This is a genomic window from Rhizobium sp. RU36D, assembly GCF_900176345.1.
Classification (GTDB): Bacteria; Pseudomonadota; Alphaproteobacteria; order Rhizobiales; family Rhizobiaceae; genus Allorhizobium.
In genome coordinates, this window is record NZ_FWXU01000022.1 from 1 (window position 1) to 57053 (window position 57053).

52 protein-coding genes and 1 pseudogene (1 of these 53 running past the window's edge) are annotated in these 57053 nt (G+C 63.6%); 44 read left to right on the forward strand and 9 right to left on the reverse strand.

Going from position 1 to position 57053, the window contains the following annotated elements:
- Positions 1 to 264: 264 nt before the first annotated feature.
- Entirely contained in the window at positions 265 to 2412 is a 2148-nt protein-coding gene (locus B9A97_RS21935; protein WP_244564319.1) for a transglycosylase domain-containing protein, read from the reverse strand.
- 209 nt (positions 2413 to 2621) lie between these two features.
- Between B9A97_RS21935 and B9A97_RS21940 the strand changes: the two genes are divergently transcribed.
- A complete protein-coding gene (locus B9A97_RS21940) occupies positions 2622 to 3113 on the forward strand; it encodes a YcgN family cysteine cluster protein (protein WP_084367965.1) in 492 nt (163 codons plus the stop codon).
- Positions 3114 to 3135: 22 nt separating this feature from the next.
- Here B9A97_RS21940 and B9A97_RS21945 read toward each other — a convergent pair whose 3' ends face one another.
- Together B9A97_RS21945 and B9A97_RS21950 are read right to left on the reverse strand one after the other, a co-directional pair.
- Positions 3136 to 3459: a type II toxin-antitoxin system PemK/MazF family toxin gene (locus tag B9A97_RS21945; protein ID WP_084368055.1), complete on the reverse strand. Its 324-nt coding sequence runs from the start codon at positions 3457 to 3459 to the stop codon at positions 3136 to 3138.
- A gap of 103 nt (positions 3460 to 3562) precedes the next feature.
- The gene (locus B9A97_RS21950; protein ID WP_084367966.1) at positions 3563 to 3796 is read right to left on the reverse strand and encodes an antitoxin MazE family protein; all 234 of its coding nucleotides are present in this window, start codon (positions 3794 to 3796) and stop codon (positions 3563 to 3565) included.
- 185 nt (positions 3797 to 3981) lie between these two features.
- Here B9A97_RS21950 and B9A97_RS21955 point away from each other — a divergent pair, with 185 nt between their 5' ends.
- Positions 3982 to 6174, forward strand: a complete 2193-nt coding sequence (locus B9A97_RS21955; protein WP_084367967.1) for a methyl-accepting chemotaxis protein — start codon at positions 3982 to 3984, stop codon at positions 6172 to 6174.
- Positions 6175 to 6271: 97 nt separating this feature from the next.
- Here B9A97_RS21955 and B9A97_RS21960 read toward each other — a convergent pair whose 3' ends face one another.
- Complete coding sequence (locus tag B9A97_RS21960) at positions 6272 to 6607, reverse strand: hypothetical protein (protein WP_084367968.1); 336 nt, start codon at positions 6605 to 6607, stop codon at positions 6272 to 6274.
- A gap of 184 nt (positions 6608 to 6791) precedes the next feature.
- On the opposite strand from B9A97_RS21960, the gene B9A97_RS21965 reads away from it, so the two are divergent.
- The 9 genes from B9A97_RS21965 (at position 6792) to B9A97_RS22000 (ending at position 15594) form a co-directional block, all read left to right on the forward strand.
- Entirely contained in the window at positions 6792 to 9500 is a 2709-nt protein-coding gene (locus B9A97_RS21965; RefSeq protein WP_084367969.1) for a heavy metal translocating P-type ATPase, read from the forward strand.
- Positions 9497 to 9940: a Cu(I)-responsive transcriptional regulator gene (cueR, locus tag B9A97_RS21970; protein ID WP_084367970.1), complete on the forward strand. Its 444-nt coding sequence runs from the start codon at positions 9497 to 9499 to the stop codon at positions 9938 to 9940. Before B9A97_RS21965 ends, cueR begins: the two co-directional genes overlap by 4 nt.
- Positions 9941 to 9997: 57 nt before the next feature.
- The gene (locus B9A97_RS21975) at positions 9998 to 10204 is read left to right on the forward strand and encodes a heavy-metal-associated domain-containing protein (protein ID WP_084367971.1); all 207 of its coding nucleotides are present in this window, start codon (positions 9998 to 10000) and stop codon (positions 10202 to 10204) included.
- A gap of 67 nt (positions 10205 to 10271) precedes the next feature.
- Complete coding sequence (locus tag B9A97_RS21980) at positions 10272 to 10628, forward strand: carboxymuconolactone decarboxylase family protein (RefSeq protein ID WP_084367972.1); 357 nt, start codon at positions 10272 to 10274, stop codon at positions 10626 to 10628.
- Between the two features lie 645 nt (positions 10629 to 11273).
- Positions 11274 to 11828: a hypothetical protein gene (locus B9A97_RS21985; protein WP_084367973.1), complete on the forward strand. Its 555-nt coding sequence runs from the start codon at positions 11274 to 11276 to the stop codon at positions 11826 to 11828.
- 451 nt (positions 11829 to 12279) lie between these two features.
- Positions 12280 to 12858, forward strand: a complete 579-nt coding sequence (locus tag B9A97_RS21990) for a hypothetical protein (RefSeq protein WP_143530653.1) — start codon at positions 12280 to 12282, stop codon at positions 12856 to 12858.
- A gap of 182 nt (positions 12859 to 13040) precedes the next feature.
- Positions 13041 to 13706, forward strand: a complete 666-nt coding sequence (locus B9A97_RS30225; protein WP_244564315.1) for a hypothetical protein — start codon at positions 13041 to 13043, stop codon at positions 13704 to 13706.
- Positions 13706 to 14986 carry a DNA-packaging protein gene (locus tag B9A97_RS21995; RefSeq protein WP_244564316.1) on the forward strand — a complete coding sequence of 427 codons (1281 nt, stop codon included), beginning with the start codon at positions 13706 to 13708 and terminating at the stop codon, positions 14984 to 14986. The genes B9A97_RS30225 and B9A97_RS21995 overlap by 1 nt, the downstream gene beginning before the upstream one ends.
- Positions 14987 to 15060: 74 nt before the next feature.
- On the forward strand, positions 15061 to 15594 hold the full coding sequence (locus tag B9A97_RS22000; RefSeq protein ID WP_084367974.1) for a DUF6886 family protein: 534 nt from the start codon (positions 15061 to 15063) through the stop codon (positions 15592 to 15594).
- Positions 15595 to 15682: 88 nt separating this feature from the next.
- Here the strand turns inward: B9A97_RS22000 and B9A97_RS30365 are convergent, their stop codons facing one another.
- Entirely contained in the window at positions 15683 to 15817 is a 135-nt protein-coding gene (locus B9A97_RS30365) for a hypothetical protein (protein WP_280164093.1), read from the reverse strand.
- Positions 15818 to 16120: 303 nt separating this feature from the next.
- Between B9A97_RS30365 and B9A97_RS22005 the strand changes: the two genes are divergently transcribed.
- From B9A97_RS22005 to B9A97_RS22035, 7 genes are all read left to right on the forward strand, one after another.
- Positions 16121 to 16744, forward strand: coding sequence for a glycoside hydrolase family 19 protein (locus B9A97_RS22005; RefSeq protein ID WP_084367975.1), 624 nt, complete (start codon positions 16121 to 16123; stop codon positions 16742 to 16744).
- Positions 16745 to 16865: 121 nt separating this feature from the next.
- Entirely contained in the window at positions 16866 to 17177 is a 312-nt protein-coding gene (locus B9A97_RS22010) for a Dabb family protein (protein ID WP_084368057.1), read from the forward strand.
- 539 nt (positions 17178 to 17716) lie between these two features.
- Positions 17717 to 18883 (forward strand): phage portal protein, encoded by a 1167-nt coding sequence (locus B9A97_RS22015; protein ID WP_084367976.1) that lies wholly within the window; start codon positions 17717 to 17719, stop codon positions 18881 to 18883.
- Positions 18884 to 18969: 86 nt separating this feature from the next.
- Positions 18970 to 19284, forward strand: a complete 315-nt coding sequence (locus B9A97_RS22020; protein WP_084368058.1) for a DUF6107 family protein — start codon at positions 18970 to 18972, stop codon at positions 19282 to 19284.
- Positions 19285 to 19795: 511 nt separating this feature from the next.
- Positions 19796 to 20380, forward strand: a complete 585-nt coding sequence (locus tag B9A97_RS22025; RefSeq protein WP_084367977.1) for an HK97 family phage prohead protease — start codon at positions 19796 to 19798, stop codon at positions 20378 to 20380.
- Positions 20377 to 21636, forward strand: coding sequence for a phage major capsid protein (locus B9A97_RS22030; RefSeq protein ID WP_084367978.1), 1260 nt, complete (start codon positions 20377 to 20379; stop codon positions 21634 to 21636). The genes B9A97_RS22025 and B9A97_RS22030 overlap by 4 nt, the downstream gene beginning before the upstream one ends.
- 158 nt (positions 21637 to 21794) lie before the next feature.
- Entirely contained in the window at positions 21795 to 22352 is a 558-nt protein-coding gene (locus tag B9A97_RS22035; RefSeq protein ID WP_084367979.1) for a histidine phosphatase family protein, read from the forward strand.
- A gap of 21 nt (positions 22353 to 22373) precedes the next feature.
- Here B9A97_RS22035 and B9A97_RS22040 read toward each other — a convergent pair whose 3' ends face one another.
- Entirely contained in the window at positions 22374 to 23720 is a 1347-nt protein-coding gene (locus B9A97_RS22040; RefSeq protein WP_143530654.1) for a hypothetical protein, read from the reverse strand.
- 67 nt (positions 23721 to 23787) lie between these two features.
- Between B9A97_RS22040 and B9A97_RS22045 the strand changes: the two genes are divergently transcribed.
- The 21 genes and pseudogenes from B9A97_RS22045 to B9A97_RS22155 all read left to right on the forward strand — a co-directional run bounded on the left by B9A97_RS22045 (position 23788) and on the right by B9A97_RS22155 (position 42484).
- Positions 23788 to 24357: a head-tail connector protein gene (locus B9A97_RS22045; protein WP_084367981.1), complete on the forward strand. Its 570-nt coding sequence runs from the start codon at positions 23788 to 23790 to the stop codon at positions 24355 to 24357.
- Position 24358: 1 nt separating this feature from the next.
- Entirely contained in the window at positions 24359 to 24709 is a 351-nt protein-coding gene (locus tag B9A97_RS22050; RefSeq protein ID WP_084367982.1) for a phage head closure protein, read from the forward strand.
- On the forward strand, positions 24706 to 25107 hold the full coding sequence (locus tag B9A97_RS22055) for a DUF3168 domain-containing protein (protein WP_084367983.1): 402 nt from the start codon (positions 24706 to 24708) through the stop codon (positions 25105 to 25107). Before B9A97_RS22050 ends, B9A97_RS22055 begins: the two co-directional genes overlap by 4 nt.
- A 185-nt stretch (positions 25108 to 25292) precedes the next feature.
- Complete coding sequence (locus tag B9A97_RS22060) at positions 25293 to 25700, forward strand: phage major tail protein, TP901-1 family (protein ID WP_084367984.1); 408 nt, start codon at positions 25293 to 25295, stop codon at positions 25698 to 25700.
- A complete protein-coding gene (locus tag B9A97_RS22065) occupies positions 25700 to 26071 on the forward strand; it encodes a gene transfer agent family protein (protein ID WP_084367985.1) in 372 nt (123 codons plus the stop codon). Before B9A97_RS22060 ends, B9A97_RS22065 begins: the two co-directional genes overlap by 1 nt.
- Positions 26068 to 26280, forward strand: coding sequence for a rcc01693 family protein (locus B9A97_RS22070; RefSeq protein WP_084367986.1), 213 nt, complete (start codon positions 26068 to 26070; stop codon positions 26278 to 26280). Before B9A97_RS22065 ends, B9A97_RS22070 begins: the two co-directional genes overlap by 4 nt.
- A 9-nt stretch (positions 26281 to 26289) precedes the next feature.
- A complete protein-coding gene (locus tag B9A97_RS22075) occupies positions 26290 to 26835 on the forward strand; it encodes a phage tail tape measure protein (RefSeq protein WP_084367987.1) in 546 nt (181 codons plus the stop codon).
- 558 nt (positions 26836 to 27393) lie between these two features.
- A pseudogene (locus tag B9A97_RS22085) lies at positions 27394 to 28154 on the forward strand (IS5 family transposase).
- A gap of 65 nt (positions 28155 to 28219) precedes the next feature.
- Positions 28220 to 28861, forward strand: a complete 642-nt coding sequence (locus tag B9A97_RS22090) for a DUF2460 domain-containing protein (RefSeq protein WP_084367989.1) — start codon at positions 28220 to 28222, stop codon at positions 28859 to 28861.
- Positions 28858 to 29748 (forward strand): DUF2163 domain-containing protein, encoded by an 891-nt coding sequence (locus tag B9A97_RS22095; protein WP_084367990.1) that lies wholly within the window; start codon positions 28858 to 28860, stop codon positions 29746 to 29748. The genes B9A97_RS22090 and B9A97_RS22095 overlap by 4 nt, the downstream gene beginning before the upstream one ends.
- Positions 29745 to 30185: an NlpC/P60 family protein gene (locus B9A97_RS22100; protein WP_084367991.1), complete on the forward strand. Its 441-nt coding sequence runs from the start codon at positions 29745 to 29747 to the stop codon at positions 30183 to 30185. Before B9A97_RS22095 ends, B9A97_RS22100 begins: the two co-directional genes overlap by 4 nt.
- 782 nt (positions 30186 to 30967) lie before the next feature.
- A complete protein-coding gene (locus B9A97_RS22105) occupies positions 30968 to 34807 on the forward strand; it encodes a baseplate multidomain protein megatron (protein ID WP_084368059.1) in 3840 nt (1279 codons plus the stop codon).
- 20 nt (positions 34808 to 34827) lie between these two features.
- Positions 34828 to 35049 carry a hypothetical protein gene (locus tag B9A97_RS22110; RefSeq protein ID WP_084367992.1) on the forward strand — a complete coding sequence of 74 codons (222 nt, stop codon included), beginning with the start codon at positions 34828 to 34830 and terminating at the stop codon, positions 35047 to 35049.
- A gap of 112 nt (positions 35050 to 35161) precedes the next feature.
- Positions 35162 to 35410 carry a hypothetical protein gene (locus B9A97_RS22115; protein WP_084368060.1) on the forward strand — a complete coding sequence of 83 codons (249 nt, stop codon included), beginning with the start codon at positions 35162 to 35164 and terminating at the stop codon, positions 35408 to 35410.
- Between the two features lie 62 nt (positions 35411 to 35472).
- Positions 35473 to 36144 (forward strand): response regulator transcription factor, encoded by a 672-nt coding sequence (locus B9A97_RS22120; RefSeq protein ID WP_084367993.1) that lies wholly within the window; start codon positions 35473 to 35475, stop codon positions 36142 to 36144.
- On the forward strand, positions 36134 to 37534 hold the full coding sequence (locus B9A97_RS22125) for an ATP-binding protein (RefSeq protein WP_084367994.1): 1401 nt from the start codon (positions 36134 to 36136) through the stop codon (positions 37532 to 37534). Before B9A97_RS22120 ends, B9A97_RS22125 begins: the two co-directional genes overlap by 11 nt.
- 113 nt (positions 37535 to 37647) lie before the next feature.
- Complete coding sequence (locus B9A97_RS22130) at positions 37648 to 38076, forward strand: hypothetical protein (protein WP_084367995.1); 429 nt, start codon at positions 37648 to 37650, stop codon at positions 38074 to 38076.
- Between the two features lie 118 nt (positions 38077 to 38194).
- Positions 38195 to 39346 (forward strand): c-type cytochrome biogenesis protein CcmI, encoded by a 1152-nt coding sequence (gene ccmI, locus B9A97_RS22135; protein WP_084368061.1) that lies wholly within the window; start codon positions 38195 to 38197, stop codon positions 39344 to 39346.
- Positions 39343 to 39792 (forward strand): cytochrome c maturation protein CcmE, encoded by a 450-nt coding sequence (gene ccmE, locus B9A97_RS22140; protein WP_084367996.1) that lies wholly within the window; start codon positions 39343 to 39345, stop codon positions 39790 to 39792. The genes ccmI and ccmE overlap by 4 nt, the downstream gene beginning before the upstream one ends.
- Positions 39789 to 41786, forward strand: coding sequence for a heme lyase CcmF/NrfE family subunit (locus B9A97_RS22145; protein WP_084367997.1), 1998 nt, complete (start codon positions 39789 to 39791; stop codon positions 41784 to 41786). The genes ccmE and B9A97_RS22145 overlap by 4 nt, the downstream gene beginning before the upstream one ends.
- Before the next feature lie 185 nt (positions 41787 to 41971).
- Positions 41972 to 42484 (forward strand): cytochrome c-type biogenesis protein, encoded by a 513-nt coding sequence (locus B9A97_RS22155; RefSeq protein ID WP_084367998.1) that lies wholly within the window; start codon positions 41972 to 41974, stop codon positions 42482 to 42484.
- On the opposite strand, the gene B9A97_RS29535 is transcribed toward B9A97_RS22155, so the two are convergent.
- Complete coding sequence (locus B9A97_RS29535; RefSeq protein WP_143530657.1) at positions 42462 to 42722, reverse strand: hypothetical protein; 261 nt, start codon at positions 42720 to 42722, stop codon at positions 42462 to 42464. The two genes, B9A97_RS22155 and B9A97_RS29535, sit on opposite strands and share 23 nt — an antisense overlap.
- Positions 42723 to 42928: 206 nt before the next feature.
- On the opposite strand from B9A97_RS29535, the gene B9A97_RS22160 reads away from it, so the two are divergent.
- The 5 genes from B9A97_RS22160 to B9A97_RS22180 all read left to right on the forward strand — a co-directional run bounded on the left by B9A97_RS22160 (position 42929) and on the right by B9A97_RS22180 (position 51991).
- Positions 42929 to 44482: a Do family serine endopeptidase gene (locus B9A97_RS22160; protein WP_084367999.1), complete on the forward strand. Its 1554-nt coding sequence runs from the start codon at positions 42929 to 42931 to the stop codon at positions 44480 to 44482.
- A 145-nt stretch (positions 44483 to 44627) separates the two neighbouring features.
- Positions 44628 to 45359 (forward strand): response regulator transcription factor, encoded by a 732-nt coding sequence (locus B9A97_RS22165; protein ID WP_280164094.1) that lies wholly within the window; start codon positions 44628 to 44630, stop codon positions 45357 to 45359.
- Positions 45360 to 45366: 7 nt separating this feature from the next.
- Positions 45367 to 46773, forward strand: a complete 1407-nt coding sequence (locus tag B9A97_RS22170) for a sensor histidine kinase (RefSeq protein ID WP_084368001.1) — start codon at positions 45367 to 45369, stop codon at positions 46771 to 46773.
- Between the two features lie 75 nt (positions 46774 to 46848).
- Complete coding sequence (locus B9A97_RS22175) at positions 46849 to 49803, forward strand: bifunctional [glutamine synthetase] adenylyltransferase/[glutamine synthetase]-adenylyl-L-tyrosine phosphorylase (RefSeq protein WP_084368002.1); 2955 nt, start codon at positions 46849 to 46851, stop codon at positions 49801 to 49803.
- A gap of 184 nt (positions 49804 to 49987) precedes the next feature.
- The gene (locus B9A97_RS22180; protein WP_084368003.1) at positions 49988 to 51991 is read left to right on the forward strand and encodes a putative bifunctional diguanylate cyclase/phosphodiesterase; all 2004 of its coding nucleotides are present in this window, start codon (positions 49988 to 49990) and stop codon (positions 51989 to 51991) included.
- Between the two features lie 28 nt (positions 51992 to 52019).
- On the opposite strand, the gene B9A97_RS22185 is transcribed toward B9A97_RS22180, so the two are convergent.
- Complete coding sequence (locus tag B9A97_RS22185; protein ID WP_084368004.1) at positions 52020 to 54359, reverse strand: PAS domain-containing sensor histidine kinase; 2340 nt, start codon at positions 54357 to 54359, stop codon at positions 52020 to 52022.
- A 219-nt stretch (positions 54360 to 54578) separates the two neighbouring features.
- Positions 54579 to 57053, reverse strand: partial view of an aminopeptidase N gene (gene pepN / locus B9A97_RS22190; protein ID WP_084368005.1) — the 3' portion only. It continues 174 nt past the right edge of the window; the window shows 2475 of its 2649 coding nt (coding positions 175-2649); its start codon lies beyond the right edge, outside the window — the gene reads right to left on this strand; it ends in the stop codon at positions 54579 to 54581.

Below are 57053 nucleotides of genomic sequence, written 5' to 3' on the forward strand. Positions count from 1 at the left end.
TCCCCTTTCGTGTCCGAGATCGTCGCCAAACGCTCGAACACAAGTAGAATCAACACCGTGCGCCATGTCCACCAAATTTAAACCGGACAGCAGTGGGCTTGACCCGACCATCCACAAGCTTTTGAAAAGTTAGGTAAGTGGATCCTCGGGTCAAGCCCGAGGATGACCGGAGCGATTGGACGCCTCCGCAACCACAGCAGGCCTCCGGTTCGAAAGGCGGCAAGTCCACACCATGCAGACATTGCCTCCCGTCACACCGTCACATCACCCCCGTGCCGCCATTTTTTCCGGTTCGGCCTTCAGCGGTTCGGCCTCTTTCAGCATGCGGCCGATGTCGCGCAGCTGGCGGGTGGCTTCGGCTGACAGTGAGCGCGGGCGCACGAGGTCGGGCAGGGGATCGGTTTCGCCATCGGCGGCGGTGACCACAGGCTTGGTTTTCTCCCGCTCCGGCATCGGAGTTTCGACGCCAGGGATTGGCCGGATTTCGATGCCCTGATGGGCATAATCCATCAGCTTCTTGAAGGTCATGGCCGGCAGCGAGCCGCCCGTCATGTTGTTGGACGAGGTATAATCGTCATTGCCGAACCAGACGGCGGCCGTGTAATTGCCGGTATAGCCGCAGAACCAGGCGTCGCGATAGGCCTGGGTCGTTCCGGTCTTGCCGGCGGTCAGCACGCCATCAACAGCCGCGCGGCGCGCCGTGCCGGCATAGGGGATCGTGGTCAGCATCTGGTTCATGTATTTGGCGGCGGTTTCGCTCAGCACCCGCTCGGCCGGCGGCTCGTCGCGCTGGAAGTCGTAGAGCACGTCGCCATTGTAGTTCAGGATCTGCTCGATGCCGTGGCGGCGCGCCTGGTAGCCGCCGGCCGGGAAGACGGCATAGGCGGTAGCCTGGTCCATCACGGTCATTTCCGAGGTGCCGAGCGGGATGGTCACGTCCTTGCGGATCGGGGTCTCCACGCCAAACAGCTTGGCCTGTTTCATGATGTTGTCGATCCCAAGCTTTTCCTTGGCGAGCCGCACCGGGATCGTGTTGATCGATTTCGCCAGCGCCGTCTGCATGGTCATGCGGCCGGCATAGCCGTTGCCATAGTTCTTCGGGCTCCAGTTGCCCCAGGAAATCGGCGCGTCGGTCACCATGGTCTCCGGCGTATAGCCGTTCTCCATGGCCAGCGAGTAGGTGTAGATCTTGAAGGACGAACCGGGCTGGCGCAGCGCGCGGGTGGCGCGGTTGAACTGGCTTTCGCCATAGTCGCGCCCGCCCACCATGGCGCGCACGGCCCCGCCATTTTCGATCATCACAAGCGAGCCCTGCTTGACGCGGTAGCCCTCGCCATATTCGCGCAGGCTGGATTCCACCGCCGCCTCGGCGGCGGCCTGCAGGCCGGTATCGATGGTGGTGCGCACGACCAGCGTGTGCTGCGGCAGCCGCGCGCCGATGCGCTGCACCTCCTCGAACGCCCAGTCCAGGAAGAAATCCGGCGCCTCGGCCTCGTCGCGATCGATGACGCTGGCGGGGTTGCGGCGTGCCGCCAGCACCTGGCCCTCGGTCATGATGCCGCCCTGCACCATGTTGGTCAGCACCTCGTTGGCGCGGGCGCGGGCTGCCGGCAGGTTCACATGCGGGGCATATTTCGCCGGCGCCTTGAACAGGCCGGCCAGCATGGCGGCTTCCGCAAGGTTGACCTCGGTGATAGCCTTGCCGAAATAGAATTGCGAGGCCGCCGCCGCGCCAAACGTGCCGCCGCCCATATAGGCGCGGTCGAGATAGAGCGACAGGATTTCCTTCTTGGAGAGATTGGCCTCCAGCCACAGCGCCAAGAAGGCTTCCTTGATCTTGCGCTCCAGCGAGCGCTCATTGGTGAGGAACAGGTTCTTCGCCAACTGCTGGGTCAGCGTCGAGCCGCCCTGCACGACGCCACCGGCGCGGGCATTCTCGTTCATGGCGCGGGCAAGACCGAGGAAATCGATGCCGAAATGCTGGAAGAAGCGCCGGTCCTCGGTGGCGAGAACGGCCTTGATCAGGTGATCCGGCAATTCGTCGATCGGCACCGAATTTTCATGGATGATGCCGCGATGGCCGATGACATTGCCGTAGCGATCGAGGAAGGTGACGGCGAAATCGCCGTGGTTGCGCCAGTCCTTCTGGGTTTCCTCGAATGCGGGCAAAGCGAGCGCCAGCATCAGCACGGCGCCCACCGTGCCCCAGGTCATGCCTTCGCCCAGGATCTCGACGACAAGCCGCTTCCAGCCGCGCACGCGGAACCGGCGGAAGAAGATGGTAACATCTTCCCAGATCTCGGCTGCGCGGAAACCGGCATTCCAAAGGGTGGAATCGATCCAGCTATCGAGCTGCAGGAAGAAATGCTTTTTCAGCCGGGGCTTTTTGGCTGGTGGGGTCTGTTGCTGAATGTCCTGGTTCTGCACGTCATTGTCGGGCACGTCGGGTGACCTTCCGCAAAGCAAGGGTTGGCGGTCGACCGCGATGGCGACCGGCAGCGCCCTGAGTTGGGCACTGCCCTTATCAGGACGATAGTGGTTGATAGATGGTTGATTTTCCCGCAAAGAACAAGAAAAAAGCGGGCGCCTGCGATGGCCGGCCCGCGGAATGGCGATCACGAATGACGGAACTGAGCCCTGAGGGCAACACCCCCTACTGGCAGGCCAAGACGCTGGCGGAAATGACCCCGGCGGAATGGGAAGGCCTGTGCGATGGCTGCGGTCTCTGTTGCCTGAACAAGCTGGAGGATTGGGACAGCGGCGAAGTGTTCTTCACCTCGGTCGCCTGTCGCCTGCTGGATGGCGAGAGCTGTCAATGCAAGGACTACGAGAACCGCAAGGCGATCGTGCCGGACTGTATCCAGCTCACGCTCGAGGGTATCGACGAGATCACCTGGCTGCCGCCGACATGCGCCTATCGGCTGGTGGCCGATGGCGAGGACCTCTACTGGTGGCACTACCTCGTCTCGGGTGACCGGGAGACGGTGCATCAGGCGGGCATTTCCACCCGCGGCCGCACGGTCAGCGAAGAGGATGTCCCCGTCGAGGATTTTGAAGACTATCTCTGCGACTGGCCTCTGACGGTGGGCGAGGGGCCGGCCGCCCAGCGGTGACGGTGGGGCGGTGCTGCAAGCGCTAGCCGATGCCGAAGAAAACTGCCATGCCCCGCGTGACCTGCAGCATTGTCGTATCGTCAAGGGAGCCGATGATTTGGCCGACCCGCTCTCGCCTGACCGACATGGCCTTGTCGATCATTACCTGCGAGGGCAGGGTCAGGCCGTTGGCAACAGTTGGCTGGACCGGGATGCGCAGCAACGGGGCCTCAATCAGCGTGCTGGTCATGAGCAGGAGCGTGACCGTGCCGGTCTCGCCAAAACTGTCTGCTTGCACGATGACGGCCGGCCGTGGCTTGCCGAAATCGCCTGTCATGGCGACAGTGACGATGTCGCCTCGTCTCACCAAAGCGTGTCGCGATCGTTTAGATTCGCTTTCCACGCCTTGGTCCTCGTGTTTTTAGAGTGTCTTGATCGCAAAACCGCTGCCCGCGTTTGCACGTCATTGTCTAGAATTCCCCGGTAGAGGGCGACTGGTCGAGATCGTCGAGGGCCGCATCGAGAAACTCGCCCAGTTCCCCGTCGCCTCTGTCGGCTTCTGCCGTCATGCGGGCCTGCCGCGCGCATTCCGCGCCAAAGCCGGGGCGACGGCTATCCGGAAGCCAGATCTGCACGGGCCGGAGGCCCTGTGCGCGCAGGATGTCCCGTCGCTTTTGAACGCGCTTGCCGACCGTTGAAGCCATGGAAAATCTCCTTCGTGCCGTTACATGTAACATTTTCACGAACCGGGGCCAAGCCCTGGCGGCAGCTGGCGTCCCGGCTGAAAAAAATCGCACGCCCAACTCAGAATATCCGAATTTTAGAAAATACATTAGTAATATATTTAGCATGAGCTGCAACCTATGGATTATTCACCGGAGGTTGTGTCATGCGGTTTTCTGATATTTCCATTGCCGCCCGTCTTTGCATCTGTGCACTGGTGCCGTTGCTTGCGGTTGTCGCGCTGGCAAGCCATCTCGTCTATGACGAGTATGCAAGCTATGCCCGATCCAAGCGCGTCGCCTGGGCCACGCTGGATCTCGAGGTCATCAGCCGTGCGGTCCATTGGCTGCAGACCGAACGCGGCACGTCAGCGGGCTTCCTGGGCTCCAAGGGCAAGGCCAATGGCGAGGCCATGGCGAATGCGCGCCTGAAGGTCGATGCCGAATTGCCGAAACTTCTGGTCGCTGTGGACGAACTGACCGAGCTCGGTATCCAGACAGAACAGCAGGACAGGGTGAAGCAGTCCTTGAGTGCGATCGCCGATATCCGCACCCGGATTGACGCCCTGTCGCTCGCCCCTCCGCAGTCCTTCGCCTACTACACCGGGCTGATCGGCGATCTGCTGGATGCCATGCGCGGTCTGGCGCTGTCGGAGAAGCAGGGTTCGCTGGAGAGCCGTATACAGGCCTCGCTCGATCTGGCGCTGGCCAAGGAACTGGCGGGGCAGGAGCGCGGCATGGGCAATGGCTTCATCGCCGCAGGCCGGATTCCGCCGGAGCAATTCATGAACTTTGCCAGATATTATGGTGCTGGCGATGTCCTTCTTGAGGAGTTTGCGCGCCTGGAGCCGACCCTGGCCGGGGAAACGCTGCAGCGTTTTTCCACCGGCGGAGATGCGGCGCTTATTGCCGACTATCGCCGGCAGTTGCTGCAGGCGGGTGGCGAGACCCAATTGACTGGGCTCGACTCCAAGGAATGGTTTGGCAAGACCACCGCGCGGATCGAAGTTATCCACGAGGCTGAACTCGCCGAACTGGCAAAGGTCCGGGAGACGGCTGAAGAGATGGCCGCGCATGATTGGCGCGAGGCCATGCTGGCCAGCCTGATCGCCCTCGGCGCCACCATCCTCTCTCTGTTCCTGGGGGCCATGACGCTCTTCAGCGTGGTGCGGCCGCTTCGCAAGATGGTGGGCGCTGTGGAGCGCCATGCCCGCGACGAGGAAGGCGCCGAACTGGAGCCGGGCACGGCCCGCGACGAGATTGGGCAGCTTGGCCGCGCCATCGTGCAATGCATGAAAAACCATGCGCGCAAGGCGCTGGAGGCGGCCGAGGAGCGCCGCAAGCAGCAGGAGGAGCGCTGGCGCCAGGACCAGGAGCGCCATGCCGAGGATAGCCGGCGCGCGAAGGCGGTCGAACTGGCGGTGCGCGAAATCGGCGGTGGCCTGTCGCAACTCAGCGCCGGCAACCTGAACTACCAGATCGAAACGGCGTTCAGCGAGGATCTGGAGCCCTTGCGGCAGGCCTATAACAGGTCCATGCGCGAACTGGCCGGCATCATGCGGGAGGTCGGCACCACGGTGCAAAGCGTATCCGGGGGTGTCAGCGAGTTGCGGACCGGTGCCGAGGATCTGGCAGAGCGCACCCAGCGCCAGGCGGCTTCGCTGGAGGAGGCTTCCGCGGCCTTGACCGAGGTGACCGCCACGCTTTCGGAAACCACGAACCGCATGCAGGCGGTGACCGCCATGACATCAGGTGCCCGCGAGAGCGCGGCGGCATCCGAGCGCACCATGCACGACACCGTGTCGGCGATGCAGAATATCGAGACCGCCTCGGGTCATATCGTCCAGATCATCGGAGTGATCGACAACATTGCCTTCCAGACCAATCTTCTCGCCCTCAATGCCGGGGTTGAGGCAGCGCGCGCCGGAGAGGCGGGCAAAGGCTTTGCTGTCGTGGCGCAGGAGGTGCGCGAATTGGCGCAGCGGTCTGCAAACGCGGCCCGCGAGATCAAGTCGCTGATCCAGAACTCCGCGACCGCGGTGCAATCCGGCGTGGAACTGGTGCAGAATTCAGGTCGTTTCATGATCGAGATCCGCGAGCATGTGCTGGCGATCGACCGCGAAATCAGCACGATTTCGGAAGGGGCGCGCCAGCAGTCAGCGGCAATTTCGGAAATTTCCACCGCGGTTCACGAGATGGATCAGATGACCCAGCGCAATGCCGCGATGGTGGAAGAAAGCAATGCGGCGACCCATGCCATCGAGCAGGAAAGCCAGCAATTGCATGAGACAATCCGACGTTTTCGCGTGGAAAACGACGCGAATCTTGCCTTGAGGGAGCGGGCTTCAAGGGCCGCCTAGAGGCCGATAAAACTGACCGAAGACGGGGCGGCCGTTCAGACGCCACATCTCCGGTTTGCTTGTGCCTGCCGATGCGGCTCTGGCGCTGGCGCTGCCGTTACAGATCCGGGCAGCCGCGCTCATTGGCAAACGAGATGCGCTCGGGACCGCGGCGGGTCATGCCTTCGACCGTGACGCGCGAGCGGGTGACGCGCACCACTTCCGGATCACGCAGGCCGTAATCGCGGGCGGCGGCGCGGGCTTCGCGCTCGCTGCAGCCGCCGCGCGGCGGGCCGCGGCGATCGTCGGGACGGCGGTTATCGGGAACCACCGGGCGGATGCCATCGGGGCCGATCTGGAGTTCCAGCGTCTGGGCGCTGGCGGGGATGGCGGTGGCCGCACCAGCGGCTGCCATGGCAATCGAGAGGCCAGCGGCCTTGAGAATCCTGATCACGTTTCCTCCTTCGTGCCGCATCGCGGCGGCACATGAATGTTTCGCTGCCCATAAACGGCGGCCACCGGATTTTGTTCCGCAGTGGCATGCCTGCGGTGGAATGACACGGGGCGTGGAAAAATCGGCTCGGGCCCTTGACCCTCCCATGATGGGAAGGTCCATCTGATGGGGCAGAGGTGACGCGATGAACATGCAACAACGACCCAAGACGGCAAACTTGACTGCCGCCAAGACGGCAAGACCCATCAGCCTGGCGGTGGAAGGCATGACCTGTGCCTCCTGCGTGGCGCGGGTGGAAAAGGCGGCCGCCAAGGTTCCGGGCGTTGAGATGAGCGCGGTGAACTTTGCGCAGGAGACGCTGACGGTGACGACCGGACCGGGCTTCGACCCGGCCGCCCTCGTGGCGGCGGTGGAAAAGGCCGGTTACCAGGTGAGGCCCGAGCGGCTGGAACTCGAAATCGAGGACATGACCTGCGCCTCCTGCGTCTCGCGCGTGGAAAAGGCGCTGAAGACGGTGCCCGCGGTGGAAACCGCCTCGGTCAACCTCGCGACATCAAGGGCGACCGTCACCGTGCTGGGCGGAGCAGATGCCATACCCCAGATGACCGCGGCGGTGGAAAAGGCCGGCTACAAGGCCCGCGCTGTGACCCATGACGATGCCGGCGACACCCGCGAGGCGGCGCGGCAGAAGGAAATCAGCCTGTTGACGCGCGACACGGCGATCGCCGCGGTGCTGACGCTGCCGCTTTTCGTGCTGGAGATGGGCGGCCATGTCTATGCGCCCATGCATCACTGGGTCATGAGCACCTTTCCTGGCGATGTCCTGAACTATATCTATTTCGCGCTGGCGACGGCGGTGCTGCTGGGGCCGGGGCTGCGCTTCTTCGAAAAGGGCATTCCGGCGCTGGGGCGCGGTTCGCCGGATATGAACTCTTTGGTCGCGCTGGGGGCGGGGGCGGCCTATCTCTATTCGCTGGTGACGACATTCACGCCCGGCTGGCTGCCGGAAGAGGCGCGGCATGTCTACTACGAAGCGGCGACCGTGATCGTGACGCTGATCCTGACCGGCCGCCTGCTGGAAGCCCGCGCTAAGGGCCGCACCGGCCAGGCGATCCGAAGGCTGGTCGGGTTGCAGGCCAAGACGGCGCGGGTGGAGAGGGACGGTACCGTCACCGACATTCCGGCAGCCGATGTGCGCGTCGGCGATGTCGTGGTGATCCGGCCGGGCGAGCGCATTCCCGTGGATGGCGTGGTCCTGGACGGGCATTCCTCCGTGGACGAGGCGATGATCTCGGGCGAGCCGCTGCCGGTGGAAAAGGTGGCACGATCGACCGTGACCGGCGGCACGATCAACCGCACCGGCAGCTTCCGCTTCACCGCGCAGAAGGTCGGCGGCGACATGATGCTATCGCAGATCATCCGCATGGTGGGCGAGGCGCAGGGCGGCAAGCTGCCGATCCAGATGATGGTGGACAAGGTGACATCCTGGTTCGTGCCCGCCGTCATCGCGGTGGCAGCGCTGACCTTTGCCGTCTGGGCGATATTTGGCCCTGAACCGGCCTATACCTATGCGCTGGTGGCGGCCGTTGCGGTGCTCATCATCGCGTGCCCCTGCGCCATGGGCCTCGCCACGCCGACCTCGATCATGGTCGGCACCGGCCGGGCCGCCGAGCTTGGCGTGCTGTTTCGCAAGGGCGAGGCGCTGCAGGTGCTGGCCGAAATAGATACCGTCGTGATGGACAAGACCGGCACGATCACGCTCGGCCGGCCCGACCTGACCGATGTGCTGGTGGCCGAGGGTTTCCACGAGGCCGAGGTGCTGCGGCTTGCCGCGAGCCTTGAGGCACGCTCGGAGCACCCGCTGGCAGAAGCGATCGTGCGGGGCGCGCAGGCCCGTGGCCTGGTGCCGGAGACTGTCGAGGGTTTCCAGGCCGTGGCCGGCTATGGCATCGAGGGCATGGTTGATGGACGCAAGGTGGCGGCGGGGGCTGCGCGCTATATGCAGCGGCTGGGGATCGACATGACGGCGGGTGAGGCGACAAGACCCCGCCCCAACCCCTCCCCACAAGGGGGAGGGGCTAACCCGGCCGCTGGCGTTTTGCCTCAAACCGTAGACGGGGGAAGTGAAGGCGAGGCGGCGCCACGAGTCTTCTCCCCCCTTGTGGGGGAGATGGCCGGCAGGCCAGAGAGGGCCTTTGATCAAACACTCCAATCCGCCGCCGAAAGGCTGGCTGGAGAGGGTAAGACGCCGCTCTACATAGCTATCGATGGCAGGCTGGCGGCGGCGCTGGCGATTTCAGACCCGATCAAGCCGACCAGTGCGGCGGCCATTGCGGCCTTTCGGAACATGGGGCTTGAGGTTGTGATGGTGACCGGGGATGCGCGGCGGACGGCTGAGGCCGTGGCCCGCCGGGCCGGGATCGCTGAGGTCGTGGCGGAAACCCTGCCTGATGGCAAGGTGGAGGCGATCCGGGCGCTGAAGGCGCGGGGCAAGAGGGTTGCCTTTATCGGCGACGGCATCAACGACGCGCCGGCGCTGGCGGCAGCCGATGCCGGGATCGCCGTCGGCACCGGCACCGATGTCGCCATCGAAAGCGCCGAAGTGGTGCTGGTCGGCGGCGATCTCATGGGCGCGGTTCAGGCGATCGAGGTGGGCCGGGCGGTGCTGACCAATGTCAGGGAGAACCTGTTCTGGGCCTTCGGCTACAATGTCGCCCTGATACCGGTTGCGGCGGGCGCGCTCTATCCCCATTTCGGACTGATGCTTTCGCCGATGATCGGCGCGGCGGCCATGGGGCTTTCCAGCGTCTTCGTGGTGAGCAATGCGCTCAGGCTGAAGCGGGTGAAGGTGAGCGATTTCAGGGGTTTGGCGGGTGAGGAGTTGCGCGCATGAACATTGGCGAGGCCGCGGCCGCGTCCGGCGTATCGGCCAAGATGATCCGCTACTACGAGGATATCGGGCTTGTGGCGCCGGCCGGGCGCACCGAATCCAACTACCGCAGCTATGGCGAGGACGAGGTGCACCGGCTGCGTTTCGTGCGCCGCGCCCGGCTCTTGGGCTTTTCGCTTGAGGAAACCGACCAGTTGCTGAAACTCTGGGCCGATCGATCCAGGGAGAGCGCCGACGTGAAGAAGGTGGCGCTCGCCCATATCGCCGACATGGAGGAGAAGATCGCCGCCATGCAGGACATGGTGGCGACCCTGAAGCGGCTGGCCGACTGCTGCCACGGCGATGACAGGCCGAACTGCCCGATCCTCAACGACCTCTCCGGTGGCAAACCGGCCGGCGAGCCGCCTCAACCGAAACGCCGCCGGCCGCAGAAACCGGCTTGACCTTCCCATGATGGGAAGGTGCATGACAGAGACAACGACAGCAAAAAGGACAGGACAATGACCGAACCAACCGTTTTCGACGTGGCCGACATGAGCTGCGGCCATTGCGAAAAGGCAATCAAATCAGCGCTTTCCGAGGCCCTGCCGGGCGCGCCTGTCGTGGTCGACCTCGACACCCACAAGGTGACGGTTTCGGGCGACCCGGACGCCGCCGAAGCGGCCATCCGCGAGGCGGGCTATACGCCGGTGCGCGCTGTGGCGTGAGGGGCTTGATGCCCGCCTCGATAATACATATAGATATTCATATCTACGTATTGTCGAGGAGATAACTATGAGCGCATCCGGCAAATTCTATCCCGACATCACCAAGGACATTTCCGCCCATAGCCGCACGCTGCGCAAGGAGATGCCCGAGGTGATGGCCGGCTTTTCGAGCCTGGCCCAGGCGGCGCTGAAGGACGGCGCGCTGGACAAGAAGACCAAGGAATTCATCGCCTTGGGGATCGGCATCGCCACCCGCTGCGACGGCTGCATCGGCTATCACACCGAGGCGCTGGTGAAACTCGGCGCCACCCGCCAGGAATTTCAGGAGGTGCTGGGCATGGCCATCTACATGGGCGGCGGCCCGAGCCTAATGTATGCCGCGCATGCGATGGGGGCGTGGGAGCAGTATGGGGGAGCGGAGTGAGGGGGGTGTTGCAGCCAGTGAAGCGCGGCATCATATGCTTCTACCAGCATGGTGGCGATGTCCATCTTTACCGTTAGCTTGCAGAATTTGATTTCAAGTATGACCGCCGCGCTGCGGGCTAGATCAGAGACGCTGAACACTTCGAAGACCTGCTTCGTCACTATCGTCGTACCTTTGGGCGAATTGGCGAAGCCAGTCACGCCCAATCAAAATACTGAAGGCTTCTGTGGGCATGTAAGAAGCAGCGCTGGACTTACAACAATGTCGCAGACACCATACCCTTAGGTTGAAAGCTGATTCGGCCCAAATCTCTTGGACATGCCTTTAAGCGCGGGCCACTGCCCGAGAAAGGAGGTGTCGAAGAATGGCTAAGTCAACCAAGATCGGCCGCAGTGCGGTTACGGGGCGCTTTACGACGGTGAAAACCGCCAAAAGCAAACCCCGTACCCACGTGGTTGAGACTATCAAAAAGTAAGTCAGGCTAGCTGGCTTCTTCCGGGCGGTCGTTCTTCGCGGGATTACCGTCCGGTTTCTTTTGTATCACTGTTTCCGCTTGCGTGGACCTTGTGAATAGGCTGCAACTTTAGCCTGCACTTTGGAATCTGTTGGACTTTGTTTTTGCTGAGCTTTCTATAGACGCTTGATATGGCAAAAGAACCTTACTTTCCACGCAAGCCGCTGAAACTGGACTACGTCTATTTTCATGTCGGCCGCATCTCAGTAAATTGGGCTCTCGCTGAAGATGCCATTGACGCATGCCTGCGCGTGTTTGCACGTGCGCTACCTGATCCGCTCTATGAGTTGCCAATAAGCACACAACGCAGGATTTCCGATTTTCGAAAGAAAATTAAGAAATTAAAGCTTACAGATGAACAACGCTTAAGTGGGTCTGAACTGATCGACCGCTTTTCATATCTTGCGTGGCATCGCCATTGGACTACCCATGGGACCATTACGAATGGCACTTTCGAGGGCCAAACATGGCGGAAACAAAAAGGTTTCGTAAATTTCGAGCGTCTGAACCTCTCTACAAAAATGTTGGAGGTTTTGGAAATGCACTTGTCTGACCTAGAAGATATGGGTGATGAAGCCGTTTCGCTATACTCTGATATCTGGGATTGGCTTACCATCGATCTAGGGTGCGCTACCCCTAAAACGACAGAAAATGTAGTGCGCAAAATCGGCATTACTTTGCCATAAAGCTTCTCACTCAGCCAAGTCGGGAACAATTGCTTCATTATTTCCGGACGGCTTTCCGCCCAGTCACGCTATGCAAAATCGTTCCATCCCGAACAATATAGGAAAATAGTCCTTGACGGCGTGACGGTAGTTTGGTAGTGTTTGGGCATAGTCGGAGATTTGCGGCTGGAGCGAGGCTTCGGCGGGGGCCGTCTTCGAAGAGGTTTTTCGCAAATTGGACTGTGGAGCAAGTTCGCCCCCCTCTGTCCTGCCGGCGTTCGGCATTGCAATCGATTCACTGGATCGATTGCTCGGCTTCGCCGATCATGCCTCACCCCCCACACGTGGGGAGATCGGCTCGCGGCTGGCCGGTCGGTTCGCCTCGACTTAATTCAAGTCAATGTCAGCCCGGTTCTGCCGGGCTTTTTCATGTCCGCCGTTTCCTTTTGGGGGCGGGGCGGGAGGTTTTGGCATGGATGACGAGTTCGACATCGGCTTGTTTCGACCCTGGCCGGTTGCGGCGGATGGGGAGCGGGAGGGGCAGGAGGCGCGGCTTGCGCGGCTGGCGCACAAGGTGGTGCTGGAGCTGAAATCGGCCGAGGCGCTGTCGCCGCTGGAGGCCTATGGCCAGTTGCTGAACGAGCTAACGCTGGAGATGCGCGAGCAGTTTGCGCTGTTTCGCAAGCTGCGCGAGACGGCGGAGGGGTTGATCGACGGCGGCGACGAGGCGGCGGGCAAGCAGGCCCGTGCCGACGCAAAGGCGGCGACCGATGCCATGGCGCTGATCGTTCGCACGCTGGAAAAGGTCGATAGCCTGCAGCGGCAGCTGGCCCGCGATCGGGCCGAGGCGCAGGAGCGCGCGATGGGAGGCGAGGACGTTGAAGAAATCACGGCACTCTTCCATCGGACGATCGATGAGCGGGCGAACGAACGGGCCAAAGCGCTGCTTAAACAGTGGCAGCGGGAGGCCGCGGACGCTGATTGTTTCGGGCCTGCCGCTAGCGGAAAGGCCATCGCAGCGGACGCTGCGCCGGGGGCAGGAGGACCATAACCGCGAGATCGTGGAGGACGGTACGCAGGCCATGGCTTCGGTGCGGCTTGCGCATGAGCGCGACATGGTCGGGATAGCCAGGGCGCATGCCGAGGCTCGCCAGCTTCTGGAGGCGGGGCAGGGCCTGCTGGCCAGGATTCAAGCCGGCCAGGCCAGTCTGGATCCGCAGGGTGCAAGCCCTGATGCGGCAAGCGACGGCGGGGCTGGTGCGGCCGGGACGGTTTGCGCCGGTTTGGACGACGGCGCTGATGCCAGTCCTGATGTCAGGCCAGATGCTGGGCCAGATGGCGGCTCTCATGGCGGCGAGGCTTGCCTGGATTCTCAGGATGCGATGCCTGACGCAGCAGGCGACGGCGATCCCGGTGCTATCGGGACGGTTTGCGCCGGTGCTGATGGCGGTGTTGATGCTGGCTCTGATGTCAGGCCAGATACTGGGCCAGATGGCGGCTCTCATGGCGGCCAGGCCAGCCTGGAGTCTCAGGATGCAATGCCTGACACGGCAAGCAACGGCCGGGCCGGTGCGGTCGGGACGGTTTGCGCCGGCTTGGACGACGGCGCTGACGCAAGCCCTGATGTCTGGCCAGAAACTGGCCCAGAGGCTGGGCCTGATGGCGGCTCTGATGGCGGTGAGGCCCGCCTGGATCTGCGGAAGGCACGCCCTGACGCGGCAGGCGACGGCGGTGCCGGTGCGGGCGGGACGGTTTCCGCCGGCTTGGACGACGGCGTTGATGCCAGCCCGGATGTCAGGCCAGATGCTGGGCCAGATGCTCGGCCAGATGCTGGCAGCGACGGCGGAAAGATGGAGGCGCCGCCGTCCGATCTGCCGCCGAAACCGGATGCGTTTTTGATGCAGAAGGTCGAGCGGATGAAGTTTAACGCCAGCTCGCGCGGGCATGTCTGGGTTTTGAACAGCTGGCAATTCCAGGGTCGCGACGCGCAAAAACCGCCCGAAGACACCGCCTGGCGCAACTGGCTGCTGATCGGCGGGCGCGGCTCGGGCAAGACCCGCGCCGGCGCCGAATGGGTGCATGGGCTGGCATCCGCGGGCGCGCGCTCTGATCTGCGGATCGCGCTGGTGGCGGAGACGCTGGGCGACGCCCGCGAGGTGATGATCGACGGCATCTCCGGCATCGCAAGGGTGGCGCGGGAAAAGGTGCCGGAGGTGGAAATTTCCCGCCGGCGGCTGGTCTGGCCCAACGGCGCGATTGCCCAGATCTTCTCCTCCGAAGACCCGGAAAGCCTGCGCGGGCCGCAATTTCACTATGCCTGGTGCGATGAACTGGCCAAATGGAAACATGCCGAGGAGACCTTCGACATGCTGCAATTTGCCCTGCGGCTGGGGCAGTCGCCGCGCCAGCTGGTGACGACGACGCCCCGGCCGGTGCCGATCCTGAAACGGCTGATCGCTGATCCCGGCACGCGGATCGCGCGGCTTTCCACCCGCGACAATGCCGAGAACCTGGCGCCCGGCTTCATCGCCGCGCTGGAGGCCCGCTATGGCGGCACGAGGCTTGGACGGCAGGAACTGGATGGCGAACTGATCGAGGATCGCAGCGACGGCCTGTGGAAGCGGGCGCAGATCGAGGCACTGACGGTCAGGAATTTCGGACCGCTGACCCGTATCGTGGTGGCGGTCGATCCGCCCTCGGGTGCGGGCGCCGGCTCCTGCTGCGGCATCGTCGCGGCGGGGCTGGAAAGCGGGCCGAACGGACGCGGTCGCGCTGTCGTTCTGGCCGATGCCTCGGTCGAGGGGCGCTCGCCCGCCGGCTGGGCCGAGGTGGTGGCCCGCACCTACAGGCGGTTCGAGGCCGACCGGGTGGTGGCCGAGGTCAACCAGGGCGGCGAGATGGTGGCCTCGGTGCTGCGCGGCGTCGATGCCAACCTGCCGGTGACGATGGTCCGGGCCAACAGGGGCAAGTTCCTGCGCGCCGAACCGGTGGCGGCGCTCTACGAACAGGGCCGCGTGGTTCATGCCGGCGCCTTTGCCGAACTGACCGACCAGATGTGCGACTTCGGCCCCGACGGATTGTCGGGCGGCCGCTCCCCGGACCGGCTGGACGCCCTGGTCTGGGCGCTCACTGCGCTGATGCTGGCGGGGGCGGGCGAGCCACGGGTGCGGGGGATTTGAGGAGGGGGCTAATATTGACCCGCCGCATGGCATCGGTTTAACGACGGCTGACAATTTCAGGACCGAGGCGCGGTATGCGACTTTTCCATTTCAGCGATGATCCTGACATTGAAAGCTTCGTGCCGCGTCCGGTGAAGGTGCCGTCCAAGCGGTCGCCCGGCATGGAGTGGCTGAACGGGCCGCTGGTCTGGGCCATCGAGGAGCGGCTGGACTTTCTCTATCATTTTCCGAGGGACTGCCCGCGCATCCTGATCTGGGTCACCGACAAGACCATCCGGGCGGATCGGGACGCCTGGCTCGGCGGCCACCGTGCGGCCGCCTATGTGGAACTGTCGCGCCGGAGCGAGCTGGAGGCCGCCACGATCCATCGCTACGAATTCGCCACAGGCGGTTTTGAGTGTCTTGGCGATGCCGGGATGTGGGTGAGCCGGGCCGAGGTGGTGCCGCTGGAGCGAGTTCAGATGACCGACCTGCCATCGAGTTTCGGGCCGCGCGGAGTCGACCTACGCTTTGTCGACAGCCTAGTGCCGCTGAGGCCACTATGGGCCACCTCGCTCGCGGCAAGCGGCATAAGACTGCGCAATGCCAGAGGCTGGAATCACGGCTGAGTGGGGACATCCAAAACGCAGATCGGCCCGCAAGCTTTCTGCCGCGGGCCGATTTGTTTCACAGCCAGCCGACGTGGCCGGGCTTGGCTTACTTGGCGGAGCCTGCCGAAGGGGACTGGGCACCCTGGCGCATCTGGCGCCATTCGCTTTCCAGGCGCTCCAGGATGTGCGCCGGGATCTGCGGGGCCGGGGTCTTGGTCTGGCTGCTCGATTTCGTCTGCATGAGCGTCTCCCTTCATGGTGTGCTGCGCTGCAAAACGCGCTTTCGGGCGGAAAGTTCCACAGAGTTAAGCAATTGTAAATACGACCTTATAGGGCTTTAACCGATTGAAATTATTTAAATCGGTTTAAGAAATCATCTTTCCACGGCCAGGGTTAATGGCGGTGGGCAGCTACGTTCTCGCCATGCCCCAATATGCAATTATAAAGTGTTTTAGATTTATGTTGCACTTTTATGGTGTTGGTATTTAACTTGCGGATGCCGCGACTTGGATTGCAGGCGGGCAGGGTCAATCAGGGGGAGACCATGAGCAGCATCAACAGGCCATTTTTCTACGATCGGGTGCGGGTCACGCTGTTTGGTGGACGCATGCAGCCGATGCAGGTGCAGGGCATGGAGGCGATCCTCAACTTTTGGGAACAGACCTCTTCGGCCAAGGACGACCGGTGGCTCGCCTATATGCTGGCGACGGCCTATCACGAGACGGCCCGCACCATGCAGCCGGTGCGCGAAACGTTGGCGCCGACCGACGAGAGGGCGATCGCCATTCTCGACCGGGCCTTTGCGCGTGGCCAACTGCCCTGGGTGAGCAATCCCTATTGGCAGGCAGACAAGGAAGGTAAATCCTGGCTGGGCCGCGGGCTGGTGCAACTGACGCACCGGGACAATTACGTGCGGCTGGGGCAGATGGTTGGCCGCGACCTGGTTGGGGACCCGACGCTGGCCATGCGTATGGAGGTGGCCCTGCCGATCATGGTGCTCGGCATGGAACAGGGCGCCTTTACCGGACATCGGCTTGGCCAATATTTCAATGGCGCGCGCGAGGACTGGGTGAAGGCGCGGCAGATCATCAACCGCATGGACAAGGCCCTGCAGATCGCCGACTACGGCAAGGCGTTTTACGGGGCGATCAGCTATACGACGGGGTAGCGGGTGAGCGAGTAGCGAGTGGCGAATAGCGAATAGGTAAGGGGGAAGGCGGTCCTGCGGTTGAGCCTGGGGGAGACCCATGCTATCGGCCGGCTACCTGCCACGTTTCGGAGCCTTCCCCTTGATCCGCCACATTGTTTTCTTTTCGGTACCCGACCGCGAGGACCTGCAGACGGTGCGCGAGGGGTTGGCGATCCTGACCGGGATTCCCCATGCGCGGCATCTGGAAATTGGCACCTCGGCCAAATCAGACCTGTTCGACAACAGTGTCGACCTGGTGGTCTATGGCGAATTCGACGACGAGGTAGCGCTTGCCGCCTATCGCGCCCACCCGCTCTACCAGGAAAGCATCTCGATCGTGAAGCCGCTGCGCGAACTGCGGATTGCGGCGGATTATGAGACTGAGGGCGCGGTGGTGTCCGGGGGCGAATAGGGCGTAGGCAGTAGGCAGTAGGAATAGCTGCCTATCTTGGCGCAAGCTCGCCCCCCTCTGGCTTGCCAGCCATCTCCCCCACAAGGGGGGAGATCGGATTGCGGCGACCGTGCTGCCCAACTGCGGTCACGGGGAGTACATGTCGTAAATCACCAGCGCGATGAGAGCGACTACGACTGCCATGACAGCGCGTTTGAACCATCGCACAAGCGGTGACTTCGAAGGATGGCCCAACATCATGTCGCTGAGCACTTCGGCAAGTAGTTGCAGCAAATCGCCCAAAAGCATCAACCTAATATAGCGAGTAAAAAGTGAGCTTTGCTCGGTGTTCGTTTACTTGAGGTTGACGCGATCAAAGGTTTCTATCGAAATCGACGCCCGGTACGGCAATCCGCAGTGATGGCGCTGCTCACCACCTTTGAAGAGTGCCGCTTGCCCGATCGCTCTTGGCTATTGATATCGGCTACTCGCTACTCGCTACTGCCTACTGCCTACTGCCTATTGGCTACTAACTATCGCCTCCAACCCGAGGATATCCCATGAAACTCTCCTTCCGACTGCCCTGGGGCCATGCCCCGGGACGAACCCGCTTGGCCGATCAAAAGGCGCTGACCCTCCGGCCGGGGGCGGCGCTGGCTTTGCTTTCCGGCGAGGCTGCGGCGCATTGGTCGGGGCGGTCCTATGCAGCGCTGTCCTCCGAGGGCTTTATGAAAAACCCGGTGGCGCACCGGGCGCTGCGGCTGATTGCCGAGGCCGGGGCCTCGGTGCCGTGGCTGGCCTATGACGCCCAAGGCGAGCGGCCGGATCACCAGGCGCTGACCCTGCTGCGGCGGCCGAACGGGGCGACCTCCGGCACCGATTTCCTGGAGGCGCTCTATGGACAGCTGCTGCTCTCGGGCAATGCCTTCGTCGAGGCGCTGGTGCCGGGCGAGCAGCCGCGGGCGCTGCATCTGCTGCGGCCCGACCGGGTGAGCGTGGTGGCCGGCACGGATGGCTGGCCGCGCGCCTATGACTACCGCGCGGGCGGGGCGGCGCGGCGCATTGCTGCCGATAGCGGGCGGCTGATGCACCTGAAACTGTTCCACCCGCTGGACGATCACCTGGGCTTTTCGCCGCTGGCGGCGGCGCAGATGGCGCTCGACCTGCACAATGCGGCGGCGCGCTGGAACAAGGCGCTGCTCGATAATTCCGCTCGTCCCTCCGGCGCGCTGGTCTACCAGCCGAAGGAGGGCGGCAATCTCTCGGCCGATCAATATGAGCGGCTGAAGGCCGAACTGGACGACGGCTATACCGGGCCGATGCGCGCCGGGCGTCCGCTGCTCTTGGAAGGCGGGCTGGACTGGAAGGCCATGGGCCTTTCGCCCAAGGACATGGATTTCGTCGAGGCGAAGAACGGGGCGGCGCGGGATATCGCTCTGGCCTGCGGCGTGCCGCCGATGCTGCTCGGCATTCCCGGCGACAATACCTATGCCAACTACCAGGAGGCCAACCGCGCCTTCTGGCGGCTGACGGTGCTGCCGTTGGTGGGCCGCACGGCGGCCGGTTTCTCCGGTTTTCTCTCCGGGCTCTATGGCGAGGAGATCAGGCTGGAACCGGATCTCGACCGGGCCTCGGGGCTGGTGGTCGAGCGCGATGCGCTGTGGGCGAGGCTGGGTGCGGCAAGCTTCCTGACCGATGCCGAAAAACGCGAGGCGGTGGGCTACTGATGCGGCAGGACAAAGCGGCACGGCGGCGCCAGGCCCTGCAGAAGCCGGTGCTGGAAACGCCCGCCCCTGAGACAAAGGAGGTCGTGATGAGCGAACTTGGACCCGATGCGGGTTTTTGGGGCGCGCGGATCGCCGGGGCCTTCGCCGGCTCGGCGATCTCGCTGATCTATCTCTTGCCGGAGGGGCGCCGCGAGGCGGCCGGTCGGCTCGTGACCGGCGTCACCACGGGCCTGATCTTCGGCGGGCCGACCGGCTTGTGGCTCGCCCGCACACTCGACCTCGACAGCGACCTCTCCGGCAGCGACGTGATGCTGGCCGGCTCGGCGCTCGCAAGCCTCTGCGCCTGGTGGGCGCTGGGGATCCTGGCGCGCGTGGCGGCGCGTTGGGGTGGGAAGGGGTAGGCAGTAGGGGGTTAGCGAGTAGCGAATAGCGAATAGGGAGTAGGGGTAGGATGGAAGTCCTATCGGTCCTGTTTGCTGCAGGTTGTCTGGACCGGGCGGAGCAAGCTCGCCCCCCTCTGGGCTGCCGCCCATCTCCCCCACAGGTGGGGAGATCGGCTGGGGGCGCTCGCTCGGCCAATAAGGGTGTCAGGGTTGCCAACGGGCTGTTGGGAGTTCTCGCCTACTGCCGAATGGCTATTGGATGTTGACGAACTCTTCTGCTTGCTGGCGGCATCGCGAAGACCGGCGGAACAAGCTCGCCCCCCTCTGGGCTGCCGCCCATCTCCCCCACGAGTGGGGAGATCGGCTGGGCGCGCCCGCTCGGCCAATACGGGTGTCAGGGTTGCCGCCAGGTTGCCTGCATTTTTTGGCTACTGCCTACTGCCTACTGACTATTGGCTATTCCCCACTCGCTACTCGCTACTCGCGACCGCCCCCGCACACACTTCATTCAACGACCAAGGACATGACCATGCACGCAGACAGCGGGCGGATTTCGCTCATCCAGAAATATGCCAGCCTCACGATCAAAGGCGTGACGGCCGGCGGTGTGTTTTCCGGCTATGCCAGCGTTTTCGGCGAGGTGGATCTCGGCCGCGACCGGATCGAGCCGGGAGCCTTCCGGCGCTCGCTGGAGCGGCGCGGGGCTGGTGGCATCCGTATGCTCTACCAGCACGATCCGGCTGAACCGATCGGCGCCTGGACCACGATCCGCGAGGATGGACGGGGGCTTTATGTCGAGGGCCGATTGGCGCCGGGCGTGGAGCGGGCGCAGGAAGTGCGCGCGCTGATGCTGAACGGCGCGCTGGACGGTCTGTCGATCGGCTTCCAGACCGTGAGGGCCAAGGGCGGCGGGGTGGGCGGGATCCGCCACATCCTGGAGGCCGATCTCTGGGAGATCTCGGTCGTCACCTTCCCGATGCTGCCATCGGCACGGGTTTCCAACATCAAGCATGCGCGGTTCTTCCGCGACAGGGAAACGGAGCTGGTGCGCACGATGCGCCGGGCCGCCCGCACCATCGCCAATGCCAATTTCAAACAGAGGACCATGCAATGACAGCAGAAAGCACGAATTCCCTGGTATCGCCCGAAATCAAGGCGCTGCCGGAAACCATGACCGCGGCCTTCGACGAGTTCATGACCGCCTTCGAGGCCTTTCGCGACGCCAATGACACGAGGCTCGACGAGATCGAGAAGAAGCTCTCCTCCGACGTGGTGACCCGCGACAAGGTGGAGCGCATCAACAAGGCGATCGACGAGCAGGCCCGCCAGCTCGACCAGCTGGTCCTGAAGAAGATGCGGCCGGCGCTTTCGCGCGGCGGGGCCGCCGCCATCGAGGCCAGCGAACACAAGGCGGCCTTCGAGGCTTATATTCGCCGCGGCGACGAAGGTGCATTGCGCGAGCTGGAGGCCAAGGCCATGTCGGCGGGAAGTGCCGGCGACGGCGGCTATCTGGTGCCCGACGAGACCGATGGCGAAATCGGCCGGCGGCTTTCCGTCGTCTCGCCGATCCGGGCGCTGGCAACCGTGCGCCAGGTCTCCGGCAGCGTGCTGAAGAAGCCCTTCGCGCCGGCCGGCATGGCGGCGGGCTGGGTGGCGGAGGCCTCCGCGCGACCGCAGACCGGCACGCCCGAACTCGCCGAACTCTCCTTCCCGACCATGGAACTCTATGCCATGCCGGCTGCCACCCAGGCGCTTCTGGATGATGCTGCCGTCGATGTCGAGGCCTGGATTTCCAGCGAAGTGGACATCGCCTTTGCCGAACAGGAGGGGGCAGCCTTCGTCTCCGGCGACGGGGTGAACAAGCCCAAGGGCTTCCTGTCCTATTCCACGGTTGCCGACAGCGCCTGGAGTTGGGGCTCGATAGGCTACCGCGCCACCGGATCAGCCGGCGCCTTTGCCGCAAGCGGCCCCTCCGACGTGCTGGTCGACACGATCTATGCGCTGAAGGCGGGCCATCGCCAGAATGCGAGCTTCGTGATGAACCGCAAGACCCAAGGCGAGATCCGCAAGTTCAAGGACGCCGACGGCAACTATCTCTGGCAGCCGCCGGCCGCGGCCGGCCAGCCGGCGGCGCTGATGGGCTTCCCGATCGCCGAGGCCGAGGACATGCCCGACATCGCCGCTAATGCCCTGGCGATTGCCTTCGGCGACTTCCGCGCCGGCTATCTCGTGGTGGACCGCGCCGGGGTGCGGGTGCTGCGCGACCCCTATTCGGCCAAGCCCTATGTGCTGTTCTACACCACCAAGCGCGTGGGCGGCGGGGTGCAGAACTACGAGGCGATCAAGCTGGTGAAGTTCGCGGCAGCGTGATGGGGGGAGAGGGAGGCAGTAGGCAGTAGGGAGTAGGGAGTAGGGAGTAGGGAGTAGGGAGTAGGATGCTCCCGGGAATGTGACAGGCTGCCGATGAACTGCCGTCTCTCGCCGCGCGTAACCTGTCGATATCAGGTTACATACTGCGGGAGACGGCGATGCTGAGGCGGGAATTCCTTTCACTATCCCTGGCGGGCTTGGCCACAAGCGCTTTTGCCGCGCCGGATCTCTGGGGCGAGGCGCAAGCGGGCCGGGCAATCGTGCTGATGCGCCACGCGCTTGCGCCGGGCACCGGCGATCCCCAAGGCTTCAAGCTTGGGGCTTGCTCGACCCAGCGCAACCTATCGGCAGAAGGACGCGCGCAAGCCGCCAGGATCGGAGCGCTGTTTCGTGCAAACGGCATTGCCAGGGCGGATGTGTTTTCCAGCCAGTGGTGCCGCTGCCTGGACACCGCGAGCGGGTTGGATCTCGGACCAGTCACCGAACAGCCGCTGCTCAACTCCTTCTTCGGCAATCCGGAAGATGGCCGGCCGCAGACTGAAGCGCTGCACCGCTGGATCGTGGGCCTGAAGCCGACAGGACCCGTTGTCCTGGTGACCCATCAGGTGAATATCACGGGGCTGACATCCGTGGTGCCCGCAAGCGGCGAGATGCTGTTCGTGACGCCTGGGGCGGTGCTGCCGCTGCCGGTGTTGGGGCGGGTGAACGGGGCGTGAGGGGGCGGGCGCGGCCCGTGCTTAGTGAGGGAACGCGCTCGGCGAGAGGCTGACCTGCATGCCCGGCCACACCACGAGCTGACACGGATCCACCTGGCATTTCGCGACTTCTTCGGCCCAGGCGGGGCCCGTGTTGAACAGGCGCCAGGCCGGGGAGTAACTCGCCACCGCTTGCACCAGGAGGCTGAGACCGAGGACACAGGCCATCGCACGGGGCCTATGCACGCTGGCGAGCATGATGGTGAGGATAAGGGCTGAGGTGCTGACGAGGTAATAGCGACCGCCATTGGCCTCGCCGCCGAGCAGAAAATACGGGTCTCCCAAGGCTCCGAATGTCTGTACCACCGCTGCGCCGATGCCGGCGGCAAGGATCAACACGACGTCGATCCTGTTTCGAGAATCGGTAGAGCGGATCAGGACGAGCGTCAGGGTCGCGCAAAGCATGCCTATGGCGATGAAATTGGGCCAGTCGAGCGCCACCGTGCCGATTGCTTTCACCACGAAAGGCGTCATGACGAGACCGAGCATTGAGTGCAGGGCAACGGGCAGGAGCAGCAATCGGGCAGATGTGGTGAATTGTCGTCCGCCTGTTCCGGTCGCAAGGAGCACATAGGCCTGCACGGCCACGCATGCCAGCAGGATGACCGCCAGCAGCAGATGTGGTCGCGACTTTCGCACCACGCCGACCGCAATGAATGCGGGCATCAGGATGACCGACGGCAGGCCACTCAATCCACATAAAAAGGAACAGACGCAGGCGAAAACCACCCATCGACGGCTTTGCAGCCGCAGGGCGAGAAGCATCAGCACGATCGCACCGCAATACCACTGTATGTTGGTGGCGCTGGCAAATACCTCATAGGACATCGGCGCCAATGCCAGGCAACCGACGGCCAGAAGCAGCAGCAGCGGGTGAACGCCGCGCTCAATCGCCACCTGGGCAACGACCACGACCAGAATTGAGGCGACCGCCACCGACAAATAGGTGGTGACGAATGGGGCATAGACGAGCGGGGCGTAGGTCGACAGCTTGGCCAAGACATTGGCGGCAAGTTGGTAATTCGAGTTTGCCGTGAAGCTCAGGACGTCAACCCAATCCGCGTGCTGAACCGCATGCAGATAGATCTGCGCCTCTTCCGCCCAGAATCGGGGCTCGATGAATGGTGCCCAATTTCGCCATATCGACAAACCGAGAAAACAGGCCAGCGCGGCCAGATGATAGTGAAATACGCGCGACGTCATCCAGCTCTGCCCCGGTTCATGAATGCCAATGTGCATGACAGTGGCAAGCCGCTCTTCGATAGCGAAACTGGCGGCCAACCCGAAACTCAATCTCGCCGAAAGCCCTGCCTCGGGCTGATTGTCCACAATATCGGATATCCGCCCTGATCTGCCACGGCAGGATATTTCCACTCCACCCACCCACGGAGCCCCCATGACCTATGCCGAAATCAATCCGCCGCTGGCGGAGCCGCTGACGCTTGCCGAGGTGAAGGCGCATCTGCGTCTTGACGCAAACGATGAGGATGCGCTGCTGGCGAGCCTGATCCGCGTGGCGCGCGAGCATCTGGAGACGAAGACCGGGCTCTGCCTGATGGCGCGGGGTTTGCGGCTCTATCTCGACCGCTGGCCGAAATCCGGCGTGCTGGAGATCGGGCGCGGGCCGGTAATCTCGGTTCAGGCGGTCACCGTCTATGACGGGGACGGGGAGGCGGGGACGCACCCCCTCGACGGGCATCTGCTCGATGGGGTGGCGCGGCCGGCGCGGCTGTGGTTGCCGCAGGCGCCGGATCCGGGCCGGACCCTCAATGGCATCGAGGTGGATTTCATTGCCGGCTTTGGCGAGACCGCGGCCGATGTGCCGGATGGACTGAAACGCGCCATGCTGATGCATGTGGCGCTGATGTTTGCCTGGCGCGGCGCGGTGCCGCTGGAGCACCAGCCGGCTGCCATACCCCAGGGTTATGAGCGGCTGATCGCGCCGCATGCGCGCCGGAGGCTCTGACATGGTGACGCCAAATGTTTCGATTGGGGTCATTGATGCCGGTGCGATGACGGCACGGCTGAGCCTGGAACGGCCGGTCACAGCGTCGGACGGGCAGGGTGGCGCCGGTATCAGCTATGAGGCGGTCGCCGATCTCTGGGTGCGGGTCGAGCCTGTTTCCGTGACGCTCGAGGAGCGGGCGGGCGGCGAGGTGTTTTCCATCTCCCACCGGGTCTGGCTGAACTTTCGCCGGGATATCGAGGCGGGTATGCGCTTTCGCCGCGGCATTCGGCGCCTCGTGGTGAAGAGCTGGCGCGACCCCGACGAAACCGGACGTTACCTGGTGTGTGACTGCGTGGAGGAGAGGCGATGAGCCCGGTCAATGCCCTTCTGCAGGCGGTGCATGCCCGTCTCACCGGCGATGCGGGGCTGCAGGCGCTGGCCGGCGGCGGCATTCACGACCGGCGGCTGGGGCGTATCGACATGCCCTATTTGGTCATCGGATCGGTTGAGACTGCGGATTTTTCCACCGGCAGCGAGGACGGGCTGGAGATCACGCTAGTGCTGGAAGCCTGGTCGGCGATCTCAAGGCGCGAGGCGGAGATGACCGCCGATGCCGTACGCGGCCTAATGCATGAGGCGGAGCTGGAGCTTGAAGCGGCCGAACTGGTCAGTCTGCGGCACCGCCGGACCCTGAGCCGCCGCGAGGCGAAGACGGCGCTGTTCGTCGCGGAGATGCGGTTTCGCGCTGTGGTGGAGTGGGGCGAGTAGCGAGTAGGCAGTGGGCAGTAGGCAGTAGGAGAAAAGTCCTGGCCTCTGCGCACGTTTGCACCTGGCTGGTTGGTCGACCATTTGTTCGTCACGGGATTGCACCTAGTCTCTCGGAAAATGGCGCTTTGGGCGGCGCGGCCAAGGTCTTGGCAGACCTTAAAAAATCTCAAGCAAAGGATAACAGGATGGTGGCTCAAAAGGGCAAGGACCTGCTGCTGAAGCTGCAGGACGGGAGCGCTTATGTGACGGTTGCGGGGTTGCGTTCGCGCCGGCTCGCCTTCAACGCGCAGGCGGTCGATGTGACCGATGCGGAAAGCGCCGGGCGCTGGCGCGAGCTTCTGGGCGGAGCCGGCGTTCAGCGCGCCTCCGTTTCCGGCAGCGGCTTGTTCAAGGACCAGGCCTCCGACGCGCTGGTGCGGGCCGCCTTTTTCGGCTCTGTCATCCTGACCTGGCAATTGCTGATCCCCGATTTCGGCACGGTGACCGGCCCCTTCCAGGTGACGGCGCTGGAATATGCCGGCCAGCATGACGGCGAACTCACGTTTGAGCTATCGCTGGAATCGGCCGGCGCGCTGACCTTCGGAGCCGTGTGATGGGGGTCGTTGCGGGCATTGCCCGCGCCAACCGGCATCGCGGCGAGGTGGAGGCGCTGATCGACGGCGAGCGCCGGGTGCTGTGCCTGACGCTGGGCGCCTTGGCAGAACTGGAGACCGCCTTTGCCGCCGACAATTTGCTGGAACTTGCGGCGCGGTTCTCGGCCGGCCGGATGAAATCCGCCGATCTGATCCGCATCATCGCGGCCGGCCTGCGCGGCGGCGGCAATCGCTTTGCCGATGAGGACGTGGCCGAGATGGCGATCGAAGGCGGGGTGGCCGGCGCGGCCGACCTCGTGACGCGGTTGCTGGCGGTGACCTTCGGCGCTGGCGCCGATGCAGGCGGCGGAGCGCCGCCGGCAAACCCTTGAGAGCCGCGGGCGAGACAGCGGGGCCAAGACCCTTTCCCTGGGCGCGCGTGATGCATGCCGGGCTGTTTCTCCTGCGGCTGGAGCCGAAAGCATTCTGGGCGCTGACGCCAGCTGAATTCTGCGCCTTGACTGGTGGTTTTGCACCCGCAAGCGCGTTCGACCGCGGCGCGCTGCAGCGGCTGATGGCCGCCTTTCCCGACGAGACGTGAGGATCTGCAATGGACGACGACACACTGCGCGACGTGACGGTGGAGCTTGACGCACGGGCGGCGCTGAGCACGCTCGATGACCTGGAAACGCGATCGAAGGCGGTGGGCCGGGCGCTGACCGGCGCCCTGACCTCCGCAACGGTGGGCGGGCGCGGCCTTGACGATACGCTGCGGAAGCTCGGTGACCGGCTGGCCTCGATTGCGCTGTCGGCCGGGCTGAAGCCGCTCGAAAACCTGTTTTCCGGCGCTGTCGGCGGACTTCTGTCCGGCATCGGCGGCGGGGTGACGCCCTTTGCCAAGGGGGGCGTGGTGCGCGAGCCGGGCTATTTTCCCCTGGCTGGCGGAACCGGCCTGATGGGCGAGGCGGGGCCCGAGGCAATCCTGCCGCTCAGCCGCGGTGCCGACGGTTCCCTCGGCGTCGCAGCCACCGGCGGCGGCGGACCGAACATCACCTTCAACGTGACGGCCACCGACGTCGCAGGCTTCCGCAAGAGCGAGGGACAGATTGCAGCGATGCTGGCCAGGAGCGTGGGACGGGGGCAGAGGAATTTGTGAGGGGGCGTGGAGAAGCCCGCTATATCTTGTTCCAAAGATTGGTATCGTCAGCGGTCGGTATTTTTGCCATCGGGGGAAGTAGCAATGTAGCTTCACCCCCGATCAGTCATTGTGGTCGGCATTATCTCGGCTTACAACAGGCTATGCTCAAAATGTTACTTCGTCTGAATTTGGTGATCGGCGTCGCGTTGCTGCTAGTTCTCGGTCTTGCGGTTGCAACAAGGTGTTTCGACGCCATCATTGCCTGCAACGATCCCGACGACAGTTGGGGATGCGCCATTGCCTTGTCTGAATTTACCCAGTTAGTCGCCTTAGCAGCCGTTGTTGCTGCATTGCTGTTCTTCATTACCAGATCGGGGAAGCGGAACCCCAAGATACATCGAGATTAGGTCTAGCGCCAAAGCGGCGTTGGCTACCGGGCTTGCAGGGCCCTCGGTGCACACGAAGCAACCGATTTCCTTGGCCTAGCCCCGGGGCATACATCCTCTAGGTCGTGTGGACACTTGGGATTCCCAAAGTTGAGCAAATCAGATTCAAGACTGTCTTTTGGAGGCAGTCATGGGTGTATTGGACCGGTTGATCCTTCGGGATGATCAGTGGGCGCGGATATCGCCGCACATCATTGGTGACGATCGCACCCGGGGGTCTTCAGGCCGCGACAATCGGATGTTTGTGGAAGCAGTGCTTTGGATCGTGCGGACCGGCTCGCCCTGGCGTGATCTGCCGGAGGTGTTCGGCGAGAGGAACAGTGTCTTCCGCCGCTTCAGCCGATGGAGCGAGAAGGGTATTTGGTGGCGCATGTTTGCGGCGATGTCTGATGATCCGGACTTCGAATACCTGATCGTCGATTCCACCATCATCCGCGCCCACCAGCACGCCGCCGGCGCAAAAAAGTTGCTGAAGATCAAGCCCTTGGCCGCTTTCGTGGCGGCCTAAGCACCAAGATACATATGGTGGCGCGCGGTCTCGGCTGCCCGGTCCGCTTTACACTGACTGCAGGCCAGAAGGGCGATGCGCCACAGGCCGATGCCCTGGTCGAGTGTCTGCCTGCCAATATCGTCATGGCCGACACCGCCTATGACTGCGACCGCCTGCGCGATGCAATTGCTGACAAAGGCGCTATCGCGGTGATCCCCAATAATCCATCCCGTGCCAGGACATACCCGCTCGACAGACACCTCTACGCCCAGCGCCACCTCATCGAATGCTACTTCTCCAAGCTCAAGCAATTCCGAAGGGTTGCAACGCGCTTCGAGATAGCCGCACGAAACTATCCCGCAGTCGTCACAACCGCAGCTATCGTCTTGTGGATCGGGTAAATGTTCACACGTCCTAGGGCCTGCTCGCCATTCCCATCAAAACACCCCCCATTAGGAGCACATCCATGCCCACTACCTTTCACGAGGTGCGGTTTCCCTTGCGCTTGTCGTTGACCACGTCGGGCGGGCCGGTGCGGCGGGTGGATATCGTCAACCTGTCCAATGGGCGCGAGGTGAGAAACGCAAGGTTCTTTGGCTCGCGGCGAGCCTATGATGCCGGGTCTGGCGTGCGTTCGGTGGCGGATCTCTATGAGGTGCTCGATTTCTTCGAGGCGCGGGGCGGCGGGCTTTATGGGTTTCGCTTTCGCGATCCGGTGGATTGGTCCTCGGCGCCGCCGGGGATCGCGCCGGACCGGCTGGACCAGGTCATTGGGACCGGCGACGGGGTGACGGCGGTGTTTCAACTGGCCAAGACCTATGGCGATGCCGGTGGTGGCTTTCGCCGCGAGATTGCCAAACCGGTGGCGGGAAGCCTTGTTCTGGCGGTCGGCGGTGTGGCGGTTGGCCCGGGGCAGTTTTCGCTGGATGCGACGACCGGACGGGTGACGTTTGGGCCGGGTGCAGTTCCGGCGGCGGGAGCGGCGGTGACGGCCGGTTTCGAGTTCGACGTGCCGGTGCGCTTCGATACCGAACGCATCGATATCAGCCTCCAGGCCTTCAACGCCGGGCGGATTCCGACAATTCCGCTTGTGGAGATCATGCCATGAGAGTGCTTCCGAGTGATCTGGCGGCCCATCTCCAGGGCGATGTCACGACGCTGTGCCTGTGCTGGCGGGTGACGCGCCGCGACGGGCAGGTGCTGGGCTTCACCGAACACGATCGCGATCTTTCCTTTGCCGGGACTTGGTTTCGCGCGGCAAGCGGTTTTGCCGCAAGCGAGGCCGGCAGCGCCGCCGGGCTGGCGGCTGATACCAGCGAGGTGGCGGGCGGGTTTTCGAGTGACGCGATCTCGGAGGCGGATCTGGCCGGCGGCCGCTTTGACGGCGCGCGCGTCGAGGTGTTTCGGGTCAACTGGCAGGCGCCCGACCAGCACTTGCTGATCGCCGTGCAGGAAATCGGCGAGGTGACGCGACAGTCCGGACAGTTTTCAGCGGAGCTGCGCAGCCTGTCCCACCGCCTGGCGCGGGAACAGGGTCGCATTTACAACAGGCGTTGCGACGCCGCCTTGGGCGACGCCCTCTGCGGGGTGGCGATGACGGTGGCGGGACGGCGGGCCGACGCGGCAGTCGTTTCGGTGCAGGACAGCGGGCGGATCGTGGTCTCGGGGCTCGGCGGGTTTGGGCCGGGGCATTTTCGCTCGGGGTCGCTCACCTTTTCGAGCGGTCCCTGCGCGGGGCTGGCGACCGATGTCGAGACCAGCCTTAGCACTCCCGGCGGCACCGAACTGGTGTTGTGGCTGCCGCTGCCGATCTTGCCTGAGGTTGGCGACGCCCTGGTGGTGTCGGTGGGCTGCGACAAGGCCTTTGCCACCTGCCGGGACCGGTTTTCCAACCAGGTGAATTTTCGAGGCTTTCCCCATATGCCTGGCAGTGATTTCGCCTATTCCTATGCGGACGGCGAGACCCTGCATGACGGGAGCCCGCTTTACCCATGACGGACACGAGGGAACGGGTGCTGGTCATTGCCCGCCGCTGGATCGGCACGCCTTATCGCCACCAGGGATCGACCGAGGGCGTGGGCTGCGACTGCCTGGGACTGGTGCGCGGCATCTGGCGCGAGCTTTACGGCGATGAACCGGAAACCGCGCCGCCCTATGCGCCTGATTGGGCGGAGCGACCTGGGGAGGAGCGGCTGCTGAGCACCGCGGCGCGGCATTTTCGGCCTCTATCGGGCTTTGGCGAGGCCGAACCGGGAGACCTGCTGCTGTTTCGCTTTCGACCGCAGTTTTCGGTGAAGCATGCGGGCATCCTGGATGAGGATGGGTATTTCATCCACGCCTATGAGCAGGCGGGCGTGATCCGCGCGGCATTGGTGCAGGGCTACCGGCGGCGGGTGGCGGGATGCTATCAGTTTCCGGAACCGTCGATATGATTGCCGACCGCAATCCGGTACGGTTGCTCTCGGGCTCCGATTGTATTTTTTGACCGATAGGCTATATTTGTGAAGTGGTGAGCGGGGTTGCCTCCCCGCCCACCTGAATGCTTACTTAGCGAATGTGACCCGGACGGAGATTATCCAGCTCGTCCGGGTCTTTCTCACAGTAAGCACGATGCTGAACGGCAATGGCGTCATAGCATCCTCCACAATTGACAGCAGGGCCTCTACCAAGGTCGGTGCGGCCTATCCTCACCGATGCGCTGGCTGGGTCAGCGCGCGCTGTTTTTGCCGTCAACTCTCGATATCCTAGAGCGCAACTGTAGCGGGTGGCAAGCGGTAGGCGCGTGAAGACGCGGCAGGGGTTCTTGTTTCGTCAAGTTGCGTTTTTCGCCTGATAGGCTATAGTCGTGAAGTGGTGAGCGGGGGTGCAACCCCGCCCACATGAATGCCTATCTTGAGAATGTGACCCGGACGGTTACTGACCAGCTCGTCCGGGTCTTTCTCACAGTAAGCACGACGCTAAAGGGCATAGGCCGGTATTATTGTTGCTCTACGCAATTCCGGACGCAAAACCGCTTCGCACTTTTGCTGGAATTGCTTTGGCATCCTCCACAGTTGACAGCAGGGCCTCTACCAAGGTCGGTGCGGCCTATCCTCACCGATGCGCTGGCTGGGTCGGCGCGCGCTGTTTTTGATGTCAACTCCCCACATCCTAAAGCGCAATTAAAGCGGGCGACAAGTGGTCGGCTCGCGTCTTTTGATATTAGAGGTTGCTGATGGCGACGATCCTGTTTCAGGCGGCGGGTGCGGGGCTTGGTGGGCTGTTGGGGCCTGTGGGCGCCATAGTCGGGCGGGCGGCGGGCGCGCTCATCGGCAATGCCGTCGATCGGGCCCTGATCGGCGGGACGCGGACGGTGTCGGGTGCAAGGCTCGCCACGGCGCGCATTCCCGGAGCCAGCGAAGGAACGGCGGTGCCGCGCGTCTATGGCACCATGCGGGTCGGGGGCACGCTGATCTGGGCGACGCGCTTCGAGGAAGTGGCAAGCGTCGAGCGGGCGGGTGCCAAGGCGACCGGTGGCGCGAGAGTCGAGAGCTTTCGCTACTATGCCAATTTCGCCCTTGCCCTCTGCGAGGGACCGATTGCCGGTCTCCGACGCGTCTGGTCCGATGGGCGGGAGATCGACCAGACGGCGATCGAAATGCGGGTTTATCGAGGCACCGGCGATCAACTGCCGGACCCGCTGATCGAGGCAAAACAGGGATCAGGCAACGCGCCTGCTTATCGCGGGCTTGCCTATGTCGTGTTCGAGCGACTGCCGCTGGAAGCCTATGGCAACCGCATCCCGGTGCTGCAATTCGAGGTGATCCGCACGGTCGACGATCTGGAAGGGCGGGTGAGGGCCATCACCATGATCCCCGGCGCGACCGAGCATGGCTATGCGACCGATGTCATCACCGAGACGACTGGCGCCGGAAGCGCCCGCAACATCAACCGCAACACGTTGACCGCGGCGACCGATTGGCATGCTGCGATGGACGAGCTGCAGGCGGTCTGCCCCAATCTGCAGCACGTGGCGCTGGTGGTGGCTTGGTTCGGCACGGATCTCAGGGCGGGAGACTGCCGCATCCGGCCGGGCGTGGAGGTGCCCTTTCGGGGTGACGAAAGCAGGCCGTGGCGGGTTGCAGGTATCGACCGGGCGCTGGCGCATGTGGTGAGCCAGCACGATGGCGGACCGGCCTATGGCGGCACGCCTGACGATGCGAGTGTCGTCCAGGCGATTGCCGATCTGAAGGCGCGCGGGCTCAAGGTGACGCTCTATCCCTTCGTGATGATGGATATTCCTCCCGGCAACGGGCTTGCGGACCCCTATGGCGGCGCCGAGCAGGCGGCCTATCCCTGGCGCGGGCGCGTGACCTGCCATCCCGCACCTGGCCGGCCTGGTACGGTTGACCGGACGGCTGCGGCCGCTGCACAGGTTGCGGCCTTCACCGGTTCCGCCGAGGCGTCGGATTTTTCCGTCGATGGGAGCGTGGTTTCCTATGCCGGAGAAGATGAAGGCTATCGCCGGATGGTGCTGCATTATGCGCATCTGGCGCAAGCCGCAGGCGGGGTCGATGCCTTCCTGATCGGCTCTGAACTGCGCGGACTGACCACGCTGCGGGATGCGGCTGATGGTTTTCCCTTCGTGGCGGCGCTTGGGCAACTCGCCGGCGATGTTCGTGCAATCCTCGGTACAGGCACGAAGATCAGCTATGGCGCCGACTGGAGCGAGTATTTCGGCTATCAGCCGGCGGATGGATCGGGCCATGTCTATTTCCATCTCGACCCGCTCTGGGCAAAACCTGCCATCGATGCTGTCGGCATCGACAACTACATGCCGCTGTCGGATTGGCGCGATGCCGATCTCGACCAGGCAAACCCTGATGGATTTCGGCTGGCGGACGATCGCCAGGCGATGCGCAGCCAGGTTGCGGCTGGCGAAGGCTATGACTGGTTCTATGCCAGCAGCGGTGACCGGGAGGCGCGCATCCGCACGCCGATCAGTGATGGCGCGGCGGGCAAGCCCTGGGTGTTTCGCTACAAGGATATCGCTGCCTGGTGGGGCAATCCGCATTTTGAGCGGCGCAACGGGGTGGAATTGACGGCACCGACGGCCTGGGTGCCGGGCATGAAACCGGTGTGGTTCACCGAACTCGGCTGTCCGGCGGTCGACAAGGGGGCGGGCCAGCCGAACGTCTTTCCCGACCGCAAGTCCTCGGAAAATGCGCTGCCCTATTTCTCCAGTGGCCAGAGGTCGGCGAGCCAGCAGCGGCGTTTCCTGGAAGCGAGCCTCGATCACTGGGGGGCGGCATCGGGCGGGATGGTGGATCCCGAGCGCATCTATCTCTGGAGTTTCGACGCGCGGCCCTATCCGGCCTTTCCCGCCAATCGCGAGTTGTGGAGCGACGGCGGCAACTGGGCGACCGGGCATTGGCTGAACGGCAGGCTGGGAGCCGGTACGTTGGCGGAGGTGATCGCGGCGATCCTGCGGGACCATGGATTTTACGATTACGACGTGAGCCAGGTGACCGGCGACCTGGACGGCTATGTGCAGGCGGAGGTGACATCGGCTCGATCCCTGCTTGAACCTCTGATGGCGGCCTTCCGGCTTGATGCGGTGGAGCAAGCCGGGCGGATTGTCTTTCGTTCGCGTGACCGGACCAGCATGCCGGCGCGTGCGCTCGACGTGCTGGCCGATATCGAGGGCGAGCCGCTGTGGCGCGAGACGCGTGGCCATGACAGCGACTTTGCAGACGAGGCGGTGCTGACATTCGCCGATGCCGCGATGGATTATGAGGAGGCGAGCGTTCGCTCGCGCCGGCTTGCGGATGGCAGCAGCAGGGTGCTGGCGTTGAACCTGTCGGCCTGCCTTGACGAGGAGACGGCGCTGGATGCGGCTGAAGCCATGCTGCGCGACCACCGGATCGGGCGGCGGCAGCTCGAATGCAGCGTCAGTCCGAGCATGCTGGAACTGGAACCGGGCGATGTCGTCACCCTGCCAAGCGGCCCGCAGGGACGCTTTCAGGTGACGCGGATCGAGGAAGGGCAGGCGATAAAGCTGCAGATGCGCGAGATCGGATCCGCGCGGCCGGCAGCGACGGTCGGCACGGGAGACGGGCGGGCGGTGCAGAACGCCGCCGGTGCCGGTTTCTCGCCGCATCTGGTGTTCCTTGACCTGCCGCGGATCGACGGGGAGGCGAGCGAAAGCTTCGCCCGCGTCGCCGGCCTGGTGCGGCCCTGGCGGCGCATCGCGCTGTCCTCGTCCGTCTCGGGGGAGGCCTATCGCACGCGGGTGGTGCTGGATCGTCCGGCAACGCTGGGACGGCTGACGGCGCCGCTTGCGGCGGGACCGGTTGGCGTAACCGACCATGCCAATGCCGTCCATGTGCAGCTGTTTTTCGGCGAGCTTTCTTCTGTTGGCCGGCTGGAACTGCTTGACGGTGCCAACCGCATTGCGGTGCGCGCCGCAAGCGGTGCGTTGGAGGTGATCGGTTTCAGTGCGGCTGAGGAGACGGCGCCGGGACACTGGCGGCTGACGGGGCTGCTGCGGGCGCTGTACGGCACCGAGGATGCCATGCAGGCGGGCGCTGCAACCGGTGCCGACCTCGTGCTGCTCGATTCGGCTGTGCGGCCGCTCGGGCTGTCCTCGGAGGAGGCGGGACGGCCATTCCGCTGGCTCGCCGAACGGATCGGTGGTTCTGCGCCGTCGGTGGGGCCTATCGAGTTCGCGGGTGGCCTGCGGGCAGAGACGCCGCTAGCGCCCGTTCATCTGCGTGGCATCAGACGGTCGGACGGCGCTGTTGTGCTGTCCTGGATCCGGCGGGGCCGTGTTGATGCCGACGACTGGGAGGCAACGGAGATCCCGCTCGATCAATCCGAGGGCTATCTGCTTGAGATGCTGAAAGACGGCGCGGCTGTCCGGACCGTCGAGACGGACCAGGCGAGTTATATCTATTCCGCAGTCGAGGAAGCGGCGGATTTCGGGTCTGTTCAGACGACGCTTGCAATCCGCGTCCGGCAGAAAGGGCGCAAGGTGCCGCTCGGCATATCAGCACAAGCCATCATCAACCTCTGAAACAGCAAGGAGAGAAAGACATGGAACATGCCAAACTCTGGTACCAGTCCAAGACCATCTGGGGAGGCCTGATTGCCGTTCTTGCGGCAGCGGCGCGGCTCGCCGGCCTTGAGATCGGCGCTGATATCCAGGCCGAACTGGTGGATGCCGCCATGACGCTTGCCGGAGCCATCGGCGGATTGCTGGCCATTTACGGCCGTCTTGCGGCGACCAAACCGATCCTCGGCGGCGACGAGCGGTAGCCGAGACCAGCCTGTGGATCACGGCCTATTGCCGCCATGAATGGCACATTCATTTGCCATTCAGATGCCTTCCGGTAAATATTCACCACAGGCGATTTGGGAAGACATGCTCATGGCATCACCTTTAATCATAGCGGCGTTCACCGGAGCGCTGGCGAGCTTCGGGCCGCAGGGCATGGGCGACGGCCAGATCGTGCGCGTTGCCGGAGACTGCAGTGCCGCGGCGTCCCAGGTGGTGGCCCAGACCGGCGGCGAGCTGCTCTCGGCGGTGCCGCAGGGGGACGCCTGCGTCATCACGGTGCTGATTCCCGGCAATGGCAGCGAGCGGCCGCGCAAGGTGACCATGCGGGTGCCGATGTAAGGATGATGGCCACGACGCGATCGTGGACGCAATGTGGAATGCTTGAAGGACCGGGGGCCCGAATGCGAATACTGGTTGTCGAGGACGACATCAATCTGAACCGACAGCTCGTCGAGGCGCTGCAGGAAGCCGGCTATGTGGTGGACCATGCCCATGACGGCGAGGAAGGCCATTTTCTAGGCGACACGGAACCCTATGACGCCGTGATCCTCGACATCGGCCTGCCCGAAATGGACGGCATTACCGTTGTCGAGAAATGGCGGGCCGGCGGACGCACCATGCCGGTGCTGATTTTGACCGCCCGCGACCGCTGGAGCGACAAGGTGGCGGGCATCGACGCCGGCGCCGACGACTATGTGACGAAACCCTTCCATGTCGAGGAAGTGCTGGCGCGCATCCGGGCGCTGATCCGCCGCGCGGCGGGCCATGCGAGTTCCGAGATCACCTGCGGCCCGGTGCGTCTCGACACCAAGGCCTCCAAGGCCACGGTGGATGGCAAGGCGCTGAAGCTCACCTCCCACGAATACCGGCTGCTCTCCTATCTGATGCATCACCTGGGCGAGGTGGTCTCGCGGACCGAACTGGTCGAGCATATGTATGACCAGGATTTCGACCGGGATTCGAACACGATCGAGGTCTTTGTTGGGCGGCTGCGCAAGAAGATCGGCCTTGACATGATCGAGACGGTGCGCGGCCTCGGCTATCGCATGCAAGCGCCTGCCGATGGCGGTTAGGTCCCTTACCGCACGCGTTCTGCTGCTGGCCACCCTGTGGTCGGCAGTGGCGCTGGTGACCATCGCGGTGGTAATCTCGACCCTCTATCGGCAGGGGGCGGAGCGGTCTTTCAACAACCTGCTCCGAGCGCAGCTTTACAACGTCATCAACGCGATTTCTGTTGATGACAAGGGCGAGCTTTCGGGCAGCCCGCAGCTGGGCGATCTCCGGTTCTCGCAGCCGGGCTCCGGCTGGTACTGGCTGATCGAACCCTTGCCCGGCCTGAATGCAGCACCTCTTTCTTCCACCTCGCTTGGAACCGACGTGCTGCCGGTTCCCGACCTCGACGGACTTCCCTTCGATGACCGCTACGAGCGGTTCTATCCCCTGCGCGATTCGCGCGGTAATCTGGTGCGCGTGGCCGAAACCGAGGTGGTGCTGGATTCCGCCGGCGAGGCGGCGCGGTTTCGCGTGGCCGGCAACCTGACGGTGGTCGAGGAGGATATCGCGGCGTTCTCGCAGCGTATCTACATCGCGCTTACCGTGTTCGGCCTCGGCGGCCTCGTGATGAACGGTATCGGCATCATTTTCGGCCTGCGTCCGCTCGACCATGCGCGGCGTGCGCTCGAAAAAATCCGCGGCGGCGAGTCGGAACGGCTCGAAGGCGATTTTCCCCGCGAGATCATGCCGCTGGCCAACGAGATCAATGCGCTGATCGACAGCAACCGCCGCATCGTCGAGCGTGCCCGCATGCAGGTAGGCAATCTTGCCCATTCGCTGAAGACCCCGATTGCCGTGCTGCTGAACGAATCGCGGGTGCTGGACAAGGGCCACGGAGACGTGGTGCGCGGACAGGCCGAGGCGATGCAGGCGCAAGTGGCCTCCTATCTGAACCGGGCGCGGATCGCCGCCCAACGCGATACCGTGCTGGCCCGCACCGATGTGCAGCCCGTGCTGGAGCGGCTGGTGCGGGTGATGCGACGGCTGAACCCCGATACGGTTTTCGACCTGAAGATCGCCGCACCCGAGGCGACGCTGGCCATGGAGCAGCAGGATGTGGAGGAAACCATCGGCAATCTCCTGGAGAATGCCGCTCGTTTTGCCAAGAACCGCGTGAGCATCGAGGTCGTCCCGGCCTCGCCACCGGACGGCGCCGGCGAGGCGGTGCGGCGCAAGTTCCTTGAGGTCGTCATCGAGGATGATGGCCCGGGGCTGGAGCCGGAGCAGATTGTCGAAGCGTTGAAGCGTGGCCGCCGTCTGGACGAAAGTCGTCCGGGCACCGGTCTTGGTCTCTCCATCGTCTCGGAAATCACATCTGAATATCAGGGCAGTTTTGCTCTTTCGCGCGGGGGCGGCGGCGGATTGAAGGCAAGCCTACTTCTCCCGGCGATCTCCCGTGATATTGTATGACTGGAATCATTGAGAAAACGAAAGTTCTGGCCATAATGATGCCATGTGCTTGCCGCAGCTAGGCAGGCATGCGCCATGGCGCGAAACGGCCTGGAGAATCGGGAAAAGCCTGAATGTCAAAGCTACGTCTTCGCATCCTTCCGGCACTGCTGGCCGTAGCCTTTCTGAGCGGATGTACCACCACATCAGGTGGTACCAGCAGCAGCGGCCTGTTTGGCGGTCGCAAGGCCTCGTCTTCAGCCGTCTATATCGCAGCCCTTCAGGGCGGGATCGTGTCGCGCACGGGCTTGGAGCTGAGCGGCAGCGAAAAGCAGCGGGCGCTTGAGGCGGAATACCGCGCCCTGGAAGCTGCCGCCGGCGGCCAGCCGATTGTCTGGCAGGGCTCCAGCGTGTCAGGCGAAGTGGTGGCCGCGGCGCCCTACCAGGTCGGCTCGCAGAACTGCCGGCAGTATTCCCACAAGATCGTCTCGGGTGGCCGAGAGCTTGCCGCCCGCGGCGCGGCCTGCCGAAATGACAATGGAACCTGGACGCCCTTGACTTAAGTCAAGGTTGCGGCGCTAACATCGGCATACTCAGAAGCCGTGCGGCCAATCGCCTCAAATTCTCGCGAGCGCGCCTTTGGCTGTTGGATTGGGTCGCTGCTTACTTTAATTGGGCTTCATGCTGTTCTGGATCGTTATCGCCGTCTTGACGGTCGTCGTCGTCATCGCCCTCCTGCTGCCCCTGACCAGGAGTTCGGCGGTTGCCACCGAACGTGCGGCGGGCGAGGCAGCCGTTTACCGGGATCAACTGGCCGAAATCGAACGTGACAAGGCCTCCGGCCTGATCAGCGCCGAGGATGCCGATTATGCGCGTGCCGAAGTGGGACGCCGGCTGCTGGCGATCGACAGGCAGGGCGAGGCGAGTGCCGCGGCCCGCCGGCGCCATCCCCTAGTCGAGGCCTTCGTGGTCGTGCTGTTGCCGGCCGTTGGCCTCGGGCTCTACCTGCTGACGGGGAGCCCTGGAACGCCGGCCGCACCGCTGGCCGCGCGGCTGGAAAACCCCGGCGACAACATGGATCTGCTGGTGGCCAAGGCCGAGCGGCACCTGGCGCAGAACCCCGGTGACGGCAATGGCTGGGACGTGCTGGCGCCGATCTATTTCAAGGCCATGCGCCTGGGCGATGCGGAAATGGCCTATCGCAATGCGCTGCGGATCTTAGGGCCGAGCGCCGAGCGCTTGACTGGCCTTGCCGAGGTGCTGGTGACCAATGCCGACGGCGTGGTGACCGATGACGCCCGCATGGCCTTTGAAAACGCGCTGAAGGTCGATCCGGCCCATCCCAAGGCGCAATTCTATCTGGCGCTGGGGCTGGAGCAGGCCGGACGGGCAAGCGAGGCTAAGGCCGCCTTCGAGACGCTGGCGCGCAATTCTCCCCCCGATGCACCCTGGCAGCCCCTGGTGGCCCAGCATATCGCCAAGAACGGCGGCGGCCCGCTGGCGGGTGCGGCGCCGCCGGTTGCGACGGCACCCGCGCTGGGCGGGCCGAGCGCCGAGGACGTGGCGGCCGCGCAGCAGATGACGCCCGAGCAGCAGATGGACATGATCCGCGGCATGGTGGCCAATCTGGACGCCAAGCTCAAGGAAGAACCCAATAATTTCGAAGGCTGGATGCGTCTGGTGCGATCCTATGCCATGCTGAAGGAGACGGACCAGGCAATGGCCGCGCTGAAGACCGGTCTGGGCGTATTCCCGGCCGATAGCGAGCGGGGCGGGCAACTGGTGGCGTTGGCGCGGGAACTGGGACTACCGGCCGAGGAGGCACTGAAGTGACACGCAAGCAGAAACGGCTGGCGGTGATTGCCGGCGGGATGAGCTTCATCATCATCGCCGTGTTCCTGGTGATGTTCGCCTTCGGGCAGGCGGTTGCCTATTTCTACATGCCCTCCGATATCGCCAAGACGCCGGTGGAACCCGGCACCCGCATCCGCCTGGGCGGACTGGTCGGCGATGGTTCCGTGGTGCGCGGCGAGGGATCGACCGTGAGGTTTACCGTGACCGATGGCGGCGGGACCGTGCCCGTGACCTATACCGGGATCCTGCCCGACCTGTTTCGCGAGGGACAGGGCGTCGTGACGGAAGGGCGCTTCGAGCCCGGCAGCCAGACCTTCGTGGCCGATACCGTGCTTGCCAAGCATGACGAGAACTACATGCCGAAGGAAGTGGCCGACCGCCTGAAAGAAGACGGCATCTGGCAGGGCGAGGGGGCCACGCAATGATCATCGAACTCGGACATTACGCCCTGGTGCTGGCGCTGGCCACGGGTCTCGTGGTTTCCCTCATTCCGCTGATCGGCGCGCGTCGCGGCGACGAGGCGATGATGTCCGTCGGTGTGACCGGTTCGCTCACGCAGTTTGCGCTGGTTCTGCTCTCCTTCGCCGTGCTCACCTACGCCTATATGGTCTCCGACTTCTCGGTGCAGAATGTCTGGGAGAACTCCCATTCGCTGATGCCGGCGATCTACAAGTTCTCCGGCGTGTGGGGCAATCACGAAGGATCGATGCTTCTGTGGCTGCTGATCCTGACCCTGTTTTCCGCGCTGGTGGCCTGGTTCGGCAGCAATCTTCCAAGCCGCCTGAAGGCCAATGTGCTGTCGGTGCAGGCCTGGATTTCCACGGCTTTCCTGCTTTTCATCCTGCTGACGTCGAACCCCTTCATCCGCATCGGTCCGGTGCCGGCGGAAGGCCGCGACCTCAATCCCGTGCTGCAGGATATCGGGCTGGCGATCCATCCGCCGCTGCTCTATCTCGGCTATGTCGGTTTTTCCGTCTGTTTCTCCTTCGCCGTCGCGGCACTGATCGAGGGCCGCATCGACGCGGCCTGGGCGCGCTGGGTGCGGCCGTGGACGCTGGCGGCCTGGACCTTCCTGACGGCGGGCATCTCCATGGGCTCCTATTGGGCCTATTACGAGCTGGGCTGGGGCGGCTGGTGGTTCTGGGATCCGGTCGAAAACGCCTCCTTCATGCCCTGGCTTGCCGGTACGGCGCTCCTGCATTCGGCCGTGGTGATGGAAAAGCGCGAGGCGCTGAAGATCTGGACGGTGCTGCTTGCCATCCTCACCTTCTCGCTGTCGCTGCTCGGAACTTTCCTGGTGCGCTCGGGCGTGCTGACATCCGTTCATGCCTTTGCCACTGATCCAAGCCGTGGCATCTTCATCCTGGCAATCCTCTGTCTTTTCATCGGCGGGGCGCTTGCCCTGTTTGCGCTGAGGGCGCCGACGCTGAAGAGCGGAGGCCTGTTCCAGCCGATTTCCCGCGAAGGCGCGCTCGTTCTCAACAACCTGATCCTGACCGTTTCTGCGGCCACGGTGCTGGTCGGCACGCTCTATCCGCTGGTGCTGGAAACCTTGACCGGCGAGAAGATTTCGGTCGGTGCGCCGTTCTTTAACCTGACCTTCGGCCTGCTGATGACGCCGATCCTGATCGCCCTGCCGTTTGGGCCGCTGCTCGCCTGGAAGCGCGGTGATGTGCTGGGAGCCATGCAGCGGCTTTACGTGGCGGCAGCGCTGGCGCTGGTGGTGGGTCTGGCGCTCTACTATGCCGAAAACGGCGGGCCCGTGATGGCCGTGGCCGGACTGGCGGCCGGCTTCTTCCTGATGTTCGGGGCGATTGCGGACCTCTGGTACCGCGCCGGTTTCGGCAAGCAGACCTTCTCTATCGCCCTTCGCCGGCTGAAAGGCCTGCCGCGCTCGGCCTTCGGCACGGCGCTTGCACATTTCGGTTTCGGCGTGACGGTGCTCGGCATCGTGGCGGTCACGACCTTCGAAACGGAAAACGTGGTCGAGATGAAGCAGGGCATGACGACGGAGGCCGGTGGCTACAGCCTGACCTTCGACGGACTGCGCTCGGCCATCGGCCCGAACTATACCGAGGAGCAGGGACATTTCACCGTGCGCCAGGGTGGCGTCGAGGTGGGCGATGTCTGGTCGTCCAAGCGGCTTTACACCGCAAGGCGCATGCCGACGACGGAAGCCGGCATCCTGACCTTCGGCTTGAGCCAGCTCTACGTGTCGCTGGGTGACCCCATGGATGGCGGCGGCATGGTCGTGCGTATCTGGTGGAAACCCTACATCCTCTGCATCTGGGGCGGAACATTGATCATGATGGTCGGCGGGTTTGTCTCGCTCTCCGATCGGCGGTTGAGAGTGGGTGCGCCGAGCCGCAAGGCGAAGCCGGTGAAGGCAATGCCGGGTGGGCTGGAGGCTGCAGAGTGAGGGTTTGGCATCAGCTTTGGAGTTTGGGTACCCCCCTCTGTCCTGCCGGACATCTCCCCCTCAAGGGGGGAGATCGGCGCGTGGCCGACGCTTCGGCCCTCACCGACAGCAGTGTTGGTCGCAAGGGCGGCATCTATCCGATCTCCCCCCTTGAGGGGGAGATGTCCGGCAGGACAGAGGGGGGTATGCTCGGAGCGACTAGGAATACTGGACATGGCAGGACTGGAGGCCGCGGCAAGTCGTGGCTCCAGGCCGCATTGCTGTTGCTTTCACTCCTCCTCTCGCCGCTCGCAGCCCATGCCGTCAATCCGGACGAGATCCTGGCCGATCCCGTGCTGGAGGAACGCGCGCGGGGGCTTTCGGCGCAGTTGCGCTGCATGGTCTGCCAGAACCAGTCGATCGATGATTCCAATGCCGAACTGGCGCGCGACCTTCGCCTGCTGGTGCGCGACCGGATCGTGAAGGGCGAGACCGACGAACAGGTGATCGACTATGTCGTGTCGCGCTACGGCGAGTTCGTGCTGTTGAAGCCGCGGTTCTCGACACGGACGCTGCTCCTGTGGTCGGCGCCGGTCGTGCTGGCGGTTGCCGGTGCCTCCGCCATGTTTCTCTTCACCCGTCGCCGGCAGAAGGCTGGCGCCATCGCCAAGCTCTCGGACGAGGAAGAGGCTCGCCTCAAGGCGCTTCTCGACGAGTGATCCGAACACTCAGACCGCTGGCAAAAAAGTCGTTGAGGCTCGTTCCAGAACGTCTATAGGCAAAACATTTACCACCGGCCTCTGAGCCTGCTTCCAGCGCGATCAAGTCTTTGATCGCAATAAACTCTTCCTGCGGCGCAGACGCGCCGCTGCTGGATGCCGGATCAAGTCCGGCATGACGAAAAGTAACTTTGTCAGCGGCCTGACGGCGGCTGTCGCCGTCGGTTTCCTGTTGCATAAACTTTAGGGCAACCCGGCGACACGGTTGGCCGATGGGGTAGCGCGCAGCCCGTGGATGCCTTCCACCTTGCCAAAAGCTTTCGGCCAACATTACGAAAGTTTCATCGATCGGACAGTTCCTAGTAAGGTGTCGCATCCTATATCTGCATCATCCACCGCCGCCGATTTCCGGCAATAATGCAAAGATGATGAAGGTAACAAACGATGCCTAAGATCAAGACTGGACGTTCCTCGCTCACCACGATCCTGAAGACCACGACTGCGGCCGGTCTCGCGGCCGTGCTCTTCGCTGGCGCGCTTCCTGCGATCGTATCGCCCCTCCATGCCGAGCCTGTAGCGGTCACCGCGCCGCAGATCCCGAGCTTCGCCGACGTGGTCGATGCCGTGAAGCCGGCCGTCGTTTCCGTGCGCGTCGAAAGCAACGTGCAGCCGGCCTCCTCCGACGACAGCAATTTCAGCTTCAACTTCGGCGGCCGCAGCTTTGACGACCTGCCGGATGATCATCCGCTGAAGCGCTTTTTCCGCGAATTCGGCGGTCCTGGCAATGAGGCTCGTCCCGGTCCGCGCGGCCAGGGTCCGCATGGCCAGGGACGCCTGCGCCCGACCTCGCAGGGCTCGGGCTTCTTCATCTCTGAGGATGGCTATATCGTTACCAACAACCACGTGGTCGATGACGGCGCGGCCTTCGTCGTCGTGATGGATGACGGTACCGAACTCGATGCCAAGCTGATCGGCAAGGACAGCCGCACCGACCTCGCCGTGCTGAAGGTCGACAAGCCCGACCGCAAGTTCACCTATGTCAAGTTTGCGGAAGGCGACGGCGCCCGCGTCGGCGACTGGGTCGTGGCCGTCGGTAACCCCTTCGGCCTTGGCGGCACGGTGACCGCCGGTATCGTCTCGGCTCGCGGCCGCGACATTGGCTCCGGTCCCTATGACGATTACCTGCAGATTGACGCGGCCGTGAACCGTGGCAACTCCGGCGGTCCCGGCTTCAACCTCAAGGGTGAGGTCGTCGGCATCAACACCGCGATCTTCTCGCCGTCGGGCGGCAATGTAGGCATCGCCTTCGCGATCCCGGCAGCGGTCGCAAAGGACGTGGTCGCCGACCTGATGAAGGACGGTTCGGTATCGCGCGGCTGGCTCGGCGTGCAGATCCAGCCTGTCAGCAAGGACATCGCCGAATCCCTCGGCCTGGCCGAAGCAAGTGGCGCGCTGGTCGTGGCACCGCAGGCCGGATCGCCGGGCGAGAAGGCGGGCATCAAGCAGGGTGACGTCGTCACGGCCGTCAATGGTGAACCTGTCAAGGATCCCCGCGACCTGGCCAAGCGCATTGCCCGCTTCGCGCCTGGTTCCCAGGTGGACGTCTCGCTGTGGCGCGACGGCAAGGCGACATCCGTGAAGGTCGACCTCGGCAGCCTGCCGGCCGAAGAGCGGGCTGCTGCCGAAACGCCTGACCAGCCCGAAAACCGTGCTGCCCCGACTGAGCAGGCACTGGCCAGCCTTGGGCTTAGCGTAACCCCGTCCGAGGACGGCAAGGGCCTCTCGATCGTCGACATCGATCCGGACTCGGACGCTGCCGACAAGGGCATCAAGACCGGCGAGAAGATCACCTCGGTGAATAACCAGCAGGTGTCTTCGGCAGCCGACGTTGCCAAGGTGATCGACCAGGCGAAGAAGGAAGGCCGCACCCGCGCGCTGTTCCAGATCGAGGCCGAGAACGGCAGCCGCTTCGTCGCCCTTCCCATCAACCAGGGCTGAGCCACATAGCCAATCCCGGGCGCCGCCTCGCCCGGGATTGGCCAGGCCCAAGCCACTCGATGGGGCGTCGTGTCGGCGAGAGCCGCGCGGCGCCTCATTCGTTTCGAGAGAACACGCCATGACGACATCCGCAACAGGACCTGCAATGCCAGCCGAATCCGGTTGGACGAGTGCGCCTGGCGAGGCTATTGTCCCGCGCATGAAGATACTGGTCATCGAAGACGATCTGGAAGCCGCAGCCTATATGACGAAAGCCTTTCGCGAGGCCGGGATCGTCGTCGATCACGCCAGCGATGGCGAGAGCGGCCTCTTCATGGGCTCGGAAAACAGCTATGACGTCATGGTCATCGACCGCATGCTGCCGCGCCGCGATGGCTTGTCGGTGATCAGCGAGTTGCGCAAGCGCTCGATCAACACGCCGGTGCTGATTCTCTCGGCGCTTGGCCAGGTGGATGACCGCGTCACGGGGCTCAGGGCCGGTGGCGACGACTACCTGCCGAAGCCCTATGCCTTCAGCGAGCTTCTGGCGCGGGTGGAAGTGCTTGGCCGGCGCAAGGGCGCGCCCGAGCAGGACATGGTCTATCGGGTCGGAGACCTGGAACTCGACCGGCTGTCCCACGAGGTCCGCCGGGCCGGCAAGGAAATCCTGCTGCAGCCGCGGGAATACCGGCTGCTTGAATATCTGATGAAGAATGCCGGCCAGGTGGTGACCCGCACCATGCTGCTGGAAAATGTGTGGGACTATCATTTCGATCCGCAGACCAATGTGATTGACGTGCATGTGTCGCGGCTGCGTTCCAAGATAGAGAAGGACTTTGACAGGCCGCTGCTGAAGACCATTCGCGGCGCCGGCTACATGATCAAGGACGAAGGCTGAAGTTTCGATGAGCCGCCTGTCTGTCCTGTTCAAGTCCACGGCCGTGCGCCTGTCGGCGCTCTACATCCTGCTGTTTGCACTCTGCGCCGCCTTCCTCGTCTTCTATGTCACTGCGCTGTCGGAGCGCTTGCTGAACCAGCAGACGCGCGATTCGCTGAAGACCGAAGTGGCGGAGGTGCAGCGCGCCTATGGCAATGGCGGCATGAACCAGATGCTGAGGATGATGGAACGGCGCGCCAGGCAGCCGGGCGCCAATCTCTATGTCATTGCAGGCCCGGCGGGCGAAATCCTGGCCGGCAATGTCGCCTCGGTGCAGCCGGGCGTGCTGGCGCGCGACGGCTGGACCGAGTTTCCCTTTCGCTATGAACGCTACACCGACAACGGCGATACCCGCCGGCACCTGGCGACGGCGCATGTGTTCCAGGTCGATAACGGCCTGCGGGTGCTGATCGGACGCGACCTTGGCGAGCCGACGAAGTTCCGGCTGCTGGTGCGTAATGCCCTGATGGTGGCGCTGGCAATCATGGGTGTGGGCGCGCTGCTGATCTGGTTCGGCATCGGCCGCAACGCCCTGAAGCGTATCGACCGGATGTCGGCGGCGAGCAAGAAGATCGTGGCCGGCGACCTTTCCCAGCGCCTGCCGATCGGCGGTTCCGGCGACGAGTTCGACCGCCTGTCCGGTTCGCTCAACGACATGCTCGGCCGGATCGAGAAGCTGAACGAGGGCTTGCGGCAGGTGTCCGACAACATCGCCCATGACCTGAAGACGCCGCTGACACGGCTGCGCAACAAGGCGGCCGACGGACTGGCCGAGCAGGACGAAACGGCAAGACGGGCCGCCTTGGAAGGCATCATAGCCGAATCCGACCAACTGATCCGCACCTTCAACGCGCTGCTGATGATCTCTCGCGTGGAGGCGGGCTCCATTGCTGCCGAACTCACCGATATAGACATCTCTGCGATCGCGGCCGATAGCGCCGAACTCTACGAGCCCGTGGCGGAAGAGGCTGGGCAGGAACTGCTAACCGAGATCGCGCCGGGGCTGATGGTGCATGGCAACCGCGAACTCATCGGCCAGGCCATTACCAACCTGATCGACAACGCCATCAAATATGCCGACGGGGCGAAAACCCCGGAGATCAAGCTCAGCCTTGTTCGCCGCGGCGGGGAAGTCTGCCTTTCCATCGCCGACCATGGCCCGGGCGTTGCTGCCGACCGCCGGGAGGACGTGGTCAAACGGTTCGTCCGGCTGGACGCCAGCCGCTCCAAGCCGGGAACGGGGCTGGGGCTGTCTCTCGTCGTGGCGGTCATGGACCTGCATGGCGGCCGGCTTGAGCTTTCCGACACGGTGCCGGGCGCTGACGAAGGTCGCGGCCTGACGGCGACCATGGTCTTTCCGGCGGCCAAGCCCTAACCTGCACCCCGAGTACAGATTCGCGGAGCGGGAGAGCCGCGAGCTGTGGGAGTTTGGGGCAGGAGGCTGGACTATATGGCTGACAGGCAGGAATTGCGGCTGGCGGATGTCGGTCCTGACGTGTTGCGGCCGTTGAGCCAGACGGAGAACAAGGCGGTGCTGGCGCTGCTGAAGGACGCGGGCCGCCAACATCAGGCAATAGCCGATCTCCTGGCGAGCGACACACCGCTCAAGGCTTTTGTGACCGCCGCACTCACGCTTTCTCCCTATCTCCGCGACGTGACGGCGCTCGATCCCGCGATCCTGGTTGACGCGATGCAAGAGCCGCTGGTGCCCTTGCTGGAGGAACTGGTGAAGACCGCGCGCACGGCTTGGCGTGGCGAAACCGGTGGGACGGTGCCCGAGGCCGAACTGATGACGCGGTTGCGCCGCACGAAGCGAAAACTCGCCTATGTCGTGGCGATGGCGGATCTAGCCCGACAGTTCGACGCACGCGATACCACCCGATGGCTGAGCCAGATGGCCGATGCCTGCGTGGCGGCGACCATCGACCACCTGCTCGCCCAGGCCCATGAAAGCGGCAAGGTTACGCTTGTTGATGTCGATAACCCCTCCGCAAAGAGCGGGTTGATCGTGCTGGGCATGGGCAAGCTCGGCGCCCATGAACTCAACTACTCCTCCGATATCGACCTCGTGGTGTTTTTCGATCCCGCGGCCGGCATCCTGAAAAACCCCGAGGATGCCACAGAGACCTTCGGCCGGATGATGCGGCGGCTGGTGCGCATCCTGCAGGAGCGCACAGGCGACGGCTATGTGTTCCGCACCGACCTGCGGCTGAGGCCCGATCCGGGATCGACGCCGCTCGCCGTGCCGGTCGAGGCGGCGCTGATCTATTACGAGGGGCGGGGGCAGAACTGGGAGCGGGCCGCCTATATCAAGGCACGGCCGGTAGCGGGCGATCTGGAGGCGGGTGCCGGTTTCCTGCGGGAGCTCACGCCGTTCGTTTTCCGCAAATATCTCGATTATGCGGCGATTGCGGATATCCACTCGATCAAACGGCAGATCCACGCGCACAAGGGCCATGGCGCGATTGCCATCAAGGGCCACAACGTCAAGCTCGGGCGCGGGGGTATCAGGGAAATCGAGTTTTTCGCCCAGACCCAGCAATTGATCGCCGGCGGACGAATGCCTGCGCTGCGCGTCAGCGGCACCGAGGCGGCGCTGGCGGAACTGGCCAAGGCCAATTGGATCGACGAGCCGACGATGCGCGAGCTCACGGTCTGCTACTGGTTCCTGCGGGATGTCGAGCACCGAATTCAGATGGTGCATGACGAGCAGACCCATGTGCTGCCGACCAGCGAAAGCGAATTGCGCCGCATCGCGCTGATGTGCGGCTTTGCCGAGACGACGGCCTTCGCCCATGAGCTGGAAACCATGCTGCGCACCGTGGAAAAGCGCTATGCCAGGCTGTTCGAGCAGGAGGAAAAGCTGTCTGCCGGGACCGGCAACCTGGTTTTCACCGGGCAGAAGGACGATCCGGATACGTTGAAGACGCTGAAGGCGCTCGGTTTCGAGCGGCCCGCGGACATCTCGCGGGTGATCCGCACCTGGCATTACGGTCGCTATCGCGCGACGCAATCGGCCGAGGCGCGCGAACGGCTGACGGAACTGACGCCGCAACTGCTGAAAAGCTTCGGCGAGGGCAAGCGCGCCGACGAGGCGCTGCTGCGCTTCGACACCTTCATCGCCGGGCTGCCCGCCGGTATCCAGCTCTTCTCCCTGCTGGGCAACAATCCCGCACTGCTCGACCTGATCGTCAATATCATGTCCGCGGCGCCACGGTTGGCGGATATCATCGCGGCGCGGCCGCATGTTTTCGATGGCATGCTGGATCCCGGCCTGATGGTGGAACTGCCGACAAGGGACTATCTGGCCCAGAGGCTTCAGAGCTTCCTGACCGGCGCGCGGCATTATGAGGAAATCCTCGATCGTCTCAGAATATTCGCCGCCGAACAGCGGTTTCTGATCGGCATCCGGCTGCTGACCGGCTCCATCGGCGGCGCCTTGGCGGGCCGGGCGTTCACCGATCTCGCCGGGCTGGTGATTTCTGCTGCGCTGGAGGCCGTGTGCACCGAGATGGAAGCGGCACATGGGCAATTTCCTGGCGGGCGAGTGGTGCTTGCCGGCATGGGCAAGCTCGGCAGTTTCGAACTGACCGCGGGCTCCGATGTCGACCTCATCCTTCTCTACGATCATGACGACGGCTATCTGGAATCCTCCGGACCCAAGCCGCTCGACGCGACCCGTTACTTCACCCGACTGACGCAGAGGCTGATCGCGGCCCTTTCTGCCCCGACGGCCGAGGGGGTGCTATACGAAGTCGACATGCGGCTTCGCCCCTCCGGCAACAAGGGGCCGGTGGCCACACGGCTGCGGGCTTTCGAAAAATACCAGAAGGAAGAGGCCTGGACCTGGGAGCACATGGCCCTGTCGCGGGCACGGCTGATCTGCGGCGATCCTGACCTCATGGCCGACGCCGAGCGCATCATCGCCGAAGTTTTGGGCCAGGCGCGTGACAAAGCCAGGATTGCCGCCGACGTAGCGGAGATGCGCGGCCTGATCGAGAAGGAAAAACCCCCGCGCGACATCTGGGACTTCAAGCTTATTCCGGGCGGTCTCATCGATATCGAATTCATCGCCCAATATCTTGCCCTGATCGCACCTGGCCATGGGATTGAGGCCCGAACCAATGGTTTGAGCACCGCAGAGGCGCTGCAGGCCATGGGGGCTGACCTGCTCGATCCCAACGACCTGGAACTCTGCCTGAAGACGCTGGGCCTGCTTACTGATCTCTCGCAGGTGACGCGGCTGTGCATCGACGGAGCCTTCGACCCGGCCACCGTGCCGGCCGGCCTGTTGGACCTTATCTGCCGCGCAGGCGACGCGCCTGACATCAAGGCGCTGGAGGCAGAATTGAAGCATCGGACGAAGGCGGTGCGCAAGGCCTTCTCGCGGATTGTCGAGGCCTAGCAGCGGGAGGATGGCGGTCGTTCTTGGCCGAATAACGACCAAGTCGGTGCGCTGACGTCTGGCAAGTGGCGGTTGCCAGCATCGGAGAACCCCGTTTAGCTGGCGGATTCTCTCTAATTTAACGGAGCGCGATGTACTCTTCCCGATAGACAGCACTGAAGTGGCGCGGGGGAGTTGCGGTTTCATGGCGGATGTTCGGAGTTTGAAGCAGATTGTGCGTGAGGCGGTCAACCTGTTCAAGGTTCCCAATGACAATCCGCAACTGACCCTGTCGCAGTTCGAAGCCTTCTCCAAGCAGGTTCCTCTGCTCTACTTCATTCTCGTCACCAACATGCTCTCTTTGGCATCGACCCACGCTCAGGCGGCGCCGGTTGAGCTGGTGATCTATGTTCCCGCCGTGCTTTCGATCCTCTGCACCGCGCGCGCCATCGGCTGGCTGCGCAAGCGCAATGTCAAGCTGGATGCGACAGAGGCCTATCGGAAGCTGAAGGCGACCAATATCGTGGCTGCGCCGATGACGCTTGCCTGCACGGTCTGGTCCTTGTCGCTGTTTCCCTATGGCGATCCCTATCAAAAGGCGCACGTGGCCTTCTTCATGGGCATTACCGTGATCGGCTGCATCTTCTGCCTGATGCATCTGCGGTCGGCCGCGTTCATGGTGACGATCATCGTCAACACGCCATTCTTCGTGTTCATGGTTCTGTCCGGAGAACCCACCTTCATCGCGACGGGTGTCAACGTCATTCTCGTCAGCGTGGCGATGATCGCGATCCTCATGACCCATTACCGGGATTTTCGGCAGTTGAACGAGCAGCGCCATGTCCTCTTGGCGCAGCAGCAGGCGTTGCAGGACCAGAACAAGACTATGCAGGCCTTGTCGGACGAAAACCTGCGGCTCGCCAATCTCGACAGCCTGACGCAGATCGCCAACAGGCGCAGCTTCTTCCACAATCTGGAGACGGCATTCGACAGGGCACGGCAGGATCAGACCACCCTTGCCGTCGGCGTCATCGATCTCGACGGCTTCAAGCCGGTCAATGACATGTATGGTCACGCCGCCGGAGACAAGGTGCTGGTGGAGGTGGCAGATCGCCTGCAGAAATTTGTCGGGCCGACGCTGTCTGTCTACCGGCTGGGGGGCGACGAATTCGCAATCATCCTGCGCGACGCACCGGATGAGGCGGCCGTGCAAGCGCTTGGCACGACGATCTGCGATGCCATTGCCCAGCGGATCAATATCGGCGGCGGCGTGGTTCAGGTTACCGGCTCCCTGGGTTTCACCGTTGACCGGCAGCTGGCTGAGACGGCGCAGGAACTCTACGAGCGGGCGGACTATGCGCTCTACACGGCAAAGAGGCATCAGCGCGCGGGCGTGGTGATCTTCAACGCCGCCCAGGCAAGCGAACTCTCCCGCCAGAAGGTCGTGGAAGAGACGCTGATGGCGGCGGATCTCGAGAGGGAACTGTCGCTGGTTTTCCAGCCGATCATGGATGTCGCCTCGGAACGCTGCATTGGCTTCGAAGCGCTCGCGCGCTGGCAGTCACCGACGATCGGCCTGGTATCGCCCGCCGAATTTATCCAGATCGCCGAGTACAACGGTCGTATAACGCTGATCACCCGGCTGCTTCTGGAAAAGGCGCTGAAGGTTGCCGCGACCTGGCCTGACGATATCTTCCTGTCGTTCAACCTGTCGCCGCATGATCTGGCGACGAGCGAGAGCGTGTTGCGCCTGATCGGCATCGTCAATGCTGGAGCGTTTCCGGCACACCGGATCAATTTCGAGATCACCGAAACCGCCGTGATGTCCGACTTCGAGCAGGCCCGCGCCTCGATCGAACTGCTCCGTCGTCTCGGCTGCGGCATATCGCTCGATGACTTTGGCACGGGTTATGCGAGCTTGAGCTATGTGCACCGGCTGCCGCTTTCCAAGATCAAGGTGGACCGCAGCTTCGTGCGGGAGATCCACAAGCAGGAATCGAGCCTGAAAATCGTCAAGTCCGTCCTGGCGCTTTGCGAGGAAATGGGGCTCGAAGCCATTGTCGAAGGCGTGGAAACCAGCGAGGAACTGGCGATCCTGGAACGTCTTGGCGTTCGCTCCGTCCAGGGCTTCCATTTCGCGAAGCCCGTGCCTGCGGCGGAGACCCTGGCATTTTGCAGGCCAGCGACGGTGAGCCGCCGCACGGCCTGAATTTCGGGCGGGCAGCGACCTTCTGAAGTCAGTAGCGGCGCCTGACCTTCTCCTCGATGCCATCGGGGATATAGACCCGCAGGACGGTGCCGCGGCCCTCGCTGGAGCGGATCGTCAGGCGACCGCCATGCAGGGCGACCAGCGACCGCGAAATGGCAAGGCCCAGGCCTGAGCCGCCCTTGCTCTTGGCATACTGGCTCTGCACCTGCTCGAAGGGCTGGCCGATCTTGCTGAGGGCTTCCTGGGGTATGCCGATACCGGTGTCGGCGATCGACAGCATCACGCCCCTGTCGGTCTTGCGCGCCCGAAGCGCGATGCGGCCACCCTCGTTGGTGAACTTCACCGAATTCGAGAGGATGTTGAGCAGGATCTGCTTGACCGCACGGCGGTCCGCGACAACCGAGAGCCCCGAAGCCACGCGCTGTTCGACACGGATATGCTTTTCCTCCGCGGGAATGGCGGTCAGCCTCAGGCTTTCCTCGATCAACGGCGCCAGATCGATGATCTCCGCTTTGATCTTCATCTGGCCGGCCTCGATCTTCGACATATCCAGGATGTCGTTGATGACGTTCAGCAGATGCTTGCCGCTGTCATGGATGTCGCGGGCATATTCGAGATATTTGGGCGAGCCGATCGGGCCGAACATACCGGTCTGCAGGATCTCGGAGAAGCCGAGAATGGCATTGAGCGGCGTGCGAAGCTCGTGGGACATATTGGCCAGGAATTCCGACTTGGCCTTGTTGGCGGCCTCGGCGCGTTCCTTCTCCGCCTGGTAATTGGCATTGGCCACCGAAAGCTCGGTCTTCTGGTGCTCCAACTTGCGCTGGGAGGCCGAGAGGTCGCCGATGGTCGCCATCAGCCGGCGCTCCTGCTCGCGCAGGCGCTCCTGGTGGCGCTTCAGCAGGGTGATGTCGGTGCCGACGGAGACAAGGCCGCCATCCCTGGTGCGGCGCTCGTTGATCTGCAGCCACCGCTCATCGGCCAGCTGAACCTCGGTCGTGCGCGAATTGCCGCTGAGATCGGGATCGGCGACGCGCCGCTGGATGATCGGGCGGGCGGAGGCAGAGTTCACCGTGCTGCGCTCGGTGCCGGGCACGAGCACACTGTCGGGCAGGCCATAGACCTGCTGGAAATGGCCGTTGCACATCACCAGCCGGTCGTTCTTGTCCCACAACACAAAGGTTTCGGAGGTGCATTCGATGGCATCCGCCAGGCGCTGGTCGGCCTCGGCGTAGCGCTGAGCCAAGCGATGCTGCTCGGTGACGTCCATGGCGATGCCGATGACATGCAGCCTGTCGGCCTGGGTGCGCAAGACTTGGGCGCGGGCGCGCATCCATACGTAATGACCATTGGCGTGCCGCATGCGAAACACCTGGTCGATCTGGCGGGATTCTCCTTTGCGAATGATCCGCGCCAGGGCAAACAGATTGCCATCGCCGGGATGCATTAGCTTGGCCGCGTCGTTGAAGGTCAGCACCGCATTGGTGGGCGGCAGGCCCAGCATCTCATACATAGATCGGGACCAGAACAGCTTGCGGCTGGACAGGTCGAAGTCCCAAAGCCCGCAGCGGCCGCGCGACAGTGCCGCTTCCACACGCATGTTCGATTCAACGAAGACCGTATCGGCTTCGCGGGTGCGCTTCACCTGCTGGAAATAGGCATAGAGGATGACCAGCAGGATCGACGAAATCCCGGCAAACAAGGTCACGTTCAGGGCGATTTCCCGCCTGAGATAGCTCGACATCTCCTCCAGGGAATGCGCCGCGACAATCAGCCCGCCGTCTTCACCCAGGGGTGACAGCACGGCGAAATGCCTTATGCCATCAATATGCGTCTCGATCACGCCGCTCTGGTCGGCAAATCGCCTGATCGTGGCGACTTCCGGCAGCAACTGGCTGAGCGGCTTGCCGATATGGCTCGCGCCCGTGGGAGAGGTCGCAGACACGTCGCCCTTGGCATTGGTGACGAGCACGAAAGCACCGGTTCCCAGGCGATCCTGGGGCAGGAACTTCGCCAACTGCGTTTCAAGCATGGGGCGGCTCGCCTCCAGTGGCTTGAAGGGCGTGGCGGTGAAGGCCGCGCGCGCCGCAGCCGCCGTCAGGGCCGTGGACTGGCGCAAGGCCGTCTCCATGCGCGCGCTTTCCGACACGATGCCGACGACCCGCGCGAAGGCGACCACGGACAGAAAGGCCATGATCAGGATTGGAATGAGGCGACGCAGCAGCGTTTCGAGCCGCTCGGTGGACCGCCCGCCCTTGCCGTCGCTTGCCGCCACTGCCTTGATGTTGAAACTGAAGAATGCCGCACATCGCGAAAAAAGAAGACGCAGCCGCTCATCGGCTGCGGTTGCCCGCCGCGCGTTATCCATCGTCCCTCACTTGATCCCTCGTGTGATTCGAAGCGCCGCTGCCCGAACCAAAGCCAATGAATCAAAGGTGATTCGCTCTGTCCAGTCGAAAAAGTAAGACTGTGTTAACCAATTGGAATTTTGCGGTTATTCGTTGCGCAAAAGACTCGCTGAGCCTGCAGCCACGAATAGGGCTCAACCGGCGCGGACAAATCCGCGCCGGACGGTGCGCCTGATGCGTCAGGCCTTGAGCATCCGATCGACAATGTCGCGCACGTCGGTGGACAGGCCGGCGGACCGCTCGATCTCCATCAGCGCGGTGCGGGCGAGATCGGCACGCGACGGTTCCAGGGAGCGCCAGGACCGCATGGCCGTGAGCAAACGTGCGGCCAGTTGCGGGTTGCGCTTGTCGATTTCCAGGATACGGGCGGCATGAAAGCGGTAGGCCGCGCCATCGGCCCGGTTGAAACCGGTCGCATTGGCGAAGGCAAAGGTTCCGATCAGCGAGCGCACCCGGTTCGGATTGGCCGGATTGTAATGCTCGTTCGTCATCAGCTTTTCGATCCGCTCCAGCGCATCGGCGCCGGGAATGGTCGCCTGGATCGAAAACCACTTGTCGAGCACCAGGGCGTTGCTGCTGAAGCGCGCCTCGAAGGCTTGCAGGGCGGTGGCGGTTTCGGCCGCCTGCGGGAAGCGATGGGCAAGGACGGTCAGTGCCTGGGCGAGGTCCGTCATGTTGTCGGCCTTGTCGAAGGCCGCAGCCGCACGGGCCGGCGACTGTTCGGCAAGCGCCAGATAGGAGAGGGCGGCGTTCTTCAGCGCGCGCCGTCCGGCATCGGCAGCATCGGGCTTGTAAGCGCCGGTGTCCGCCATATCCGCCATCAGCTTTGCGAACACATCGGCGCCGGCCTTGGCAATGGCCGTCAGTACCGTCTCGCGACCGGTGTGAATGGCATCAGGGTCGTTGTCGCTGCCGAGTTCGCGGGCAATGTCTGCTTCGCTGGGGAGAGCCAGCGCCTGGGCGCGGAAGGCAGGCTCGAGCGTTTCGTTGGCGGCGATTGCCAGCAGCGTTTCGGTAAGCATCGCATCGGACTGGACCGTCTCGCCCTTGCGCGCCTGTGCCGCGGCAGCGGTCAGGACGGGCAGCGCCAGGTTGGTCAGCGCCTGCCAACGGGCGAAGAGATCGCTTTCATGGCGGGCAATGAGGCTGAGATCGGCACCGCTCTGGTCGAAATGCAGAGATACGGGGGCCGAAAAGCCGCGGTTGAGCGAAACGGTCGGACGCGACGGAATGCCGGTGAACACGAATTTCTGCGAACGTTCTGTGAGGTGCAGAACGTCGTCCGTCATCTCGCCACCGGTGACGGCGGACGGGGTGACGATGGTGCCGTCTTCCAGCAGAAGGCCCGTCTTCAACGGGATATGCATCGGCTCCTTGGAGGTCTGCCCCGGTGTCGCCGGAACCATCTGGTCGAGCGAGAGCGTCAGCGTGCCGGTGGCAGCGTCAAAGGCGGAGGACACGGTGATCTGTGGCGTGCCAGCCTGATGATACCAGAGCGAGAACTGCTTGAGGTCGCGGCCACTCGCATCCTCGAAGCATTTCACGAAATCCTCGACGGTGGCGGCATCGCCGTCATGGCGTTCGAAATAGAGGTCCATGCCCTTCTTGAACAGTTCGCCACCGAGGATGGTGGCGATCATGCGGGTAACCTCGGAGCCCTTTTCGTAGACAGTCGTCGTATAGAAATTGTTGATTTCGCGATAGGAGGTGGGCCGCACCGGATGGGCGAGGGGACCGGAATCCTCGGTGAACTGTTCCGAGCGCAGGTGCCGCACCTCGGCAATGCGCTTGACGGCGCGCGAGCGCTGGTCGGCGGAAAACTCGTGGTCGCGATAGACGGTCAGGCCTTCCTTCAGGCAGAGCTGGAACCAGTCGCGGCAGGTAATCCGGTTGCCGGTCCAGTTGTGAAAATATTCGTGGGCGATGATCGCCTCGATATTGGCATAGTCCTGGTCGGTCGCGGTCTCGGGATCGGCCAGAACATATTTGTCGTTGAAGATGTTCAGGCCCTTGTTTTCCATGGCCCCCATGTTGAAGTCTGACACGGCCACGATCATGAAGATATCGAGATCATATTCCCGGCCGAAGACCTCCTCGTCCCATTTCATCGAGCGTTTGAGGGCATCCATGGCATAGGCGGCGCGCGCCTCCTTGCCATGCTCGACATAGATCTTCAGCGCGACTTCGCGCTCCGACATGGTGACGAAGGTGTCTTCAACGACGCCGAGGTCACCGGCGACCAGCGCGAAGAGGTAGCTCGGCTTGGGATGGGGATCAAACCACGCGGCGAAGTGCTTGCCCGGGCCATAGCCGGCGCCACCGAGGAAATTGCCATTCGACAGGAGGAGCGGATTGGCCTCCTTGTCGGCGATGATGTTGACGGTGAACGGCGCCAGCACGTCAGGACGATCAGGGAAATAGGTGATGCGGCGGAAACCTTCGGCCTCGCACTGCGTGCAATAGATGCCGTTGGACCTGTAAAGGCCCATCAACTGGGTGTTGGCCTCGGGATTGATGATGGTCGTGACCGTGATCTCGAACGGTTTGCTCTCGGGCAGGTCCCGGATGACGAGCCGTTCCGGCGAGAGATCGTACTGGCCAGCCGGAATTTCGTTCTGGTCGAACAGCAGGCCCGACAACGACAACTCGTCCCC

What these genes read in the sequence shown, in the direction of transcription:
- B9A97_RS21940 (WP_084367965.1), top strand. Translation starts at nt 2,622, where the DNA reads ATGACGGAACTGAGCCCTGAGGGCAACACCCCCTACTGGCAGGCCAAG.
- B9A97_RS21950 (WP_084367966.1), bottom strand. Translation starts at nt 3,796, where the DNA reads ATGGCTTCAACGGTCGGCAAGCGCGTTCAAAAGCGACGGGACATCCTG.
- B9A97_RS21955 (WP_084367967.1), top strand. Translation starts at nt 3,982, where the DNA reads ATGCGGTTTTCTGATATTTCCATTGCCGCCCGTCTTTGCATCTGTGCA.
- B9A97_RS21965 (WP_084367969.1), top strand. Translation starts at nt 6,792, where the DNA reads ATGAACATGCAACAACGACCCAAGACGGCAAACTTGACTGCCGCCAAG.
- cueR (WP_084367970.1), top strand. Translation starts at nt 9,497, where the DNA reads ATGAACATTGGCGAGGCCGCGGCCGCGTCCGGCGTATCGGCCAAGATG.
- B9A97_RS21975 (WP_084367971.1), top strand. Translation starts at nt 9,998, where the DNA reads ATGACCGAACCAACCGTTTTCGACGTGGCCGACATGAGCTGCGGCCAT.
- B9A97_RS21980 (WP_084367972.1), top strand. Translation starts at nt 10,272, where the DNA reads ATGAGCGCATCCGGCAAATTCTATCCCGACATCACCAAGGACATTTCC.
- B9A97_RS21985 (WP_084367973.1), top strand. Translation starts at nt 11,274, where the DNA reads ATGGCAAAAGAACCTTACTTTCCACGCAAGCCGCTGAAACTGGACTAC.
- B9A97_RS21990 (WP_143530653.1), top strand. Translation starts at nt 12,280, where the DNA reads ATGGATGACGAGTTCGACATCGGCTTGTTTCGACCCTGGCCGGTTGCG.
- B9A97_RS30225 (WP_244564315.1), top strand. Translation starts at nt 13,041, where the DNA reads ATGCGGCAAGCGACGGCGGGGCTGGTGCGGCCGGGACGGTTTGCGCCG.
- B9A97_RS21995 (WP_244564316.1), top strand. Translation starts at nt 13,706, where the DNA reads ATGCAGAAGGTCGAGCGGATGAAGTTTAACGCCAGCTCGCGCGGGCAT.
- B9A97_RS22000 (WP_084367974.1), top strand. Translation starts at nt 15,061, where the DNA reads ATGCGACTTTTCCATTTCAGCGATGATCCTGACATTGAAAGCTTCGTG.
- B9A97_RS30365 (WP_280164093.1), bottom strand. Translation starts at nt 15,817, where the DNA reads ATGCAGACGAAATCGAGCAGCCAGACCAAGACCCCGGCCCCGCAGATC.
- B9A97_RS22005 (WP_084367975.1), top strand. Translation starts at nt 16,121, where the DNA reads ATGAGCAGCATCAACAGGCCATTTTTCTACGATCGGGTGCGGGTCACG.
- B9A97_RS22015 (WP_084367976.1), top strand. Translation starts at nt 17,717, where the DNA reads ATGAAACTCTCCTTCCGACTGCCCTGGGGCCATGCCCCGGGACGAACC.
- B9A97_RS22020 (WP_084368058.1), top strand. Translation starts at nt 18,970, where the DNA reads ATGAGCGAACTTGGACCCGATGCGGGTTTTTGGGGCGCGCGGATCGCC.
- B9A97_RS22025 (WP_084367977.1), top strand. Translation starts at nt 19,796, where the DNA reads ATGCACGCAGACAGCGGGCGGATTTCGCTCATCCAGAAATATGCCAGC.
- B9A97_RS22030 (WP_084367978.1), top strand. Translation starts at nt 20,377, where the DNA reads ATGACAGCAGAAAGCACGAATTCCCTGGTATCGCCCGAAATCAAGGCG.
- B9A97_RS22035 (WP_084367979.1), top strand. Translation starts at nt 21,795, where the DNA reads ATGCTGAGGCGGGAATTCCTTTCACTATCCCTGGCGGGCTTGGCCACA.
- B9A97_RS22045 (WP_084367981.1), top strand. Translation starts at nt 23,788, where the DNA reads ATGACCTATGCCGAAATCAATCCGCCGCTGGCGGAGCCGCTGACGCTT.
- B9A97_RS22050 (WP_084367982.1), top strand. Translation starts at nt 24,359, where the DNA reads ATGGTGACGCCAAATGTTTCGATTGGGGTCATTGATGCCGGTGCGATG.
- B9A97_RS22055 (WP_084367983.1), top strand. Translation starts at nt 24,706, where the DNA reads ATGAGCCCGGTCAATGCCCTTCTGCAGGCGGTGCATGCCCGTCTCACC.
- B9A97_RS22060 (WP_084367984.1), top strand. Translation starts at nt 25,293, where the DNA reads ATGGTGGCTCAAAAGGGCAAGGACCTGCTGCTGAAGCTGCAGGACGGG.
- B9A97_RS22065 (WP_084367985.1), top strand. Translation starts at nt 25,700, where the DNA reads ATGGGGGTCGTTGCGGGCATTGCCCGCGCCAACCGGCATCGCGGCGAG.
- B9A97_RS22075 (WP_084367987.1), top strand. Translation starts at nt 26,290, where the DNA reads ATGGACGACGACACACTGCGCGACGTGACGGTGGAGCTTGACGCACGG.
- B9A97_RS22090 (WP_084367989.1), top strand. Translation starts at nt 28,220, where the DNA reads ATGCCCACTACCTTTCACGAGGTGCGGTTTCCCTTGCGCTTGTCGTTG.
- B9A97_RS22095 (WP_084367990.1), top strand. Translation starts at nt 28,858, where the DNA reads ATGAGAGTGCTTCCGAGTGATCTGGCGGCCCATCTCCAGGGCGATGTC.
- B9A97_RS22100 (WP_084367991.1), top strand. Translation starts at nt 29,745, where the DNA reads ATGACGGACACGAGGGAACGGGTGCTGGTCATTGCCCGCCGCTGGATC.
- B9A97_RS22105 (WP_084368059.1), top strand. Translation starts at nt 30,968, where the DNA reads ATGGCGACGATCCTGTTTCAGGCGGCGGGTGCGGGGCTTGGTGGGCTG.
- B9A97_RS22110 (WP_084367992.1), top strand. Translation starts at nt 34,828, where the DNA reads ATGGAACATGCCAAACTCTGGTACCAGTCCAAGACCATCTGGGGAGGC.
- B9A97_RS22115 (WP_084368060.1), top strand. Translation starts at nt 35,162, where the DNA reads ATGGCATCACCTTTAATCATAGCGGCGTTCACCGGAGCGCTGGCGAGC.
- B9A97_RS22120 (WP_084367993.1), top strand. Translation starts at nt 35,473, where the DNA reads ATGCGAATACTGGTTGTCGAGGACGACATCAATCTGAACCGACAGCTC.
- B9A97_RS22125 (WP_084367994.1), top strand. Translation starts at nt 36,134, where the DNA reads ATGGCGGTTAGGTCCCTTACCGCACGCGTTCTGCTGCTGGCCACCCTG.
- B9A97_RS22130 (WP_084367995.1), top strand. Translation starts at nt 37,648, where the DNA reads ATGTCAAAGCTACGTCTTCGCATCCTTCCGGCACTGCTGGCCGTAGCC.
- ccmI (WP_084368061.1), top strand. Translation starts at nt 38,195, where the DNA reads ATGCTGTTCTGGATCGTTATCGCCGTCTTGACGGTCGTCGTCGTCATC.
- B9A97_RS22145 (WP_084367997.1), top strand. Translation starts at nt 39,789, where the DNA reads ATGATCATCGAACTCGGACATTACGCCCTGGTGCTGGCGCTGGCCACG.
- B9A97_RS22155 (WP_084367998.1), top strand. Translation starts at nt 41,972, where the DNA reads ATGCTCGGAGCGACTAGGAATACTGGACATGGCAGGACTGGAGGCCGC.
- B9A97_RS29535 (WP_143530657.1), bottom strand. Translation starts at nt 42,722, where the DNA reads ATGCAACAGGAAACCGACGGCGACAGCCGCCGTCAGGCCGCTGACAAA.
- B9A97_RS22160 (WP_084367999.1), top strand. Translation starts at nt 42,929, where the DNA reads ATGCCTAAGATCAAGACTGGACGTTCCTCGCTCACCACGATCCTGAAG.
- B9A97_RS22165 (WP_280164094.1), top strand. Translation starts at nt 44,628, where the DNA reads ATGCCAGCCGAATCCGGTTGGACGAGTGCGCCTGGCGAGGCTATTGTC.
- B9A97_RS22170 (WP_084368001.1), top strand. Translation starts at nt 45,367, where the DNA reads ATGAGCCGCCTGTCTGTCCTGTTCAAGTCCACGGCCGTGCGCCTGTCG.
- B9A97_RS22175 (WP_084368002.1), top strand. Translation starts at nt 46,849, where the DNA reads ATGGCTGACAGGCAGGAATTGCGGCTGGCGGATGTCGGTCCTGACGTG.
- B9A97_RS22180 (WP_084368003.1), top strand. Translation starts at nt 49,988, where the DNA reads ATGGCGGATGTTCGGAGTTTGAAGCAGATTGTGCGTGAGGCGGTCAAC.
- B9A97_RS22185 (WP_084368004.1), bottom strand. Translation starts at nt 54,359, where the DNA reads ATGGATAACGCGCGGCGGGCAACCGCAGCCGATGAGCGGCTGCGTCTT.